This is a genomic window from Streptomyces sp. CBMA152 (genome assembly GCF_014596475.1).
In the GTDB taxonomy this organism is placed as follows: Bacteria; Actinomycetota; Actinomycetes; order Streptomycetales; family Streptomycetaceae; genus Streptomyces.
This window is the reverse complement of record NZ_MECJ01000033.1, coordinates 626,831-682,853: the sequence shown is the minus strand read 5'-3', so window position 1 is coordinate 682,853 and position 56,023 is coordinate 626,831. Positions and strand designations below refer to the sequence as shown.

At 70.8% G+C, this 56,023-nt stretch carries 51 protein-coding genes and 2 tRNA genes (2 of these 53 cut by a window edge); 19 read left to right on the top strand and 34 right to left on the bottom strand.

What is annotated here, in order from left to right; genetic code table 11:
- Positions 1-653: the 5' portion of an ectoine/hydroxyectoine ABC transporter substrate-binding protein EhuB gene (ehuB, locus tag BG418_RS35935; protein WP_188278238.1), read on the bottom strand. It extends 220 nt beyond the left edge of the window; only the first 653 of its 873 coding nucleotides appear in the window; the start codon lies at positions 651-653; its stop codon lies off the left edge, out of view.
- Between the two features lie 69 nt (positions 654-722).
- The gene (locus BG418_RS35930; RefSeq protein ID WP_188278237.1) at positions 723-2,105 is read right to left on the bottom strand and encodes an amidase; all 1,383 of its coding nucleotides are present in this window, start codon (positions 2,103-2,105) and stop codon (positions 723-725) included.
- 89 nt (positions 2,106-2,194) lie between these two features.
- Between BG418_RS35930 and BG418_RS35925 the strand changes: the two genes are divergently transcribed.
- Complete coding sequence (locus tag BG418_RS35925; protein WP_188278367.1) at positions 2,195-3,304, top strand: LLM class flavin-dependent oxidoreductase; 1,110 nt, start codon at positions 2,195-2,197, stop codon at positions 3,302-3,304.
- Between the two features lie 246 nt (positions 3,305-3,550).
- Positions 3,551-5,251, top strand: a complete 1,701-nt coding sequence (locus BG418_RS35920) for a glycosyl hydrolase family 18 protein (protein ID WP_188278236.1) — start codon at positions 3,551-3,553, stop codon at positions 5,249-5,251.
- Positions 5,252-5,347: 96 nt separating this feature from the next.
- Here BG418_RS35920 and BG418_RS35915 read toward each other — a convergent pair whose 3' ends face one another.
- Positions 5,348-7,321 (bottom strand): putative bifunctional diguanylate cyclase/phosphodiesterase, encoded by a 1,974-nt coding sequence (locus BG418_RS35915; RefSeq protein ID WP_399001591.1) that lies wholly within the window; start codon positions 7,319-7,321, stop codon positions 5,348-5,350.
- A 330-nt stretch (positions 7,322-7,651) separates the two neighbouring features.
- On the opposite strand from BG418_RS35915, the gene BG418_RS35910 reads away from it, so the two are divergent.
- Positions 7,652-8,917 carry a M6 family metalloprotease domain-containing protein gene (locus BG418_RS35910; RefSeq protein ID WP_317453869.1) on the top strand — a complete coding sequence of 422 codons (1,266 nt, stop codon included), beginning with the start codon at positions 7,652-7,654 and terminating at the stop codon, positions 8,915-8,917.
- Between the two features lie 91 nt (positions 8,918-9,008).
- Here the strand turns inward: BG418_RS35910 and BG418_RS35905 are convergent.
- The 7 genes from BG418_RS35905 to BG418_RS35875 all read right to left on the bottom strand — a co-directional run bounded on the left by BG418_RS35905 (position 9,009) and on the right by BG418_RS35875 (position 15,374).
- Positions 9,009-9,082, bottom strand: a tRNA-Lys gene (locus BG418_RS35905).
- A complete protein-coding gene (locus tag BG418_RS35900) occupies positions 9,073-9,666 on the bottom strand; it encodes a bifunctional DNA primase/polymerase (RefSeq protein WP_188278235.1) in 594 nt (197 codons plus the stop codon). The genes BG418_RS35905 and BG418_RS35900 overlap by 10 nt, the downstream gene beginning before the upstream one ends.
- A gap of 303 nt (positions 9,667-9,969) precedes the next feature.
- Positions 9,970-10,311: a hypothetical protein gene (locus BG418_RS35895; RefSeq protein ID WP_188278234.1), complete on the bottom strand. Its 342-nt coding sequence runs from the start codon at positions 10,309-10,311 to the stop codon at positions 9,970-9,972.
- Positions 10,312-10,438: 127 nt separating this feature from the next.
- Positions 10,439-11,782, bottom strand: a complete 1,344-nt coding sequence (locus BG418_RS35890) for an AAA domain-containing protein (protein WP_188278233.1) — start codon at positions 11,780-11,782, stop codon at positions 10,439-10,441.
- Positions 11,779-13,365, bottom strand: coding sequence for a hypothetical protein (locus BG418_RS35885; RefSeq protein WP_188278232.1), 1,587 nt, complete (start codon positions 13,363-13,365; stop codon positions 11,779-11,781). The genes BG418_RS35890 and BG418_RS35885 overlap by 4 nt, the downstream gene beginning before the upstream one ends.
- A 37-nt stretch (positions 13,366-13,402) precedes the next feature.
- Complete coding sequence (locus tag BG418_RS35880) at positions 13,403-14,572, bottom strand: hypothetical protein (RefSeq protein ID WP_188278231.1); 1,170 nt, start codon at positions 14,570-14,572, stop codon at positions 13,403-13,405.
- Complete coding sequence (locus BG418_RS35875; protein ID WP_188278230.1) at positions 14,493-15,374, bottom strand: phosphatase PAP2 family protein; 882 nt, start codon at positions 15,372-15,374, stop codon at positions 14,493-14,495. Before BG418_RS35875 ends, BG418_RS35880 begins: the two co-directional genes overlap by 80 nt.
- A gap of 193 nt (positions 15,375-15,567) precedes the next feature.
- On the opposite strand from BG418_RS35875, the gene BG418_RS35870 reads away from it, so the two are divergent.
- A complete protein-coding gene (locus BG418_RS35870) occupies positions 15,568-16,170 on the top strand; it encodes a histidine phosphatase family protein (RefSeq protein WP_188278229.1) in 603 nt (200 codons plus the stop codon).
- Positions 16,171-16,194: 24 nt separating this feature from the next.
- Here BG418_RS35870 and BG418_RS35865 read toward each other — a convergent pair whose 3' ends face one another.
- Positions 16,195-17,616, bottom strand: coding sequence for a tetratricopeptide repeat protein (locus tag BG418_RS35865; RefSeq protein WP_223185839.1), 1,422 nt, complete (start codon positions 17,614-17,616; stop codon positions 16,195-16,197).
- A 230-nt stretch (positions 17,617-17,846) separates the two neighbouring features.
- On the opposite strand from BG418_RS35865, the gene BG418_RS35860 reads away from it, so the two are divergent.
- Together BG418_RS35860 and BG418_RS35855 are read left to right on the top strand one after the other, a co-directional pair.
- Positions 17,847-18,311, top strand: coding sequence for a hypothetical protein (locus BG418_RS35860; protein WP_223185838.1), 465 nt, complete (start codon positions 17,847-17,849; stop codon positions 18,309-18,311).
- 187 nt (positions 18,312-18,498) lie between these two features.
- Positions 18,499-19,386, top strand: a complete 888-nt coding sequence (locus BG418_RS35855) for a spermidine synthase (RefSeq protein WP_188278228.1) — start codon at positions 18,499-18,501, stop codon at positions 19,384-19,386.
- Positions 19,387-19,394: 8 nt separating this feature from the next.
- Here BG418_RS35855 and BG418_RS35850 read toward each other — a convergent pair whose 3' ends face one another.
- Complete coding sequence (locus BG418_RS35850) at positions 19,395-19,943, bottom strand: hypothetical protein (RefSeq protein WP_188278227.1); 549 nt, start codon at positions 19,941-19,943, stop codon at positions 19,395-19,397.
- Positions 19,944-20,052: 109 nt separating this feature from the next.
- Between BG418_RS35850 and BG418_RS35845 the strand changes: the two genes are divergently transcribed.
- The 3 genes from BG418_RS35845 (at position 20,053) to BG418_RS35835 (ending at position 23,955) form a co-directional block, all read left to right on the top strand.
- On the top strand, positions 20,053-20,757 hold the full coding sequence (locus BG418_RS35845; protein ID WP_188278226.1) for a response regulator transcription factor: 705 nt from the start codon (positions 20,053-20,055) through the stop codon (positions 20,755-20,757).
- Positions 20,754-22,130, top strand: a complete 1,377-nt coding sequence (locus BG418_RS35840; protein WP_188278225.1) for a HAMP domain-containing sensor histidine kinase — start codon at positions 20,754-20,756, stop codon at positions 22,128-22,130. Before BG418_RS35845 ends, BG418_RS35840 begins: the two co-directional genes overlap by 4 nt.
- Before the next feature lie 355 nt (positions 22,131-22,485).
- Entirely contained in the window at positions 22,486-23,955 is a 1,470-nt protein-coding gene (locus BG418_RS35835; RefSeq protein ID WP_188278224.1) for a cellulose binding domain-containing protein, read from the top strand.
- A gap of 60 nt (positions 23,956-24,015) precedes the next feature.
- On the opposite strand, the gene BG418_RS35830 is transcribed toward BG418_RS35835, so the two are convergent.
- Both BG418_RS35830 and BG418_RS35825 read right to left on the bottom strand, forming a co-directional pair.
- Entirely contained in the window at positions 24,016-24,186 is a 171-nt protein-coding gene (locus BG418_RS35830) for a hypothetical protein (protein WP_188278223.1), read from the bottom strand.
- Positions 24,183-24,953: a MerR family transcriptional regulator gene (locus tag BG418_RS35825; protein ID WP_223185837.1), complete on the bottom strand. Its 771-nt coding sequence runs from the start codon at positions 24,951-24,953 to the stop codon at positions 24,183-24,185. The genes BG418_RS35830 and BG418_RS35825 overlap by 4 nt, the downstream gene beginning before the upstream one ends.
- A 98-nt stretch (positions 24,954-25,051) precedes the next feature.
- Here BG418_RS35825 and BG418_RS35820 point away from each other — a divergent pair, with 98 nt between their 5' ends.
- Positions 25,052-25,630 (top strand): TetR/AcrR family transcriptional regulator, encoded by a 579-nt coding sequence (locus BG418_RS35820; RefSeq protein WP_188278221.1) that lies wholly within the window; start codon positions 25,052-25,054, stop codon positions 25,628-25,630.
- A gap of 68 nt (positions 25,631-25,698) precedes the next feature.
- Positions 25,699-26,481 carry an oxidoreductase gene (locus BG418_RS35815; RefSeq protein WP_188278220.1) on the top strand — a complete coding sequence of 261 codons (783 nt, stop codon included), beginning with the start codon at positions 25,699-25,701 and terminating at the stop codon, positions 26,479-26,481.
- Between the two features lie 9 nt (positions 26,482-26,490).
- Here BG418_RS35815 and BG418_RS35810 read toward each other — a convergent pair whose 3' ends face one another.
- Genes BG418_RS35810 through BG418_RS35795 form a run of 4 tightly spaced genes read right to left on the bottom strand, consistent with a single transcriptional unit; the run spans position 26,491 to position 31,182 of the window.
- Entirely contained in the window at positions 26,491-27,948 is a 1,458-nt protein-coding gene (locus tag BG418_RS35810) for a glycoside hydrolase family 1 protein (RefSeq protein ID WP_223185836.1), read from the bottom strand.
- A 59-nt stretch (positions 27,949-28,007) separates the two neighbouring features.
- Positions 28,008-28,850, bottom strand: a complete 843-nt coding sequence (locus BG418_RS35805; RefSeq protein WP_188278219.1) for a carbohydrate ABC transporter permease — start codon at positions 28,848-28,850, stop codon at positions 28,008-28,010.
- Positions 28,847-29,824, bottom strand: coding sequence for a carbohydrate ABC transporter permease (locus tag BG418_RS35800; protein WP_188278361.1), 978 nt, complete (start codon positions 29,822-29,824; stop codon positions 28,847-28,849). Before BG418_RS35800 ends, BG418_RS35805 begins: the two co-directional genes overlap by 4 nt.
- A 50-nt stretch (positions 29,825-29,874) precedes the next feature.
- Positions 29,875-31,182, bottom strand: coding sequence for an ABC transporter substrate-binding protein (locus tag BG418_RS35795; RefSeq protein ID WP_223185835.1), 1,308 nt, complete (start codon positions 31,180-31,182; stop codon positions 29,875-29,877).
- A 272-nt stretch (positions 31,183-31,454) separates the two neighbouring features.
- Here BG418_RS35795 and BG418_RS35790 point away from each other — a divergent pair, with 272 nt between their 5' ends.
- From BG418_RS35790 to BG418_RS35775, 4 genes are all read left to right on the top strand, one after another.
- Entirely contained in the window at positions 31,455-32,495 is a 1,041-nt protein-coding gene (locus tag BG418_RS35790; RefSeq protein WP_188278217.1) for a LacI family DNA-binding transcriptional regulator, read from the top strand.
- A 415-nt stretch (positions 32,496-32,910) separates the two neighbouring features.
- Positions 32,911-33,171 (top strand): hypothetical protein, encoded by a 261-nt coding sequence (locus tag BG418_RS35785; RefSeq protein WP_188278216.1) that lies wholly within the window; start codon positions 32,911-32,913, stop codon positions 33,169-33,171.
- Complete coding sequence (locus BG418_RS35780) at positions 33,143-33,670, top strand: DUF6879 family protein (protein WP_188278215.1); 528 nt, start codon at positions 33,143-33,145, stop codon at positions 33,668-33,670. Before BG418_RS35785 ends, BG418_RS35780 begins: the two co-directional genes overlap by 29 nt.
- Before the next feature lie 24 nt (positions 33,671-33,694).
- Positions 33,695-34,546 carry a helix-turn-helix transcriptional regulator gene (locus BG418_RS35775; protein ID WP_188278214.1) on the top strand — a complete coding sequence of 284 codons (852 nt, stop codon included), beginning with the start codon at positions 33,695-33,697 and terminating at the stop codon, positions 34,544-34,546.
- A 55-nt stretch (positions 34,547-34,601) separates the two neighbouring features.
- Here BG418_RS35775 and BG418_RS35770 read toward each other — a convergent pair.
- The 4 genes from BG418_RS35770 to BG418_RS35755 form a co-directional block, all read right to left on the bottom strand.
- A tRNA-His gene (locus BG418_RS35770) sits at positions 34,602-34,674 on the bottom strand.
- A gap of 202 nt (positions 34,675-34,876) precedes the next feature.
- On the bottom strand, positions 34,877-35,479 hold the full coding sequence (gene orn, locus BG418_RS35765) for an oligoribonuclease (protein WP_188278213.1): 603 nt from the start codon (positions 35,477-35,479) through the stop codon (positions 34,877-34,879).
- Positions 35,480-35,484: 5 nt separating this feature from the next.
- Positions 35,485-36,717, bottom strand: coding sequence for a helix-turn-helix domain-containing protein (locus BG418_RS35760; RefSeq protein ID WP_188278212.1), 1,233 nt, complete (start codon positions 36,715-36,717; stop codon positions 35,485-35,487).
- Between the two features lie 387 nt (positions 36,718-37,104).
- A complete protein-coding gene (locus BG418_RS35755) occupies positions 37,105-37,614 on the bottom strand; it encodes a hypothetical protein (RefSeq protein ID WP_223185834.1) in 510 nt (169 codons plus the stop codon).
- 369 nt (positions 37,615-37,983) lie between these two features.
- Here BG418_RS35755 and BG418_RS35750 point away from each other — a divergent pair, with 369 nt between their 5' ends.
- Complete coding sequence (locus BG418_RS35750; protein WP_188278211.1) at positions 37,984-38,505, top strand: universal stress protein; 522 nt, start codon at positions 37,984-37,986, stop codon at positions 38,503-38,505.
- 165 nt (positions 38,506-38,670) lie between these two features.
- Positions 38,671-39,240, top strand: coding sequence for a GPR1/FUN34/YaaH family transporter (locus BG418_RS35745; protein WP_188278210.1), 570 nt, complete (start codon positions 38,671-38,673; stop codon positions 39,238-39,240).
- A gap of 116 nt (positions 39,241-39,356) precedes the next feature.
- Here BG418_RS35745 and glmS read toward each other — a convergent pair whose 3' ends face one another.
- The 3 genes from glmS to BG418_RS35730 all read right to left on the bottom strand — a co-directional run bounded on the left by glmS (position 39,357) and on the right by BG418_RS35730 (position 42,559).
- Complete coding sequence (gene glmS, locus BG418_RS35740; RefSeq protein ID WP_188278209.1) at positions 39,357-41,174, bottom strand: glutamine--fructose-6-phosphate transaminase (isomerizing); 1,818 nt, start codon at positions 41,172-41,174, stop codon at positions 39,357-39,359.
- Positions 41,175-41,249: 75 nt separating this feature from the next.
- Complete coding sequence (locus BG418_RS35735; protein WP_188278208.1) at positions 41,250-41,531, bottom strand: hypothetical protein; 282 nt, start codon at positions 41,529-41,531, stop codon at positions 41,250-41,252.
- 131 nt (positions 41,532-41,662) lie between these two features.
- On the bottom strand, positions 41,663-42,559 hold the full coding sequence (locus BG418_RS35730; RefSeq protein WP_188278207.1) for a DUF4429 domain-containing protein: 897 nt from the start codon (positions 42,557-42,559) through the stop codon (positions 41,663-41,665).
- Between the two features lie 173 nt (positions 42,560-42,732).
- On the opposite strand from BG418_RS35730, the gene BG418_RS35725 reads away from it, so the two are divergent.
- Complete coding sequence (locus tag BG418_RS35725; RefSeq protein WP_223185832.1) at positions 42,733-44,286, top strand: beta-N-acetylhexosaminidase; 1,554 nt, start codon at positions 42,733-42,735, stop codon at positions 44,284-44,286.
- A 280-nt stretch (positions 44,287-44,566) separates the two neighbouring features.
- Here the strand turns inward: BG418_RS35725 and BG418_RS35720 are convergent, their stop codons facing one another.
- Complete coding sequence (locus tag BG418_RS35720; RefSeq protein WP_188278206.1) at positions 44,567-45,922, bottom strand: hypothetical protein; 1,356 nt, start codon at positions 45,920-45,922, stop codon at positions 44,567-44,569.
- A 149-nt stretch (positions 45,923-46,071) separates the two neighbouring features.
- Between BG418_RS35720 and BG418_RS35715 the strand changes: the two genes are divergently transcribed.
- Positions 46,072-46,587: an NUDIX domain-containing protein gene (locus tag BG418_RS35715; RefSeq protein WP_188278205.1), complete on the top strand. Its 516-nt coding sequence runs from the start codon at positions 46,072-46,074 to the stop codon at positions 46,585-46,587.
- A 269-nt stretch (positions 46,588-46,856) separates the two neighbouring features.
- Here BG418_RS35715 and BG418_RS35710 read toward each other — a convergent pair whose 3' ends face one another.
- From BG418_RS35710 to BG418_RS35675, 8 genes are all read right to left on the bottom strand, one after another.
- Positions 46,857-48,638 (bottom strand): IucA/IucC family siderophore biosynthesis protein, encoded by a 1,782-nt coding sequence (locus BG418_RS35710; RefSeq protein WP_188278204.1) that lies wholly within the window; start codon positions 48,636-48,638, stop codon positions 46,857-46,859.
- The gene (locus BG418_RS35705) at positions 48,635-49,186 is read right to left on the bottom strand and encodes a GNAT family N-acetyltransferase (protein WP_188278203.1); all 552 of its coding nucleotides are present in this window, start codon (positions 49,184-49,186) and stop codon (positions 48,635-48,637) included. Before BG418_RS35705 ends, BG418_RS35710 begins: the two co-directional genes overlap by 4 nt.
- Positions 49,183-50,457: a lysine N(6)-hydroxylase/L-ornithine N(5)-oxygenase family protein gene (locus BG418_RS35700; protein WP_188278202.1), complete on the bottom strand. Its 1,275-nt coding sequence runs from the start codon at positions 50,455-50,457 to the stop codon at positions 49,183-49,185. Before BG418_RS35700 ends, BG418_RS35705 begins: the two co-directional genes overlap by 4 nt.
- The gene (locus BG418_RS35695) at positions 50,438-51,883 is read right to left on the bottom strand and encodes an aspartate aminotransferase family protein (RefSeq protein WP_188278201.1); all 1,446 of its coding nucleotides are present in this window, start codon (positions 51,881-51,883) and stop codon (positions 50,438-50,440) included. The genes BG418_RS35700 and BG418_RS35695 overlap by 20 nt, the downstream gene beginning before the upstream one ends.
- 232 nt (positions 51,884-52,115) lie before the next feature.
- Positions 52,116-52,955 carry a siderophore-interacting protein gene (locus BG418_RS35690; protein ID WP_188278200.1) on the bottom strand — a complete coding sequence of 280 codons (840 nt, stop codon included), beginning with the start codon at positions 52,953-52,955 and terminating at the stop codon, positions 52,116-52,118.
- A 2-nt stretch (positions 52,956-52,957) separates the two neighbouring features.
- Positions 52,958-53,989, bottom strand: coding sequence for an ABC transporter substrate-binding protein (locus BG418_RS35685; RefSeq protein WP_188278199.1), 1,032 nt, complete (start codon positions 53,987-53,989; stop codon positions 52,958-52,960).
- A 408-nt stretch (positions 53,990-54,397) separates the two neighbouring features.
- Complete coding sequence (locus BG418_RS35680) at positions 54,398-55,558, bottom strand: acyl-CoA dehydrogenase family protein (RefSeq protein ID WP_188278198.1); 1,161 nt, start codon at positions 55,556-55,558, stop codon at positions 54,398-54,400.
- 5 nt (positions 55,559-55,563) lie between these two features.
- On the bottom strand, positions 55,564-56,023 hold the 3' end of the coding sequence (locus BG418_RS35675) for a hydroxymethylglutaryl-CoA lyase (protein ID WP_188278358.1). Its footprint extends 470 nt past the window's final position; only the last 460 of its 930 coding nucleotides appear in the window; its start codon lies beyond the right edge, outside the window; the stop codon is at positions 55,564-55,566.

The window sequence follows — 56,023 nt, the reverse complement described above, 5'->3', positions numbered from 1 at the left end:
CGGCTGCTCTTCTTCACCACCGCCCGGGTGGTCAGCGCGGTCCCGGCGAACACGTCGACGCGGCCGGACTCGACCGCGTTCAGCCCGGCGACCTGGTCCTGGAGGATCACGATGTCCTTCTCCCGGAGCCCGGCGGCGACCGCGTACTTGATCTCCGCGTAGCCGGTGCCGGTCGCGAACCGGGCACGGCTGCGCACCACGTCCTCGTACGTGTGCAGGTTCTTCGGATTGCCCTTGCGCACGATGAACGAGTCGAGCATCTGGTACTCGGGATCGGCGAACAGGACCTGCGCGCACCGGTCCTTGTTGATGTACATCCCGGCCGAGACGACGTCGAACTGCTGGGAGTTGAGGCCGGGGATCAGCGAGGAGAAGTCGGTGGCGACCGGCTGGACGCGGCCGATGCCGAGCCGCTTGAAGATCACCTTGGCGAGTTCCGGCGCCTCGCCGGTGAACTTCCCGTCCTCGTCGACATAGCCGTACGGGACCTCGCCGGCGATCCCCAGCCGGACCGTGCCCTGCGATCTGAGCCGCCCGAGCGCGTCGCCCCCGGGCACTCTGGAGCAGCCGACGGCGGCCATGGCGGCGGCCCCGGCGGCGGAGGCGAGGAGCGTGCGCCTGCGGATCTGGTCTCTCGGTCGTGTTCCAGCCATGGCGGCGCCGCTACCCGCCTTCCACGCCGCCATGCGTATGGGTCCCGTATGCCTGATTGCGTACGGGTTTCACTGCTCCAGCGCGTGTGCGGCCCGTAGCACCAGGTCGTCGCGGTGGCGTGCGGCGACGAGTTGGAGGCCGATGGGAAGCCCCGCCGAGTCCGTGCCGACCGGGACCGTCACCGCGGGCTGCCCGGTCATGTTGAAGGGGTACGTGAACGGGGTCCACCCCGTCCACCGCCGCAGCCCCGACCCCCTCGGCACCTCCACGCCCGCCTCGAACGCGGTGATCGGCAGCGTCGGGGTGACCAGCAGGTCGTACGTGCGGTGGAAGCGGGCCATGCGGTGGCTGAGCTGGGCCTGCACCTCGGTCGCCGCCAGATAGTCCACGGCCCCGATGTGCGCGCCCTGCTCGGCGATCTCCCGCAGCCCGGGTTCCAACGAGGCCCGCCACGCGGACGGCAGCTGGTGCGCCACCCGGGCCGCCCCCGTGAACCACAGGGTGTGGAAGGCGGCGACGGGGTCGGCGAAGTCGGGGTCCGCCTCCTCCACGTACGCGCCGAGCCCCGCGAGCCGGGCGACGGCGGCCCGTACCGCCGCCGCGACCACGGGGCGCACGGCCACCTGTCCGCCGAGGTGCGGCGAGTAGGCAATGCGCAGGCCCTTGACGCCCTCGGCGAGCAGCGGCGAGACGGGCTCGGCGGGGCGCACCGACCAGTCGCGCCAGTCGGCCCCGCAGATCACGTCGAGCAGCAGCGCCGCGTCCGCCGCGCTGCGGGCCAGCGGGCCGACGTGTGCGAGCGAGCCGAACGGGCTCGCCGGGAACAGCGGCACCCGCCCGTACGTCGGCTTCAGCCCGACGACCCCGCAGAACGAGGCGGGGATGCGTATCGAGCCGCCGCCGTCGGTGCCGAGCGAGAGCGGCGCCGCCCCGGCCGCGACCGCCGCCGCGCTGCCGCCGCTCGACCCGCCCGCCGTGCGGTCCGGGTCGTGCGGATTGTGGGTGATCCCGGACAGCGCGGAGTCGGTGGTCGCCTTCCACCCGAACTCGGGCGTCGTGGTCTTGCCGACGAACACCGCCCCCTGCTCGCGAAGGCGTGCCACGGCAGACGCGTCCACATCCCAACTCCCCTTGGTGCTGGCCCCTTTGGAGCCGCGCAGGGTGGGGCCGCCGGCCATCGGGAGCGTGTCCTTCACGGACACCGGCACCCCGTCGAGCAGCCCCAGCGGCTCACCTTTCCGGCGCCGCTCGGTGGCCGCCTCCGCCTGCGCGAGGGCCTGCTCGGCGTCGACGCGGACGAACGCGTTGATCCGGGGCTGTACGGCCTCGATCCGGTCGAGCACCGCCGAGGTCGCCTCGACGGGGGTGAAGTCTCCTTTGCCGTATCCGTCCAGGAGTTGACGGGCGGTCAGATCGGCGAGTGCGGCGGTGCCTGTCGTCGGCTCAGTCATGACCGGGTTCGTACCCGCGTTTGCTGATCGACAGCGTCCGGGGCGACAGCCGGTCGGGGAATAAAACGGAGACACCCTCCTGTTCTGCTCTGTCGTACCCGTACGGCACGAACTGGAGGAGCGGACCGGTGGACGTGGACGACATTCGAGGGACGGCGTTCGGGACCGCGCCCGTGCCCCTGTCCGTACTGGACCTGGTGACGGTCGGCAGCGGCTACACCGCGACCCGGGCCCTGCGCACCAGCGTGGAGATCGCCAAGCTGGCCGAGCGGCGCGGCTTCACCCGCCACTGGGTCGCCGAGCACCACTCCATGCCCGGCGTCGCCTCCTCGTCCCCGGCCGTGATCCTCGCCCACCTCGCCGCCCACACCGACCGCATCCGGCTCGGCTCGGGCGGCGTCATGCTGCCCAACCACGCGCCGCTGGTGATCGCCGAGCAGTTCGGCACCCTGGAGGCGCTGGCCCCGGGGCGGATCGACCTGGGCCTGGGGCGCGCGCCCGGCACGGACGGGGCTACGGCCGCGGCCCTGCGCCGGACCGATCACCTCAATGAGGGTGCGGACGAATTCCCGCAGCAGCTGGCCGAGTTGACGCGTTTCCTGGACGACGACTTCCCCGACGGGCACCCCTACGCCCGTATCCACGCGGTGCCCGGACCCGTGCAGGGCCCGACCGGGCGGCCGCCGATCTGGCTGCTCGGCTCGTCCGGCTTCAGCGCCCGCCTGGCCGGGATGCTCGGGCTGCCGTTCGCGTTCGCGCACCACTTCTCGGCGCAGAACACGGTGCCCGCGCTCGACCTCTACCGCGAGTCGTTCCGGCCCTCGAAGGTGCTGGACGCGCCGTACGCGCTGATCGGGGTCTCGGCGCTGGCCGCCGACAGCGAGTCGGAGGCGCGCCGCCAGACGCGCACCAACGCGCTGTCGATGCTCCGGCTGCGCACCGGCCGCCCGGGCCTGGTGCCGACCCCGGAGGAGGCGGAGGCGTACGCGTACAGCCCCCTGGAGCGGGAGTTCGTCGACGGCTGGCTCGCCAACGTCGTCTCCGGCACGCCCGACCAGGTGCGCGACGGGCTCGACGCGCTGCAGAAGCGCACCGGCGCGGACGAGCTGATGCTGACCGCGAACGCGCACAGCCCCCAGGCGCGGCTGCGCTCGTACGAGCTGATCGCGGATGTGTACGGGGCGCCCGACCCGACGTAAAACCTGGGTTTCGGGTGGACCGTGGTCCAGCCCGTTCACCGGCCCGTCCAAGATCCATAAGACACCCTTAAACCGCTCGTCACCGATGGTGGCGGGCGGTTCGTGCGTACGGCGCACCTCCCTGACAAGCGGTTTCGCACCCAAATTGGTCTAGTCCTCAATTTGGTTCAGACCATTGACGTGTCCCGGTCGTGATCGCTATCACTGCTCCAACCGCCGTTTCGCTCACCCCCCGGAGGCCCGTCCGTGTCCGTCCGCAGACCTCTAGCCGCAGCCCTCACCACCGCGACGCTCGCCGCCGGTGCCCTGGCCGCGTTCGCGGGCCTCGGCCCGGCCGCCGCCTCCGCCGCTAACGCGCAGACCGTCGCCGCGTCCACCGGCGGCGTGAAGATCGCGTACTACGACCAGTGGAGCGTGTACGGGAACGCCTTCTACCCCAAGCAGCTCGACACCCGGGGCATCGCGGGCAAGCTGGACGTCATCAACTACTCGTTCGGCAACATCCACCCCACCGACCTCACCTGTTTCGAGGCCAACAAGGCGGCGGGCGACGACAGCAACGCGAGCGCCGGTGACGGTGCGGGCGACTCGTACGCCGACTACCAGAAGTCCTTCAGCGCCGCCGACAGCGTCAGCGGGGTCGCCGACACCTGGAACCAGCCGATCGTCGGTGTCTTCAACCAGTTCAAGGAACTCAAGGCCAAGTACCCCAAGCTGAAGATCAACATCTCGATCGGCGGCTGGAGTTACTCCAAGTACTTCTCGGACGCGGCCAAGACGGACGCGAGCCGCAAGAAGCTCGTGGCCTCCTGCATCAAGCAGTACATCCAGGGCGACCTGCCCGTCGACGGAGGCTTCGGCGGCCCCGGGACCGCCGCCGGGATCTTCGACGGCATCGACATCGACTGGGAGTACCCCGGCTCGCCCGACGGCCACCTCGGCAACCACTACGCGGCCGAGGACAAGCAGAACTACACGCTGCTGCTCGCCGAGTTCCGCAAGCAGCTGGACGAGTACGGGGCCGCGCACGGCGGCAAGAAGTACCTGCTGACGGCGGCGATGCCGGCCGGCCAGGACAAGATCAAGAACATCGAGACCGACAAGGTCGGGCAGTACCTCGACTACGCCAACATCATGACGTACGACATGCACGGCGCCTGGAACGGCAACGGGCCGACGTATCACCAGTCGCCGCTCTACTCGGGCGCGGGCGACCCCACCGACGTCATCAAGCCGGGCACCCAGAAGTACTCGATCGCCAATGCGGTCGACTCCTGGCTGGACGGGAACGCCGCGTACGGCATCGCGGGCGGCTTCCCGGCGAACAAGCTGACGCTGGGGTACGAGTTCTACTACCGGGGTTGGAAGGGCGTTCCGGCGGGCAGCGCCAACGGCCTCGCCCAGACGGCGACCGGCCCCTCCGCCGCGCGCCCGCTGAGCCAGCAGCCCGGTATCGCGCACTACAAGGAGCTCGGCGGCATCGTCGACAACCCGGCGACGACGTTCTGGGACGACCAGGCGAAGGCGTCGTACTTCTACAAGGACGGCGAGTTCTTCACCGGCCTGAACCAGAAGTCCATCCAGGCGCGGGCGGACTACGCGCACAGCCGGGGTCTCGCGGGCGCGATGATGTACTCGCTGCTCGGGCTCGACGACCAGACCACGCTGCTCAACCAGATCGTGACGGCCGTCGGTTCGTCCCCGTCGTCCACCCCGGACCCGACGACCCCGCCCACCACGCCGCCGACGACCCCGCCGACGACGCCCCCGACCACCCCGCCCACGAGCGGATGCACGGCGACGGCCTGGGACAAGGCCGGGGTCTACACCGGCGGGACGCAGGTCTCGCACAACGGCCACAACTGGAAGGCCAAGTGGTGGACGCAGGGCGACGAGCCCGGCACCACCGGCGACTGGGGCGTCTGGCAGGACCTGGGCGCCTGCTGAACCGGGGCCGCCCGAGGGCCTGTTGACCTGGCCAAGGCCCCCCAAGGGGGAAGCCGCCTCACCCCGTGCCGGGGGTGGGGCGGCTTCTTTGCGCTTTTACGCTCTGCAGCCCGCCGCCAGCATCACCGCGATGTGTTCCGGGGCGATCGCGCGGGAGTACAGCCAGCCCTGGCCCGTGTCGCAGCCGATGCGGCGCAGGCGCTCCGCCTGATGGGCCGTCTCGACGCACTCCGCCGTCACCGTGAGGCCGAGTCGATGGGCGAGCTGGACCATCGCCTCGACGATCGTCTCGTCGGCCGGGTTGGGGTGCACGCCCCCCTCGTCGTACTGGAAGCCCCGCACGAACGATCCGTCGAGCTTCAGTACGGAGACCGGGAGACGGCTGAGGTAGGCGAGGTTGGAGTACCCGGTGCCGAAATCGTCGATCGCGATCCGTACGCCCATGTCGGAGAGCGCCTGGAGGGCCTGGAGCGGGCGGCCCGCCGAGCCCATGACCGCCGACTCGGTGAGCTCCAGCTGGAGCAGATGCGGGGCCAGACCCGTCTCGGCCAGGATCTCCGCGACGTCCGCCACCAGGTCGGAGTCCCAGACCTGGCGTACGGCGACGTTGACGCTCACGAAGATCGGCGGCACGCCCGGGTGGTCGATCTGCCAGCGCCGCGCCTGCCGGCAGGCCGTGCGCAGCACCCAGCGGCCGAGCTGGACGATGGAGCCGTCCTCTTCCGCAATTCCGATGAACCGATTCGGCGCAAGTGTGCCGAACTGCGGATGGTTCCATCGCACTAGTGCTTCCACACCTTGTACGACCCCGTCGGCCATGCTGACGAGCGGCTGGTACTGGAGTCCGAACTCGCCCCGGTCCACGGCCGGGCGCAGCGTCGAGGAGAGCGCCTGGCGGGTCATGCGGTGGGCGTTGCGCTCCGGGTCGAAGAGCGTCCAGCGGGCCTTGCCGTCGGCCTTGGCCCAGTACAGCGTGGTGTCGGCGTCCTGCATCAGCCCCGTCGCGGTCGTCCCGGCGACCACCCGCTCCACCACGCCGATCGACGCCGAGACCGACAGGCGCTGCCCGGCCAGGTCGAACGGCTGCTGGAGCGCGGCCAGTACGGACTTCGCCAGATCCGCCAGCTGCTCGGTCCCCGTCGAGTCCTCGACCAGCACCGCGAACTCGTCGCCGCCCAGCCGCGCCACCAAGTGCCCACCGCTGCGTGCGTATCCGCTCTGGTCGGCGCAGTGGGTGAGGCGGGCGGCGACGGCGGAGAGGAGGCGGTCGCCGATGCGGTGGCCGAGGGTGTCGTTGACGGCCTTGAAGCCGTCCAGGTCGAGGTAGCAGATGCCGATCCGGCCGGTGCCGCCGCGTCCGTACGTGGAGGCCTCCAGGGCGCCCGCGAGCCGCTCGAAGAACAAGGTGCGGTTGGGCAGCCGGGTGACCGGGTCGTGCATCTGGAGATGGCGCAGCCGGGCCTGGAGCTCGCGGCGGTCGCTGATGTCGGTGATCGAGAGCAGCACACAGGTGCTGTCCGGCACGGGCGCCACCGTCACCTCGGCCCAAAGGGAGTGCCCGTCGGGGTGCTTGAGGCGGCGGGTGCAGCGGAACCGGGAGTGGCTGCCGTTCAGCACCTCGCGGTAGATGTGCCAGGTGCGGGCGTCGGCGGCGAGGTCGACGAGGTCGGCGGCGGCCTGCCCGCACAACTCGGCGGGCTCGGCGGCGAGCAGCGCGGCCAGTGCGTCGTTGGCGGCGACGACCGTGCCCTCCCGGTCGACGACGGCCATCGCGAGATGCGCCGCGTTGAAGGCGGCGCGGTAGTCGCGCGGCTCGGCCGCGGCGTAGTCGCGCGGCTCGGCCGTGAGGTGGTCGCGCACGTTGCCCGTGCCGAGGTCGTGCAGGTCCGCCGTGGTGAGGCCGCGCAGTTCCGGAGTCGTACGGTCGCGCAGCTCCGCCGTGGTGCGGCCGACCGCGTGACGTTCGGGCGGGCGGCCGGACGGCCGCTCGAAGGTCTCCGGATGACGCTCTGTGACCGGCGGCCGGATGGTCCCGGGGGCTGATCCCGGTCCTTCGGGGGTTCCGCTCACCGCTCGCTCCCGCTGTGCATTCGAGTCGTACAGAGATGTGGTCGGGGCCGTCGACCGGGTGGAGGACAGCCGCCCGGGGCTGAATCCACGCAGGAAAGTGTGCCGATCATAGAGGCAGGCGCAGCAGCCGATCCAGCTCCAATGCCGTGATCATGCGCACCCGGGAGTCGAGACCGATCGTTTCTGCATGGGTCTGGCCAGCGGCGATTCCCGTGTGACCGATTGTGACTTTCCGTGAGGCATCGGGGTGTCGGGCACGTGTCGGGCCCCTCACCCGACTGGGGCAGCGGAACAGGGCGTAATCCCTCAAACCCGCACAAGGTGGGTGAGGTGTCCCGCATTCCGTACCCGGAGGTCGACGTGGAGCGTCAGCTGACACCCGGGGGAGTGGAGCGCGTCCGGCTGCGCAGTGCCGCCGCCGCGCTCACCTCCCTCACGGCGGTGGCCGCCACCACCCTCGTGGCGGGCCCCGCCGTGGCCGCCGGATCGGCGATGCCCTGCGCGCTGCCCCGCACCGTGGCCCACCACTCGCTCGGCGTCGACACCTGGAACGACGCCTACCCGCGCCCGGTCCGCACCCTCAACGCGGTGATGATCTTCCTGTCCTTCCCGGACTCGGCGCCCACCGCCTCGCCCAAGGAACTGGCGAGCGACTACTTCCCGGCGACCAGCGACTTCTTCGCCCGGGCCTCGTACGGCAAGTTCAAGCTCGCCGCCCATCCGCAGCCGAACTGGGTGAAGATGCCGAAGGCGTCCACCGCGTACCGCATACAGCGCGACTGGGACCCGGACAAGCGCACCCAGTATCTGCGCGACGCGATCAGTGCCGCCGATCCGACCGTGGACTTCTCCGCGTACGACATCGTCTACCTGGTCGCCGACCCGTACGCGCCGGGCGTCGACTCGGACGCCACGAAGGTCGTCAACTTCGACCAGCCGCTGCGGGTCGACGGGACGGACATCAAGCGGGTCGTCACGGTCTTCGAACAGCATCCGCCGGACCGCAACGTCCTGGCCCACGAGACCGGGCACGTCTTCGACCTGCCGGACCTCTACCACCGGCCGGTGGACGGCAAGGGCGACTGGGACACGTATGTGGGCGACTGGGACGTGATGGGCAGCCAGTTCGGGATGGCGCCGGATCTGTTCGGCTGGCAGAAGTGGAAGCTGGGGTGGCTGGACCGGCGGCAGGTGGCGTGCGTGCCCGCGCGCGGCACCACCTTGACGCTCGTCCCGCTCTCCGCACCGCCCGAGGCCGTCGGCCGCGAGGGCGTGCGCCTCGCGGTGGTCCGCACGTCGGCGGACAGCGCGCTCGCCATCGAGGTACGGGACGCGACCGGCAACGACCGGTCGACCTGTACCGAAGGGGTGCTGATCTACCGCGTACGCAGCGGGTCCGCGTCCGGCAGCGGCCCCGTCGAGGTCCTGGACACGCACCCGGACACGGGGGCGTGCTGGGAGCGCTCGGTCTACCCGGCGCTGGCGGACGCGCCGCTGGGTGTCGGTGAGACGTACACCGTGCCGGGCGAGAAGATCAAGATCGAGGTGGCGGGGCGGACGCGGTCGGGGGGGTGGACCGTGCGGGTCACTCCGTGAGGCCTCTTACGGGCGCGAGTGGGTGTGGAGCGCGTGTCCGTACGCGAAAACGAAGAAGCCCTCCGCTTGCGCGAAGGGCTTCTTCCGTCTGTGCGCCGCCAGGGACTCGAACCCCGGACCCGCTGATTAAGAGTCAGCTGCTCTAACCAACTGAGCTAGCGGCGCCTGCTGACGTCGTAGACCTTAGCATCCTGATCGGCGGGAGGAAAAATCGATAAGCGGCGCCCGCCCGCGGAGCCGTCGCGGGCCGCTCGTACGCAGGCCCAGAGCAGGATGTCGGGGCCCGGCAGCCACGGCTTGCGGGTGTGCGGGGCGACCACCCAGCGGGCCGCCTCGGGGTGCCCGGAGCGCTCCAGCGCGGGGACGGTGACCGCGTCCCCGGTGCCGTGGCAGAGCAGCGGCGGCACGGCGGCCCACTCCTCCCAGTCGAGCAGGGACGGCAGGCGGTGGGCGGTGCCGGGGACGGCGAAGAGCAGCAGGCGGCCGCGGTGCCGGGCGACCGGGCCGGAGCCCGCGCCCTCGGACCACAGCCGGTCGAGCATCCGCCGCCCGAACACCGAGGGCGCGCTGACCACGTCGAACGCGGTGCCGCAGGGCAGCACGAGCGGGGCGGTCGGCCGCGCCTCCCACAGCGCGAGGGTGCTGCGCGGATGCGTGGCGGCCGTGACCAGCCAGGCCGCGCCCTCGGGGGTCACCTCGCTGACGGCGTCGTCGGCGAGCGGGGCCTCGTCGCACTCCAAGATGCTCATGTGACCTAGATCTACCGATCCCGGACGTTCTGTTCCAGTAGTTGCCGGAAACCGGGACAGGGCGGGGTGGGAGCGCGTATGGTGCGCCCCGCATATGCCGAGGGCGTGTGAACGGGCCTCGTGATCGAGTCGTGTGACCGAGGGTTACGGGGGCTGGCTGGGGCATCTGGAGGCGCGCGGCCCCTCGCCTGCGCCCTAGCCTGCGGCCCGGCTCCGCCCCCGGCTTGCGCGCCTGCGGCCCGCACCCGCCGTCCCGCCCGGCCCTGCGGCCCGCACCCACCGCACGGCCCCCGCTGCGGCCCGCTACTTCGCCTCGGTCCCCCGCAGCAGATCCCGTCCGAACTCGACCATCTTCTTCGCGTAGTCCTCGGTCCACTGCGCCCGGTCGGCGATGTCGGCGGCCGTGAGGCGGTCAAAACGTCGCGGGTCGCCCAGTTGCGCGGCCGCGATCGCCTGGTACTCGACGGCCCGGTCGGCCGCCGCGCGGAACGCGAGCGCCAGCTCGGTCGCCCGCGACAGCAGTTCGCGGGGGTCCTCGATCGACTCCAGGTCGAAGAAGTGCTCCGGGTCGGCGGCGGCCTCGGCAGGCTCGAACAGCAACGGCGCCGGCCTCAGCCGCTGCTCCTTCCGCTCGGGCTCCGCCATCAGGTCTCCTCCTGCCACAGTTCAACGGCCCGGTGTTCGCCCCGGGCCACCCTCCATTGTCCCGCGCCCCGCAAGTGGGCCTGCCCCGGCCCCGCGCGCCCCACCGCGCGCCCCCGGCCGGAGCGCGCTACGGGCGGTACGCCACCCGGTGTTCCGAGAGATGCGTCAGCACCGCGTGGTTCGCCTCCCAGCCGTCGGGGAACTTCACGGTGACGCCCAGCTGGACCGGCTCGGTCGAGGGGTGCTCGTCGAGCAGGTCCGCGACGCCCGCGCGGCACACCACGATGCACGCGTGCCGGTGCCGGGAGGCCAGCACGCACAGGCGGCCCGTCTCCAGGTGGAAAGCGGTGGCGTCGGGTCGCCCCGACAGCGGGTGCAGGACGACCGTCACGTCGAACTCCCGGCCCTGGAGCCGGTTCGCCGTGTCCACCGCGACCCCGGTGACGCCGAGCTCCGCGAGCGCCGCCCGTACCGCCGCCGCCTGGTCACGGTGGGCCGTGCCGACCGCTATCCGCCCGGCGGTCAGCGGCACGGGGTCGGGGGAGCGCTCGCTGGTCGCGGCGCCGCCCCGGTCGAGCAACCTGCGTACGACCTGGGCCACCGCCCGTACCGCCTCGGGGTCGGTGCGCGGGGTGTGGCGGGCCGGCAGTTCGAGCAGGGCCCAGCCCGACTCGGCCGCCTCGTCCAGCGCCCGGTCCGGCGCCGAGCCGTCCGAGGCGACGCCGAAGGCGAGCCGGCGGTCGCCGTGGTCCGTACCACTGCGGAACGGTGTGTACGGGTAGAACGCGTCCGAGACCAGCGGCGCCGCCGACGCGGGCAGCCGCCAGGAGACCGGCAGCCGGTGCTGCGGAAGCGTGGGATTGTGCGCGAGCAGGGTGGTGACCGCGCTCGCCGACGGGTCGTATGAAAGCCCCGCCCACTGCTCCGAGTCGGCGATCGCGAACGGGTCCAGCTGGCCCGGGTCGCCCACGAACAGCGCCCGCTCGAACAGCCCGGCCACGGCCAGCAGCGCGTCCGAGCGCATCTGGTACGCCTCGTCCACGATCGCGTGCGCCCATGGCTCGACGTCCTTGACGTGCGCCCACTTCGCGGCCGTCGAGATCACCACGTCGAGCCCCGCCAGATCACCGGCCTTCGCCGACTTGCGTACGTTGGCGAGGTCGTCCAGGGCCTTGTCGTACGGGTCGGAGTCGCTGCTGTGGAGCCGCCCGACGGGGAGCTCCGGCTCCTTCTCGGCGAGCCGCAGGACGAGGTCGTCGACCTGGGCGTTGGTCTGCGCCACGACCATCAACGGGCGCCCGGCGGCGGCCAGTTCGAGCGCGGCGCGCACCACGAGCGTCGACTTTCCGGCGCCCGGCGGCGAGTCCACGACGACACCGCGCGCGTCGCCGTTCAGCGTGTGGTCGAGGATCCTCCCGGTGGCCTCGGCCGCCGCCGCTGCCGGGTCGAAGCCGCTGTCGGGGCGGGTCACAGCAGGTCCTCCGGGGTGAGGGGATCGGGGTGTTCCGCGTCCGTGCCGGGCGGGCCGCCGTGGGTCCACGGGGTGGCCTCCGGGTCCGGCAGCTTGGGGCCGCCGCGCTGGTCGTGCTCGAAGAGCGTCCAGCACACCGGCTCGCCCTTCTCCGGCACCGAGCCGGGCGCGGGGTCCTTGCTCCGGCCCATCTTGTCGAGCAGCCGCAGGACCAGGGCGCCGTCCGCCTCGTACCCCACGAACTCGGCGGACTGGGGTCTGCCGTCCAGCGAGCGGAACACCTTGGCGCGCTCGGCCAGGTGCGGGGCGTCGTCGGTGCGCACGGTCACCAGCGGGCGCGGGCTCGGCCGCTTCGACTCCGACCAGGCCATCACCACCTCGGTGACCTCGCCCGCGAACGCCTCCCCGGCCAGCCTGCGCCCGGCCATCACCAGCGGGTCGTCCAGCGCCTCCTGCGCCTCCAGCTGGGCCTGCGCGGTCTCCCGGGAGGCGAGCTTGGCGGCGGCCGTCACCGCGTCGTCGCGGCGCGGCTGCGGCGGCTCGCCCGCCCGTACGCGGTCGCGGTGGGCGGTGAACGACCAGCGGTCGCGGGTCCAGCGGTCCGCCGCGCGCGGTGCCTCGGGAAGCTCCCGCAGCAGGTCAAGGGCGTGCCACACCGACTCCCAGGTGGGGCGCAGCTGGTCCGCGACCAGACGGCGGATCTCCTGCTCGGCCCGGCCAAGCTCGCCCAGCCGGTCGTCGGCCGCCTCGCCGTCCTGCGCCGCGTACAGCGCCTGGCGGGCCCGGTCGTAGCGGTCGATCGCCGGGGCGAGCAGCTTGTTGTCGAACGCCGGGTCGGTGGCGGGTCCGGCGGGCGGGCAGAGCAGCTGGCCGTCCCGGTCGCGGGCCAGCTCCGCGCGGAGCGCCGCCTCGGCGCCCGAAGCGCCCTCGGGCGGGTCGATCCAGGCGAGCAGCGCCGCCAGATGCTGGTCCTCCAGGCTGGACTGGCCGGTCGCCCAGTGCCTCCCGAGCAGGTCGGTCGTGGCGAGCAGCAGCGCGGAGCCGGGGACGCGGGCGCGCTCCCCGTAGTGGGTCAGCCACCGGCCGAGCAGCGGGACGTGCGGCGGGGCGGGGTGCGGGGTGTCGGGGTCCTGCTCGGCGGTGCGCCGAAAACGCATGGACCGGCCGAGCAGCCGTACGAAGTCGATCGCGGCCCGTCCCGGCACGACCAGCTGCGGCGCGTCCGTGCACAGCTCGACCTCGACCTTGGTCTTCTTGCCGCTCTCGGCGTCCGTCTCGTTGCGCTCGACGAGCTCGACGTCCTCCGCGTACGTCTCCAGATGCGGCAGTACGGCGTCGGCGAGCTCGGCGAGGAACGCGAACCGCAGCTCGCGGTCGCGTGGCTGCGCCACCACGAGCAGCCGGGGCGTCTCGCGGTCGGTCCCGACGAGCGCCCCCAGCGGCGCCCCGGCCTCGCCGGAGGTCGTCAGCGGCACGAACACCAGGGGGCGCTCGGACAGGTGCCGGTGGCGCACGGTGGCCAGTGGCACGGCCCGCCCGGCCTCGGCGGCCTCCAGGCGGGCGAGGGTGGTGATCAGCGACATGCGGCCACCTCCTGAGTGCGGGCACGCGTGCGTGCGGTCAGGAACATGCCGCCGCCTCCCCGCATCGCGCTCCCGCCAGCGCCTCCGTGCGCAGGGCCGCCGCCCGGCGCAGGGCCATGACCGTCGGGTCGTCGGGGTCGCCGGAGGCGGCGCGCGCGGCGGACAGGACCTCGCCGATCGTCGTCAGACCGCCCAGCTCGGCCCGCAGGCCCCGGCCCAGCGCGGTCACCGTGTCCGCCGCACGGGCCCGCTCCCGGCAGTGGAAGGCCAGCTCGCACGCGGCCAGGCACTCCGGCGCGTACGCCGCCGGGACCGACTCGACGGTCTGCGTCAGCTCCGCCGCCGGGCGGTCCGGGGCGAAGCTCGCGCCCGGCTCCAGGGTGTCGGCGATCTCCTCGATCCGGGTGAGCCGGGCCAGCTGGCGGCGGGTGACGGAGAGCTGCTTGCGGACGTCGACGAAGGAGGCCGTAGGCAGGTTGGAGAAGTCCTTCGGGCAGACGAGCAGCACCGAGTGGGCGACCTCGGCGCCCTCGGTGAGCGCCGCCACGCGTTCGAGCGCGAGCGCGTAGACGGCCGCCTGGCGGGCCGCCGCGCCCACCTTGGCCGGGTCGGCCGCCGCGTCGATCATCGGGAAGGACTTGATCTCGACGACCGTCCAGCGGCCGTCGGGCGCCACCACCACCGCGTCCGGCTCCAGATAGGCCGGGGAGCCCGCCACGTTCAGGGCCAGCATCGGGTGGTCCAGGAGCGTCCAGGCGCCGGACGCCGTGGCTTCGCGCAGGGCCAGTGCCGTACGCGCCGCACGGCCCTCGGGACCGGCGGCCGACAGGTCCGGCACGGCCGCGTCCTTGGGCGGCTCGCCGCCCGCGCCGACGTGCTCGTACAGCAGCCGCAGCAGTTCCGTACCGCCGTCCGCCTTCACCCGGGACTCGAAGGTGTTGCCGCGCGCGATGGCGAACTGGGACTGGCCGAAGGCCGCCGAGGGCGAGCCCAGCGCCTCGGCGAGCGCGCCCTTGTCGACGCCCGCCCCGTCGAGCAGCGCGCGTCTGCGGCAGCCAGGGTTGGCGGCGAGCGCCGCCAGTGCGCGGGCGTCCAGCGGGCGCGGTACGACAGTGGGTCCGCGCAGCTCAGCGAGCCGCTGACGGATGGCTGTCGTCCGCTCCCGCGGTGGAGTCGTCGGAGGCGCGCTGCCCTGGGATTCGCTCACCCGGGGAAGTCTTGCATCCGGCACTGACAATCGGGGCGCGTGCGCCGAATGTGCCGGGAGCGACCCGCGCCCGGATCCGGTCCGCGAGCCGCAGCGCGGGCCTGGCGAGCAGCAGCCCGAGGCCCATCACGAAGACACCGGCGACCGCGTCGAGCAGATAGTGGTTGGCCGTGCCCATCACCACGAACGCGATGGTCAGCGGGTACGCGACGCCCAGCACCTTGGTGAAGCGGTTGCCGCCGAAGCGCCACAGCATCACGCCGCACCACAGCGCCCAGCCCACGTGCAGGCTCGGCATCGCCGCGAACTGGTTGGTCATGCCGCCCATGCCGCGTGGCGCGCTCGCGTCGCCGCCCCACCAGCCGTACGAGCTGTAGTGCGCCATCGTGTCGACGAAGCCCTGCGAGGCGTCGAGCAGGCGCGGCGGGGCGGTCGGCAGCAGCGAGAAGCCGATGAGGCCCAGCAGGGTGGAGAGCATCAGCCAGGTGCGGGCGGCGCGGTACTGCACCGGGCGGCGGCGGAACATCCACACCAGGATCGCGGGCGTCACCAGGTAGTGCAGCGAGGCGTACGCGAAGTCGGCGGGTATGCCGAGCGACGGGGTGCGAGTGAAGAGCCGGTTGAGCGGGTGCTCGGCGTTGATGTGCAGGTACTTCTCTATGCGCAGGATCTCCAGACCGTGGTCCACGGCCTGCGATTCGCTGCCGCTCACCAGGAGGCGGCCCGCCGAGTAGGCGGCATAGACGATGGCGATGAGCGGCAGCTCGGTCCACCAGCGGGGCCGAGGCGCGGGGTGCTGCATCTGCGGACCCTCTCCATCTCGTCTTGAGGACCCGTCGGGCCCGATACAGGTGTTCAACCGTACGGTGTACGTGGGTGCGTTCGTGCACCCACCCCCGAAGGACGCGAAGGACGGCCGGAAGGGTGCGCGATGATGGAAGGGAACCGCCGCCGAACTTTCGGCGGATTCCACGCGTCACCGGGAGAGACCTGACATGGCAGCCGCCCCGCGCATCTTGCTCGCCCGGCACGGGCAGACCGAGTGGTCGCTGCTCGGCAAGCACACCGGCCGGACCGACATCCCGCTGCTCGAAGAGGGCCGCAGGGGCGCGAAGCTGCTCGGCGAGCGGCTGCACCGCTCGCCCTGGGACGGCCTCAAGGACGTCGAGGTGCGCACCAGCCCGCTGCTTCGCGCGCGTGAGACGTGCGAGCTGGCCGGGTTCGGCGACCGGGCCACCGACTGGGACGTGCTGATGGAGTTCGACTACGGCCAGTACGAAGGGCTCACCCCGCCGCAGATCAAGGCGGGCCGGCCCGACTGGTTCATCTGGCGCGACGGCGTCGAGGGCGGCGAGACGCTGGCCCAGGTGTCGGCGCGGGCCGACGAGGTCGTCGCCTGGGCGCGCTCGGCCGACCGGGACGTGCTGGTCTTCGCCCACGGGCACATCCTGCGGTCGATCGCGGCCCGCTGGCTGGGCGAGCCGATCGGCTTCGCGGCCCGCATCAAGCTCGACCCCACATCCCTTTCGGTCCTGGGCTGGGCGTACGGCGACCCGGCGATCGAGCGCTGGAACGACACGGGGCATCTGGAGAACTGAGGCAGAGGGCAACGGTCGCGGGTCTCAGACCGTCACGGTGGCCCGCCGCTCCAGGAACGCCGCCACCTCCGGGCAGGTCCCGTGCGGGGCGAGGATGCGGGCCGTGTCGGCGAGCATCGCCTGGATACGGGTCGACTGGACCTCCGTAAGGAGGTCGAGGACCTGGTGGCCCGCCGCCGCCGACTCGGTGGGCGCGCCCGCGCGCGCGAGGTCGTCGGCGAGCTCGGCGCGGTACAGCGCCAGATTGCGTGTGAAGTGCGGGTCCTGGACGCAGGCGGCGCGATGGGCGTGGGCGGCCGCGCGCGACCAGTCGCCCAGCGCCGACCAGCACTGCGCCTCCAGCATCTCCAGCTCGGCCTCGACGAAGAACGTCATCCACTCGGGGTCGCGCTCGGCCGCCCCGCGCGCGAAGAGCGCGTGCGCCCGGTTCAGCGACTGCTCGCACGCGCCCCGGTCGCCGAGCCCCGCCCAGCCGCCCGCCTCCCGCAGCGCGAGCAGCGCGAGCAGCCGGGGCGAGCCGAGCTGGCGGGCCGCGCGGCTGCCCGCCTGGGCCGCCCGCAGCGCCTCGCGCGGCCGCCCTGCGTCCCTGGCCAGGAACGACATATTGCAGAAGGCGTGCGCCTCCAGCGCCGGGTCGCCCGCGAGCCGCGCGGTGGCCAGCGCCTCCGCGTAGTGCGAGCGGGCCTCCTCGTAGCGGCCCGAGTCATGCGCGAGCCAGCCCACCGAGATGGCGAGTTCGCCCGCGCCCGCTTGCAGGCGGTCGGCGGTGGACTGCCGGGCGGTGCCCGCGTCGAGCAGGGCGTACGCGGTGCGCAGCGGCTGCGCGGCCCGGCGGTAGAGCCCGTCCGCGCCGTGCCGGTCGTCGAGCAGCCGGATCCGCCGGACCGCGTCCTCGACCGCGTTCACCTCGGCCTCGCCGACCCGCCGTACGCGTACGGAGTCCAGGGGCGCGGCGGCCACGGGGGTCTCGGGGATCAGCCCGAGGGAGACGGCCGCCACGGTGGCGGATCCGCCCGTCATGAATGCGCGACGCAGCACGTCGCTCTCCTCGTCGTTACGGTCGTCGATGTCGATGGTGCCGTCGTCGTGTTCCGGCGCCTTTGCGTGCGGCAGGGGCACGGCACAGCCCCCGCGCGCCCCCCGGCCCCGTACCGTCTCGCGGGCCGAGAACCCCATGTCGGTGAGGGACAGACCCGGGAACATGTGCCTGAAGACGCGCTCGTACGCGTAGTTGGGGCAGCGGATCTCGCCGGCTTCCACGCGTCCGATGTAGCGCGCGTCGCAGGCGACCTGCTCACCGATCTCACGTGCCGCCCTGCGCACCGCCGCCGCGAACTCGCCGGGCGAGCGCTGGCCGCGCAGTTCCCGGAACGCGGTGTTCGGGCCCTTGGCGGTGGTGCTCCGCGCGGAGTTCCGTCCGGCACTGGGATCCGTTGACGTCGCCATGGCTCGACAGCTCTCTTTGGCGGTGTGGTGCGGAGCAAGAACGTACCGGCAACATCGCGTCGCACATCCACAGTTTGGCTACAAAAGGGATATCTCACCCGTGATCTGCTATGAACTGCCATCCTTTGCGGCGGCGTTGTGCCGTAGCCGTTGACTTGGGCCCGCGTTGAACCATGCGGATACCGCCAACCCGCAAAAACCACGTGGGGGTTGCCTTGTTGGAGGCCGGCATGGACATCAATGGCACCGGTACGACCACGACGACCGCTCGGCACCGGCCCACCCCGGACCTCGGCTCGCCGCCGCCGTCCGCTGACGCGTCACCCTGTGATCTGGTGACCGTGCCCGCGCGGCAGGGGCTTGAGGCGGTGGACATCCTGCGGCGTGCCGCTGCTCCGGCGGCGGTGGGGCCCGTTTTGCACGACGGGCCGTGCGACACGCTTGGGTTTTTGGTGCCTCCGGGCACCGCCGCCGCGTGGGATGTGCCGGGCAGTGCTTGTACGGAGACCAACGGGCGGGGGCTTCGTGTGCCGGGGGTGGTGGCCGAGCCGCCGCTCTCCGGTAGTGGGTGGCTGCTTCCTCCGGACGCGGTGGATGCCGTTCCGGTCACCGATCCCGCCGTGTTGCGGGTCGCCCTCGGTGAGGCTGCTCGGCTCATCGAGGCCGCGGATGGCATCACGGAGGGAAGCCGCTAAGCGGTTGGCAAGATTTCGGCTGCGGACCGTGCGTGGCTGGTCGCGCCCACGCGGCGGAGCCGCACATCGACACAGCCCCGCGCCCCTTAAAAGCTAAAGGCGCGGGGTACCCGCCCCGCAGCCCTTGAAGCCCGGGCCCTGCCCGTCGCGGGCGGCGGCACTCGTACGTGCGGTCGATAATGGGCGGATGGCGGCACGAAGTGGGGCGAAGAGCGGTGGGGCGCGGCGGGGGCGGGCTGCTGCTCCCGAGGCTGTGGTCGAGGCCGTGGACGGGGGGCTCGCCGAGCTCATACCCGACCGGGACCGGCCGCGCGGCTGGACGCTGCTCCTTGACGGCGCCCCGCAGTCCCACGTCGACCTGGACGCCCCGGACCGGCTGACCTTCGAGTACCAGCGGCGGCTCGGGCACGTCATCGACCTCGCCGCCGAGCCCGGGCGGCCCCTCAACGTGCTGCACCTCGGCGGCGGCGCCTTCACCCTCGCCCGGTACACCGCCGCCACCCGCCCCCGCTCCAGCCAGCAGATAGTGGAGGTCGACGCCGCGCTGGTCCAGCTCGTACGCCGGGAGCTGCCGCTCGACCCGCAGGCCCGGGTCCGCGTACGCGCCCTGGACGCGCGCGAAGGGCTCGGCAAGCTGCCGGACGGCTGGGCGGACCTGGTGGTCGCCGATGTGTTCAGCGGCGCCCGCACCCCCGCGCATCTGACCAGCACCGAGTTCCTGGCCGAGGTGCGCCGGGTGCTGCGGCCGGGCGGGATCTACGCGGCCAACCTCGCCGACGGCCCGCCGCTCGCGCATCTGCGCGGCCAGATAGCCACGGCGGCCGGGATCTTCCCCGAGCTGGCGCTCGCCGCCGACCCGACGGTGTGGCGCGGCAAGCGGTTCGGCAACGCGGTCCTGGTCGCCTCGGACGTACCGCTGCCGGTCGCCGAACTAACCCGCCGTATCGCGAGCGACCCGCACCCCGGACGCGTCGAACACGGCCGCGCGCTCGCCGACTTCACCGGCGGGGCGACGGCGGTGACGGACGCGAGCGCCAAGCCGTCCCCCGTACCGCCGCCGTCAGTATTCAGATAACGCACAGGTCAGCCTCGGTCGTCGAACTCCACCGTCGGTGCGTGGTTGTACCAGGTGCAGAAGACCGAGACCTCGCGGCCGCCCTTGCTGAACGTCACCCGGATCCACGTCGGCTGCCGCCACACCTGCATCTGCCAGCCCGTGTCCGGCGTCGCCGCGACCAGCTGCGCCGACGTACTGCCGATGTCGAACACGACCCGCCCGCCCGCGACGTTGTAGCCCTTCACATTCCCGGAGGAACCGGAGGAAGTGGAGGAACCGGACGGGCCATACGGAGAAGGTGAGTTGGCGGGGGTGGGGGAGTGGCTGCCCGGTGACTTGGAGGGCTTCGCCGAGGGGGAATCGGACGGCGAAGGTGTCTGCCTCGGCCGCTGCGTCGAGGACGGGAGCGGGAACACCGCCCCCTGCGCGCTGTGGCCGTCGCCGGTCAGCGGGACCGCGCGCGGGGGGTCGTACGCCGTTCCGGCCATCACCGTGTGGACGCCCCACCAGGAGAGCGTGACCGCCGCCCCGGTGGCGAGCGACCACGCGCAAACGTGAACGAGTCCTCTGTGCATCGGGGTCATACTGCACCACGCGCCCCACGCGTGTCCCCCGTCGTCTCCCCGGTCGCCCCTCCCGTCCCGACCGGGACCGGCGTACTCCGGATGGCGTACGGTGCCGCCCATGGCAAGTGTGCTCGTGGTCGAGGACGACCAGTTCGTCCGCTCCGCCCTGATCCGCCACCTCACCGAGGCGTCCCACACGGTACGGAGCGTCGGCACGGCTCTTGAGGCGCTGCGCGAGGTGGCGCATTTCCCCTTCGACGTGGTCGTCCTCGACCTCGGACTGCCCGATCTCGACGGGGCCGAGGCGCTGAAGATGCTGCGCGGCATCACCGACGTACCGGTGATCATCGCGACCGCGCGCGACGACGAGACGGAGATCGTCCGGCTGCTCAACGACGGCGCGGACGACTACCTGGTCAAACCGTTTTCGGTGGAGCACCTGTCCGCGCGCATGACGGCCGTACTGCGCCGGGCGCGCGCGGCCGCCGGGGCCGAGCCGCCGGACCGGGTGATCCGGGTGGGCGGGCTGCGCGTCGACCCGCTGCGCCGCCAGGCCGAGTTGGACGGGCTGCGGCTCGATCTGACCCGGCGCGAGTTCGACCTGCTCGCCTTCCTCGCCGGGCGGCCCGGGGTGGTCGTGCCGCGCAAGGAACTGCTCGCCGAGGTGTGGCAGCAGTCGTACGGCGACGACCAGACCATCGACGTCCATCTGTCCTGGCTACGCCGCAAACTGGGCGAAACCGCTGCCAAGCCCCGCTATCTGCACACCCTGCGCGGGGTCGGGGTGAAGCTGGAGCCACCGAGGGCGGAGCCGCCGCGATGAGATGGGCGCTGGTCAAGGTGGCGCTCGCGGTCACCGTCATGGTGGTGCTGGCCTTCGCCGTACCGCTGGGCCTGGTCATCAAGGAGATGGCCCGCGACCGCGCGTTCTCCAACGCGGAACGCCAGGCCGCCGCGATCGGCCCGACGCTCTCCATCACCACCGACCGCGACGCGCTGGAGCGGGCCGTCGCCTCCACCCAGGCGGGCGCGGCGGGCCGGATGGCCGTGCACATTCCGGTACTTCCCGACGTCAAGGGCAGTGTGCCGGTGGACATCGGCCGGCGCCGGGCGGCCCAGAAGGACCTGGAGGCCACCCGCAAGGTGGTCCGCGCGTACATCTCCGGCGTCCCCGGCGGCTCCACGCTGCTGCAACCGACCGCGCTGAGCTCGGGCGAGATCGCCATCGTCGAGGTGTACGTGCCCGAGGCCGAGGTCACCAACGGCGTCGCCGCGGCGTGGCTGGTCCTGGCCGGGGTCGGCGTCGCGCTGGTCATCGGCTCGGTCGCGGTCGCGGACCGGTTGGGCGTACGTATGGTCAGGCCCGCCCAGCGGCTCGCGGGCGCGGCACACGACCTGGGCGAGGGGAGGCTGGGCGCGCGGGTGCCGGAGGAGGGGCCCGCGGAACTGCGGTCGGCTGCGGCCGCGTTCAACTCGATGGCCGACCAGGTGGTCCAACTCCTCGCCAACGAACGGGAGTTGGCGGCCGATCTCTCGCACCGGCTGCGCACCCCGCTCACCGTACTGCGGCTGAACGCGGCCTCCCTCGGGGACGGTCCGGCCGCCGACCAGACCCGCGCGGCCGTCGAGCAGCTGGAGCGCGAGGTCGACACGATCATCCGTACGGCACGGGAGGCCAAGCCGCAGACCCAGCCGACCGGGGTCGGCGCCGGGTGCGACGCGTGCGAGGTCATCCGGGACCGGATGGCGTTCTGGTCGGCGCTGGCGGAGGACGAGGGGCGGGAGGTGCGGCTCGCGGGCGTCGACCGGCCGCTGCGCATCCCGGTCGCGCGGCCCGAACTCGCCGCCGCGCTCGACGCGATGCTGGGCAATGTGTTCCGGCACACGCCGGAGGGGACGGCGTTCTCGGTCGACGTCCACAGCTCGGACGACGCGGTGATCGTGCTGGTCTCGGACGCGGGGCCGGGTATCGCGGACCCGGGGGCGGCGCTGGCCCGCGGCTCCAGTGGCGGCGGGTCCACCGGCCTCGGCCTGGACATCGTCCGCCGCATCGCGGAGTCGACGGGCGGCGACGTCCGGTTGGGGCGGTCGGTGCTGGGCGGCACGGAGGTACGGGTCTGGATCGGGCGGGGCGGGCCCACCCCGACGTCCCGCATCCGGGCACGCCGCCGCCCCCGCCGCCCGTCGCCGGCGTGATCAGGCCCCACCCCACCCCTTCCCGAAACCCTGCCGGGGGCTCACGTTCGTCTGGCCGCCGGTGGGGGCTTGTCGCGCAGTTCCCCGCGCCCCTTGATGGGCCCTTCGGGCCCTCCTGGGGGCGCGGGGAACTGCGCGAGCAACCACGCACGGTCCGCACCCGACCGAGATTCCGCCGGAGGCTTTCGGGAAGGGGCGGGGTGGGGGATTAAGCCCCGCGCATCGCTTCCTTAAGCGAACCCTAAGATCCTCAACTCCCGCCCCACACGCCCCATTAGCCCGATTCATGCTCGGTAGCGTGCTGCCCGCACCCCCACGACACCACCCCCAACCCCCAGAGGGCAGGCGCACCAACATGACCCGCACCCACCGCCGCCGAGCGACCGGCAAGACGAAGGCGATCGGCGCGGTCGTCGCCGCGACAGTCATCGGCGGCGCAGCGTTCGCGCTGACCGGCACCGCCCAGGCCGCATCAGTAGGCGCCGCGTACACCAAGACCAGCGCCTGGGGCGGCGGTTACACCGGCCAGTACGTCATATCCAACGACAGTGGCAAGGCCCTCGCCGACTGGACCCTGGAGTTCGACCTCCCGGCCGGGACGAAGCTCTCCTCCCTCTGGAACGGCACGCAGACCGTCAACGGCCAGCACGTCACCGTGAAGCCCCCCACCTGGGACAAGAACGGACTCGCCCCCGGCGCGTCCGTCACCGTCGGCTTCGTCACCTCCGCCACCGGCACCGCCGGGGACCCCACCGGCTGTCTCATCAACCAGGAGAAGTGCTCGGTCGACACCGGCGGAACCCCCGAGCCGAGCGGCCGCCCGACGACCCAGCCGACCCCCACCACACAGCCCACCACACAGCCCACCACCAAGCCCACGGCCAAGCCGACCCCCACCCAGACGACGCAGCCCCCCACCCAGCCCGGCACCGGCACCGCCCGCTTCGCCCCGTACGTCGACACCTCGCTCTACCCCGCGTACGACCTGGTCGACACCGCCACCAAGACCGGCGTGAAGGACTTCAACCTCGCCTTCATCACCTCCGCCGGCAGCTGCACCCCGCTCTGGGGCGGTGTCACCGACCTCGGCAACGACGCGGTCGCCAAGCAGATAGGCGCCCTGCGCGCCAAGGGCGGCGACGTCCGAGTCTCGTTCGGCGGCGCGTCCGGTTCCGAACTGGGCCTGGTCTGCAAGAGCGCGTCCGACCTCGCGGCCGCGTACGGCAAGGTCGTCGACGCGTACAAGCTCACCAAGGTCGACTTCGACATCGAGGGCGCCGCTCTGCCGGACACGGCCGCCAACTCCCGCCGCGCGCAGGCCATCGCGCAGCTCCAGAAGTCGCACCCGGGGCTCGACGTCTCGTTCACGCTGCCCGTGATGCCCGAGGGCCTGACCCAGCCCGGTGTCGACCTGGTCGCCGACGCCAAGAAGAACGGCGTCGCCGTCTCGGCCGTCAACATCATGGCGATGGACTACGGGCCCTCGTACAGCGGTGACATGGGCGGCTACGCCATCCAGGCCGCGACCGCGACGCAAGCCCAGATCAAGGGCGTGCTCGGGCTCTCCGACGCGGCCGCCTGGAAGGCCGTCGCCGTCACGCCGATGATCGGCGTCAACGACGTCAGCACGGAGACGTTCAAGGTCGACGACGCCTCCCAGCTGGTGGACTTCGCCAAGTCCAAGGGCCTCGGCTGGCTCGCCATGTGGTCCGGGGCGCGCGACAAGGAGTGCGCGGGCGGCGCGAAGAACTCCGCCGACCCGACCTGCTCGTCGATCGTCCAGGACCCGTTCGCCTTCACGAAGGCGTTCGGCGCCTTCAAGTAGGCGCATTCAAGTAACCGTCAAATAGCTCCTGTTCGAGCTCCACGCGCGCGTCCCGCCGGTTCACCCCCCACCCGGCCGGGGCGCGCGTCCCTTTCGCGTAACGACCGCGAGCAGACCGAGCGCGATCACCACGCCCACCACCGCCGCCCACGGAACGACCCCCACCGCCGCCAGTACGGACAACAGCGGCACGGCGATCAGCAGCACCGGCAGCACGGAGTACCTGTTCACGAGCCCGCACCCGCCCTCGCCGCGTCCAGATATGCCGACAGGTCGTCCCACTGGCCGGGCACGGCCGACGCGTCGCCCGACATCGCGGCCGGGTCCTCGCGCCAGGCCGCGCGTACACCGCCGGAGATCTTCTTGTCCCCGCCGCCGAACAGCATGCTCAGCTCGTCCATCCGCGCCACCAGCTTCCTTACGGAAGCGTCGGTGGGCGGCTTCCCGGCCGTGCGCAGCGCCTCGGCCCGCCGGTACAGCTCCGGCCACTCGATCTCCAGCAGATAGTGCGCGGTCGGCCCGAGGGCCGCGGCGCGGGTGGCGAGGACCTGGATCTGGTCGTCGTCCAGGTGCTGGCGCAGCGCGCGTTCGCCCGGCGAACCGGCCGCGCCGGTCGCGCGCAGCGCCGCGAGGACGGCCTCGGTCGTGGGCCGTTGCCCGTCGGCGATCTGCTCCTCGATGTGCAGCAGCCGCTGCCGCAGCGCGTCGAGGGCCGCGAGCGACGCCTCGACGCCGGCGCGGTGGTCGCGCAGGACCCGGGTCGGGTCGACCCCGGAGTCCAGGCAGACGGCGATGGTCTCCAGCCCAAGGCCCAGGCTGCGCAGAGCGAGCACCTGGTAGAGCCGGTCGATGTCGTCCTCGGTGTACTCCCGGTGCCCGCCCGCGGTGCGGCGGGACGGCGAGAGCAGCCCGATGGTGTCCCAGTGGTGCAGCGTACGGACGGTCAGTCCGCTGGCCTCGGCCAGCGGCCCCACCCTCCAGGTCGGGGAAGCGGTCATGGCACCACGATGCATCCTGACGCGGCGTGAGGTTCAAGTGCCTTTTCCCCGTACGTTTTTCTTGACCTCCAGGTCAAATAACGAGTACCGTCATGATCATGGGCAGGCCGAAGCAGTTCGATCCCGAGACCGCCGTCGACCAGGCGATGGAGACCTTCTGGCGCAAGGGGTACGCCGCCACCACGCCGCAGGACCTCGTCGACGAGCTCGGCATCGGCAAGGGCAGCCTCTACAACGCCTTCGGCAGCAAGCGGGCGCTCTTCGAGCGTGCGCTGCGGCGGTACGCGACCACCCAGGCCGTCTCCCTGACGGAGATCATCGGGCAGCCGGGGCCGGTCAAGGAGCGCATCAGGGTCGCCCTGGAGGCGCTGGTCGAGCTGGACGTCGAGGACCTGGAGCGCAAGGGCTGCTTCGCCGTCAACACCGCTTCCGAGCTGGCGAGTTCGGACCCGGATGCGGCGGCGGAGGTGCGGCGCATGTTCGCCCGGACCGAGGACGCGTTCCGGGCCGCGATCGAGGAGGGGCAGCGTGCCGGGGAGATCGCCCCGGACCGCGACGCCCGCGCTCTCGGCGCGCTGCTGCTCAGCACGGTCGTCGGCATGCGTGTCCTGGCCAAGACGGCCGAGGGCGCCGACCAGCTCCGCCGGGTGGTCGACGGCGTACTGGCAACGTTCTGACCTGCACCGACCCGCTGGGATTTTTGTCTGCCCACATTTTGTACCTACAGTTCAAGAAGGAACGGGACATGGATCTGCACCTCGAAGGAAAGACCGCCCTCGTCACCGGCGCGAGCCGTGGCATCGGCCTCGCCGTGGTCAACTCCCTTGTCAGGGAAGGCGTACGCGTGGTCGGTGCGAGCCGGACCGTCACCGCCGAACTGCGGGACTCCGGGGCCGTCCCGGTCGCCGTCGACCTCGGCACCCCCGAAGGCGGCGCCCACCTCGTCGAGCGGGCGCTGGCCGAGCTCGGCGGGATCGACATCCTGGTCAACAACGTCGGCGGCGGCGACACCATCGACCTAGACAGCTTCCTCGACATCGGCGACACCGCCTGGCAGAACGCGTTCGACGTCAACTTCTTCAGCGCCGTCCGCACCACCCGCGCCGCCCTCCCGGCCCTCCTGGAACGGCGCGGCGCGGTGGTGAACGTGTCGTCCATGGGCGCGCGGATGCCCGCCTCGGGCCCCATCCCGTACAACACGGCGAAGGCGGCGCTGACCGCGTTCGGCAAGGCGCTCTCCGAGGAGTTCGGGCCGCACGGAGTGCGGGTCAACACCGTCTCGCCGGGCCCGGTGCGCACCGCGATATGGGAGGCGTCGGACGGATTCGGCGCGAGCCTGGCCGCCGCGAACGGCCTCGGACACCAGGAACTCCTCGACCGGGCACCCCAGTTGATGGGGATGGCGACGGGCCGGTTCACCGAGCCGGAGGAGGTGGCCGCCCTCATCGCCTTCCTGGTGTCGGACCGCGCCGCCAGCATCACGGGCGCGGACCACCGCATAGACGGCGGCGCGGTGAAGACGGCCTGACGGCTCCCCTTATGCCGCCGGTGGCTCCGGAAGGACGCCCGTACGGGCCACCTCGGCGTACCACCGGGCGCTCGACTTCGGCGTACGGGCCTGCGTCTCGTAGTCGACGTACACCGCCCCGAACCGCTTGCTGTAGCCGTACGCCCACTCGAAGTTGTCCAGCAGGGACCACAGGAAGTACCCGCGTACGTCCGCCCCGTCCCGCATCGCGCGCCGCACCGCCGAGAGATGGCCGTGCAGATAGCGGATGCGGTCCGGGTCGTGCACGGCGCCGTCCGGGCCGGGCTTGTCGTCGTACGCGGCCCCGTTCTCGGTGATCATCAGCGGGACGCCCGGCGCCTCCCGGGTGTAGCGCATCAGCAGGTCGTACAGGCCGGTCGGATCGACGGCCCAGTCCATTGTCGTCAGCTCGCCCGGCGGCCGGTGGAACACCACCGAGTCGGCGCCCGGCCAGGGCGAGTCGGGGCTCTGGCCGTGCCCGTCGAGCCGGGATTTGCGCTGGTCAGGGCCGCTCTCGGGGGCATTGTCAGTGGGGGCGGATACAACTGAGGGTGTGTAGTAGTTGATGCCCAGCAGATCGAGGGGGTGCTTGATGACGCTCAGATCGCGGTCGCGAACGAAAGACCAGTCGGTGAGCTGCGCGGTGTCCCGCAGCAGGTCCTCGTCGTACGCGCCCCGGAACATCGGGCCGGTGAACACCCGGTTGGCGAGCGCGTCGACGCGGCGGCGCGCGTCGAGGTCGGCGGGCGACTGGCTGCGGGCCCTGATCGCGCTCGGGTTGAGGCTGATCGCCAACTTGGCGCCCGGCAGAGTCGAGCGCAGCACCTGGGCGGCGAGCCCATGGCCGAGGTTGAGGTGGTGCGCGGCGCGCAGCGCGGCCACCGGATCGGTGCGGCCGGGCGCGTGGACGCCCGAGCCGTACCCGAGAAAGGCGCTGCACCAGGGCTCGTTGAGGGTGGTCCACATATCCACCCGGTCGCCGAGGGCGTCGGCGACGAGCCGCGCGTAGTCGGCGAACCGGTACGCGGTCTCCCGCTCCGGCCAGCCGCCCGCCGCCTCCAACTCCTGTGGCAGATCCCAGTGGTAGAGCGTGAGGGAGGGCTGAATCCCCTGCTCCAGGAGTCCGTCGACCAGGGCCCGGTAGAAGTCGAGCCCACGCTGTACGGCGGGCCCGCGCCCGGTGGGCTGCACCCGGGGCCAGGACACGGAGAAGCGGTACGCGGTGAGGTCGAGGTCCGCCATCAGCCGTACGTCGTCGCGCCAGCGGTGGTAGTGGTCGACGGCGACGTCCCCGCTGTCCCCGCCGGACACCTTTCCCGGCGTACGGCAGAAGGTGTCCCAGATGGACGGCGTGCGCCCGCCCTCGGCGACCGCGCCCTCGATCTGGTACGCGGAGGTGGCGGCGCCCCAGAGGAACCCGGGCGGAAAGCGGTCGGGCAGGTCGGGCAGATCGGACGTGGCGGCCATGGAAGCACTCCCATCGTGGTGGTACGGAAGGAGGTCGATGTACGGCTCGGGGTCGGCGGTCACCCCTTGACCGCGCCCTGCATGATCCCGCCGACGATCTGCCGTCCGAACAGGACGAACGCGAGGAGCAGCGGGAGGGTGCCGAGCAGGGCGCCGGCCATGATGACCGACTGGTCCGGGATATAGCCCCGGCCGAGTCCGGTGAGCGCCACCTGGACGGTGGGGCTGCCGTTCTGGGTCAGCGCGATGATCGGCCAGAAGAAGTCGTTCCAGGCCATCACGAAGGTCAGCATGCCGAGGACGGCCATCGCGGGCCGGGCGGCGGGGAACACGACGTGCCACACCACCCGCCAGCTGCTCGCGCCGTCGACGCGGGCGGCCTCGATCAGCTCGGTGGGCAGCGCCTCCACGAGGAACTGCCGCATGAAGAACACCCCGAACGCGCTGACCAGGGTGGGCAGGACGACCGCCTGGAGCTGATCGGTCCAGGACAGTTTGGCGACCATCATGTAGAGCGGCACGACGCTGAGTTGGGGCGGCACCATCATCGTGCCGATGACAAGGAGGAGCAGCACGTTCTTGAAGCGGAACCGCAGCTTGGCGAAGGCGAACCCGGCGAGCGTCGAGAAGAAGACCGTGCCGAGCGCGATCGACCCGGCGACGATCGTGGTGTTCAGCAGGGCCGTGCCCATGTTGGCGTCGGTCCAGGCGATCCTCAGATTCCGGAAGAGGTTCCCGCCGAACCAGAACGGCGGGGGAGTCCGGGCGAGCCGTTCGTTGCTGCGCGAGGCAGCGATGGCGGTCCACACCAGGGGGAAGAGGGAGCCGAGGGTGAACAGGATCAGGATCGCGTAGGTGAGACGCCCGCCGTGCAGCTGGCGCCCGGCCCGGTTGGCGGTCAACTCGCCACCCCCTTGCGGAGTCCGCGCGAGATCAGCCAGTTCACCGCGCCGATGAGGAGCAGGATCAGGAACATGGCCCAGGCGATCGCCGAGGCCCGGCCGAGATGGAGGTTCACCCAGCCCTGTTCGTAGAGATAGAGCCCGAGCGTCTGGAACTGGTGGTCGGAGCCGCCGGTGGCCCCCGCGCTGCCGTTGAACAGCAGCGGTTCACCGAACAGCTGGGTGGCGCCGATGGTGGAGACGACACAGGTGAACAGGATGGTCGGCCGCAGCGAGGGCACGGTGACATGCCGGAACTGCTGCCAGCGCGTGGCGCCGTCGAGCGCGGCGGACTCGTACAGATCGTGCGGGACGGCCTGCATCGCGGCGAGGTAGATCAGCGCGTTGTACCCGGTCCAGCGCCAGACGACGATGGTGGAGACCGCGAGCTGTGAGGTCCACCGCCCGTTCTGCCAGTCGACCGGCCCCCAACCGAACTGCCCGAGCGCCCAGTTGACCATCCCGTAGTCGCGCCCGAAGAGCAGCACGAAGACGAGGGTCGCGGCGGCGACGCTGGTGGCGTACGGGGTGAGGACGGCGACCCGGAAGAACATCGAGCCGCGCAGCTTGTAGTTGAGCAGATGTGCGATGCCGAGGGCCATCAGGAGCTGGGGGACGGTGGAGATGATGCCGATGGTGAACGTGTTGCGCAGCGCGTTCCAGAAGAAGTCGTCGGACAGGAGCCGGGAGAAGTTGCGCAGCCCGACCCAGTGCATGTCGTTCGGCGAGGTCAGCTCGACCTGGTGCAGCGAGGCCCAGCCCGTATAGAGAAGGGGGAAGAGGCCGAACGCGGCGAAGAAGAGGAAGAAGGGCGCGACGAAGGCGTACGGGCTCCAGCGCAGGTCACGCCGGTAGCGACGGCTGCGCCGCGCGCGCCGCCGGGCTTCGGCGGCGTCGCGAGGGGCGGCGGCGGAGCTGTGCACCGCATCGGCCACCCCGCTCGCCGTCGACCCCGTGTCGTCGGCCCCTGCCCCACTCGCCACCGTCACTGGTCCAGCGCGTTGTCGATGGCCTTCACGGCGGCGTCCCACCCGGCCTGCGGGGACTTGCCCTTCTGGTCGACCTGGAGCATGCCGACGTCGGCCAGGTTCTGGGCGATGATCAGGTCCTTCGGGCCGAGGATCTGCACCGGGGTGCCCTCGGCGGCCCGGGAGAAGATCTGCCCGATGGGGGCGTTGTCGAAGTACGGGTGCTTGGCGTTCGCGACGGTGGGCAGGGCGTACGCGGCCTTGGCGCTCGGGAAGCTGCCGCGCTTCTCGAAGAGCGTGGCCTGCTGCGCGGGTGCGGTGAGCCAGGCCGCGAGGGCGGCGGCTTCTGCTGTGTGCTTGCCCGCCGACGGGACGACGAGGAAGGAGCCACCCCAGTTGGACGGCTTGGGCGCGGCCGCCACGTCCCACTTGCCCTTGCCCGCGTCGCCCGCCTTGTCCTGGATGTAGCCGAGCATCCAGGCGGGGCAGGAGACGGTGGCGAAGGTCCCGTTGGCGAACCCTTGATCCCAACTGGGCTGGAACTGCTGCAACTTGGCGGTCAGGCCGTGGGTGGCGAAGGCGGCCGCGGTGTCCCAGGCGTCCTTCACGGCCGGGTTGGTCTTGTAGACGATCTTCCCGTCGGCGTCGTAGAAGCGGTTGGCGCTGCTGCCGGTGATGGCGGCCATGACCCCGGACGCGGAGTCGACGAACGCGGTGCCCTTCGGTGCCTTCGCCTTGTAGCGGTCACCGGCCGCCAGGTACTTGTTCCAGTCGCCGGCCCACAGCTTGCCCACGGCCTCCCGGTCGGTGGGCAGGCCGGCCGCCGCGAAGAGGTCCTTGCGGTAGCAGATGCCCTGCGGCCCGATGTCGGTGCCGAGCCCGACGGTCCTGCCGTCCTTGGTGGTGGCCTGCCCCCACTTCCACGGCAGGAAGGTGTTCTTGTCGACGTCCTGCACTGCGCCGAGGTTCTCCAGCTTCCCGGCCTGGGTGGCGGTGACCTCGGCGATGTTGTTGACCTCGACGGCCTGGACGTCGGCGAGCCCGCTGCCGGAGCCGAGGTGGGTGAGCAGCTGCGGGTAGTAGTTCTCGTTGCGCTCGATCGACGTCTGCTTGATCGTGATGTCCGGGTGGAGCTTCATGTACGCGTCGTACAGCCCGGCCTCCTGGAGCCCGAAGGCCCCGAAGACACCGACGGTGAGCGTGGTCCGCGCCCCATGGCCCCCGCTGCCACCGCCCGGTCCATTGCTCTCCCCGCTGCTGTCGTCGGCGCAACCGGAGACTGGCAGCCCGGCGCCGAGGGCGGCGACGACGCCAAGTGCCGCCATTCTTGAGGACGTACGTGTTCGTGTGCGCGGTGCTTGTCGCATGACGTTCCTCCAACTGCCGTACGAGGGAAGTACGAAGGATGTACGTACGAAGGGCGTTGGGAGCGCTCCCAGCCGTATGTCTTGAAGGGTGTCGACTGGCTGAGGGGGTGTCAAGACAACGGACAAGGGCAGCCGCGGCCGGGACGGGGCTGTTAGCTTTCACCGCGGTTCACCGGGTTCACCGGGGATCGACGGAATTCAGCGGGGTTCGGCGGGACGGGGAGGCAGGCATGACAGCAGCTCGCGCGGTCCGGGGCCGTGGTGCGGGGCGGCCCACCCTTGAAGAGGTGGCGGCACGCGCCGGTGTCGGCCGGGGCACGGCGTCACGGGTGATCAACGGCTCGCCGCGGGTCAGCGACCGTACACGCGCGGCCGTCGAGGCGGCCGTGGCCGAACTCGGCTACGTCCCCAACCGCGCGGCCCGCGCACTGGCCGCCAACCGTACGGACGCGATCGCGCTGGTCGTCCCCGAGACGACGACGCGGTTCTTCGCGGAGCCGTACTTCTCCGAGGTCGTACGGGGAGTGAGCCAGGCGCTCGCGGACACGGAGATGCAGCTCCTGCTGACCCTGGTGGGAGGCGACCGCGAGCGCCGCCGTCTGGCCCAGTACCTGACGGGCCACCGGGTGGACGGCGTCCTACTGGTCGGCGTCCACGCGGACGACCCGCTGCCCGAACTCCTGGAACAGCTCGACATCCCGGTGGTGATCAGCGGCCCCCGCTCCGAACGCGAGCCGCTGGCCTCGGTCGACTCGGACAACTTCGGGGGCGCGCGGGCGGCGGTGCAGCATCTGCTGTCCCGGGGCCGGGGCACCATAGCCACGATCACGGGTCCGTTGGACGTGTACGGGGCGCGGTGCCGCCTGGAGGGCTACAGATCGGCGCTGAAGGAGGCGGGCCACGTACTGTCGCCGGACCTGACAGCTCAGGGGGACTTCACGGAGGAGGGCGGCAGGGCCGCAATGACGGCGCTGCTGGACCGGGTGCCGACCCTGGACGCGGTGTTCGCGTCCTCGGACGTGATGGCGGCGGGAGCTCGCCAGATCCTCCGCGAACGCGGCCACCGGGTCCCCGAGGACATCGCCCTGATCGGTTTCGACGACTCGGCGATAGCCCGCCACATGGACCCCCCACTCACCAGCGTGCGCCAGCCGATAGAGGAAATGGGCCGAGCGATGACGGACCTGCTCCTGACCCAGATCGCGGCGGGGGAGCGGTCGTCTGCGCAGTTGGTGCTCCCGACGGAGGTGGTGGTGCGGGCGTCGTCGTGACGTCCTCAGCACCGGTTGCCGGGCTTGCGCACGCGGGGTCGCCGCCTGCCGCAGCGCACCCGGGATGCGTGTAGCTGGCGTACGCGCCGCCGGCGTCGGTGAGGAACATGTGCGTGATCGCGACGGCGCCGGGCTCCTGGCAGGTCGCGCAGATCCGGTAGCGCGCCGGGTCCGTGGCGGCGGGGTTGTCAGAGGACATGGGGCTTCCCTGCGGTGGGTGGGGTGTGGGGCGGCGCCGGGGTGGGCGGCCGCTAGGCAGGACGGTAGGCGTGTGGCATGTCACGGATCGAGCGTTGTGCAGATCTGTGCACACCCCCTGGTTGGCTCCATGTTGTCCGCTTCACGCCCTTGAGCGGCCTTGTCCGCTGCGGGATGGTTCTGCACACAGCTGCACAACTCGCAGTAGGAGGACGACATGTCGTTACTGTTCGTCGGGATCGACCCCAACACGGGAGACCGGCAGAGCCCGACTGTCTGGGTGGACGAGAAGAGCAAGGAGATCGTCTTCCAGGGATGGAAGGCGGGCGCGGAGCTGGAGGCGGAGTGCGCGGCGTGCGAGGTGCCGGGCCACGCGAAAGGCATCCCTGAGGGGGAGGCAGTCGTCCGGATTCCTGCCAGGATGGCGCACATGGTGAGGGAGGCGTGCGATGCCGTCGAGCGTGCCGACGTTCGATGAACTGCTGGCGGGCTGCGTTCGGTCCGCTGTGCACCTGGAGATGCGGGACTCCTACGCCGTCGACTACGAGGTAGGGCCGTTCGCCGCATGGCGTCAGGGCTTCCGGCACGATCCGGCGGACCGGGCGTCCTGGTGGCGGCCGTGGCTGGACCTCATGAGCGAGACGGTTGCCAGGGGTGTCACAGTGCGCCGGGCCCGCATCGTGTCGGAACCGGTCAGCGAGTACATCCGGTACGAGCACTCAGGCACGTTCACCAACATCGCAGCCGGAGAGCAGGTGCGCTGGCTCCCCAGGCGGCAGGCTTCGACCATCCCCCTGCCGGGCAACGACTTCTGGCTCTTCGACGACCGGTGGGTGCATTGGAACCACTTCGCCGGTGACGGCTCCTCGATGGGGGCGGAGATCACCGACGACCGGGAGTCGGCGCTGCTGTGCGCCGCCGCCTTCGAGGAGGTCTGGGCCAGAGCCATTCCGCACGACCAGTACGAGATCCACTGACAGGAAGTACGGACAGCACAGCTCATGCCCATCTCGCCCTCCTCGTCAGCGCAAGCCGCCCGGGAAACCGTCGCCGGGCGGCTTCGCGACATCCGTAAAGAGGCCGGGCTCACGGTCTCCGAGCTGGGTGTGCGGTGTGGCTGGCACCACTCGAAGACCTCTCGTATCGAGAACGCCCGTACCGCGCCTTCGGCGAAGGACATACGCCTGTGGTGCGAGGCGGGGGGTGCCGTGGGCGAGGCGGCAGGTCTCGTCGCGCAGTCCCTCAGCGCCGAGTCCATGTACAGCGAATGGCGCCTTCAGCTGCGGAACGGGCTGAAGCAGCTCCAGGACAGCTGGGTCCAGTTCTTCCACGAGACGCAGCTGTTCCGGGTGTACTCGGCCACTCTCGTGCCGGGCCTCCTCCAGACGGAGGGGTACGTCACCGCGCTGTTCCACCGCATCGCGGAGTTCCGGGAGATCCCCGACGAGTCGGAGGCGGCTGCCACGGCACGGGTCGAACGGTCCCGCGTGATCCACGAGCCGGGGCACAGGTTCGTGCTGCTCGTCGAGGAGTCGGCGCTCTACTACCGGATGGGGCAGGCGGACGCTATGGCCGCCCAGCTGGGCTATCTGCTGACAGCCGACGCGTTGCCGTCCGTCTCGCTGGGCGTGATCCCGATGAGCGCGCCGGAGCGGACCCTGTGGCCGATGGAGACCTTCCATGTGTACGACGACACGTTCGTGTCGGTCGAGCTGCTGTCGGCCCAGATCAACATCACCCAGCCGAACGAAGTCGCCCTCTACCTGAAGGCCTTCGAACAGCTCCGCACCATGGCCGTCTACGGCGCCGAAGCGCGCGCGCTCGTCGTCAGAGCCATCGACGCGCTCGGCTGACCCCGGGAACGCAGAAGGCCCGGTCCGCTTTCGCGGACCGGGCCTTCCCGATCAGGGTGAGTAACGGGACTCGAACCCGCGACATCCTGGACCACAACCAGGTGCTCTACCAGCTGAGCTATACCCACCATGCATGGCCGGATTGTTGTGGTCTTGGGAAGTCCCTTTGGGCTTTCCCTACCGGCCGAGAAAAAGTGTACAGGGTCTTGGAGGGTGCTCGCGCACATGTTTCGCGGTGGCCTCCCGGGGTGCCCTCGGGGTGACGGCGGAGGCCGTCCCGGGGGCAACCCAGGACGGCCTCCGTAGTCACCCACGAGTCACCCGCGCGGATCACTCCGCAGGCAGCACGTGCTTCGCCGCGATCGTCTTCGCCGTGTCCGAGTCCGGACCGGGCTGCGGGACGAAGATCGCCTCGCGGTAGTAGCGGAGCTCCGCGATGGATTCGCGGATGTCCGCCAGCGCGCGGTGGTTGCCGTTCTTGTCCGGGCTGTTGAAGTACGCCCTCGGGTACCAGCGGCGGGCGAGCTCCTTCACCGAGGAGACGTCCACGATCCGGTAGTGGAGGTACTCCTCCAGGGCCGGCATGTCGCGCGACAGGAAGCCGCGGTCGGTACCGACCGAGTTTCCGCACAGCGGGGCCTTGCCCGGCTCCTTGACGTGCTCACGTACGTACGCCAGGACCTGCGCCTCGGCGTCCGCCAGCGTGGTGCCGCCGGCCAGCTCGTCGAGGAGCCCGGAGGCGGTGTGCATGGCGCGCACCACCTCCGGCATGGTCTCCAGCGCGGCGTCCGGGGGACGGATCACGATGTCCACCCCTTCACCGAGTACGTTCAGCTCCGAGTCGGTGACCAGCGCGGCCACCTCGATAAGTGCGTCGTCCGCCAGCGAGAGCCCGGTCATCTCGCAGTCGATCCACACCATGCGGTCGTTCATGCGCCTTAGCCTACGGGGCCGCTCCGCTGCCCCGGCAGACTCGGACGCATGTAACCGGTGGCGTACATGTCAGCGACCGACTTTCCCGGCTCCGGCGGCGGCGCGTGCGAGACCGCCGACGGGCCGACCAGGGCGCTCGCCGCCGCCGTGCGCCGGGACTGCGGCAGCGCCTGCGGCGGCACCGTCTCCAGCGCCGGCGGACCTCCGGACGGTTCCGCCTGCGGCCTGCGCGCCCGGTACGCCGCCCGGTAGGACGCCGGGGACGAGCCGAGCTGGCGGCGGAAGTGCCCGCGCAGCGCGACCGGGGAGCGGAAGCCGCAGCGGCCCGCCACCTCGTCCACCGAGTAATCGGAGGTTTCGAGGAGGCGCTGGGCCTGGAGGACCCGCTGGGTGATCAGCCATTGGAGCGGCGCCGATCCCGTCAGCGAGCGGAACCGCCGGTCGAACGTCCGGCGTGACATGTACGCGCGAGCCGCCAGCGTCTCCACGTCGAACTGCTCGTGAAGATGCTCAAGCGCCCACGACACGACCTCGGCGAGCGGGTCGGAGCCGATCTCTTCAGGTAAAGACCTGTCCAGATAGCGCTCCTGCCCGCCACTGCGCCGCGGCGGGACGACGAGCCGGCGCGCGAGGGCTCCGGCGGCGTCGCTGCCGTGGTCGGTCCGCACGATGTGCAGACAGAGATCGATTCCGGCCGCCGTGCCCGCCGACGTCAGGACGTCCCCGTCGTCGACGAACAGCTCACGCGGATCCACATGCACCGACGGATACCGCTTGGCGAGCGTCGGCGCGTACATCCAGTGCGTGGTCGCCGGTCGCCCGTCGAGCAGCCCCGCGGCCGCCAGGACGAACGCGCCGGTGCAGAGGCCGACGATGCGGGCGCCTTCCTCGTGCGCCCGGCGCAGTGCGTCGAGCGCGGCCGCCGGTGGCGGCGATGTGATGGACCGCCAGGCGGGCACGACCACGGTGCCGGCCCGGTTGATGGCCTCCAGCCCATAGGGCGCGGTCAGTTCGAGCCCGCCTGTGGTCCGCAGGGGGCCCTCCTCTCCGGCACAGACCAGCAGGCGGTAGCGGGGAACGCCCGCGTCCTGCCTGTCGATCCCGAACACGGAGAGCGGAATGGAGCTCTCGAAGATGGGGCCGCCACTGAACAGCAGTACGGCTACGACTTCCCGGCGGCGACGGCCGGCGAGCTTCCTTGTGGCCTCCGGTGATGCGGCAGCGGAGTCCTGGCTCATTCTGCTAAGCCCCCCTCGGTGTTCGCGGCTCCCCGTTCTTGTCCGGCTTGTCGCTCCTGCACTTTTCCCCTTGGTTTTGCACGAGTCCCCCAGCCTTAGATACGCATGATCGAATCTACTGCGTTCCGTGGCCTCGGCGTGACAAGTCCGGTACTCAGCGCTATGTCGACTTGGCAACTTGGCGCGAAGCGTTCGATCACGAAGGGTTTCACTCAAGGCGCCCGCAGGGAAGTGCGCCTCACGCGCATGGCCCGTACCTGTATGGCCGAAGCGGGTGCCACAGCGCTTTTCCCCCTGGTGGCAAGGGGGTTGGCAGGCCAATCCGGACAGGGATCAGGGGGGAGGGGAAGTTGGCTGAAAACATACGGGTCCGTGTGTACGAACGCGTCAGTCCAACGGCGAACTTTCGCCGTTCCGCCGAGCGCCGCGGTGCGCACCGGCGCCCGTCCGGCCGTGCCGCGCGCGCGTGTCATGTGCTCCGTGCGACGTTCCGTGCGGCGTTCCGTGCGGCGGCGGAGCCATTCGTTCCGGCCGCCCCTCCGCGGCCGCCCGCTCGGACCGGCGCAGCAGCAGCCGGCAGGCCGCCGTCACGGCCGTGAGCCCGAGCGCGGAGCCCGCCGCCCCGCCGAACGAGCCCCCGTACACGACGAGCACCACGGGGACCAGGACACAGCTGAACGCCGCCCAGCGCACGACGTCGCCCGCGCTGTCACCGGTTCCCGCAACCGGCGCCCGTACGCCCCGCGCGCCGCTCTCCACGCCGTCCTCCCGGCGCGGCGGCCCCGGGGCGGGCGCGGGCGCGCCGGGGGCGTGCGGGGTGCGGGCGACCCTGGGGGAGCCGCCGGGCGGCGTGTTCTCGAAGGCGTCCTGGGCGACCGGCGGGGCGGGCACGGGCATGGGCTCCCTGGGGGCGTCGGAGAACGGCGCGAGATCAGCGTCGAAGCGGCCGCGTGTCTAACGGGGAGGTACCGCTTCCGGTCACTGCGCGTACACAGCTGGGCCACAGCCGGACCACAGTGGGGGACGCCCGGAAGGCCCCGTAGTCACACGAAATGTTGAAGCGATGACCTCTGTACCGGCCAACAGCCATTGCCATCCGGGGCGGGCTCGTGCATGCTCCGGGGAACGCCGTGCAGCATCGGCGGCTCTGGGCAGGAGAGGAGTGTCGCCGTACCCTTGGGGGTATGGGCTTGGGAAGATGATTCCCGGACACAGCTCCGCCGCCAACTGTCGCCCTCCCATGAGGATCCAAACGCCGAGACACCCATGGCCGGTCAAGAATTCCCCGAACCCGCGGACCGCAAGCAGGTAGCCGACCCGACGTCGGACCTCCAGGCGGCAGAAGACCCACGTCTGTCCTGTGACCCCGCCTTCCGGCACGGAGTGGTGGTCGGATTCGACGGCTCCACGTCCAGTGAGCGCGCCTTGGCGTACGCGATCGGCATGGCCAGACGGTCCGGCTCCGGCCTGATCATCGTGCATGTCGCCAACCGGCTGCCCACCACCGTGTGGGCGGGCTGCGAGCCGCCGGTCTTCGTGGACGTGCCGGACCACCGTACGGAAGTCCTCGGCCTGGAGCTCGCCTGCGCGGACTATCTCGCCGAGGTCTCCTGGATCCTGGTCGAGCGCGGCGGCGACATCTGCCATGAACTCGAAGAGGTCGGTCGGGAGTACGCGGCGGACGCGATCGTGGTCGGCTCCACGCACGGCATCGTCGGCCGCATCTTCGGCTCGGTCGCCGGACGCCTGGCACGCAGAGCCCAGCGCCCCGTGGTCGTCATTCCGTAACCCTGTCGTGTCCGTACGTTGTCCCAGCTGAGACGGCGTCAACTCCCTTGCGCACAAGGCGAATCTACCCTCCGGTAGGGGTGGATTGTGCCCTTGTGAAGGGTACATAAAGGTCACTGGGAAGCAGCACGACAGCAGCACAACTGCACATGAAGGGAGCCCGTCGTGGACCACGAAGCCCCCGCGGGAAGCATCACTTCCACTCTCGGCCACCTCGCACTCGGACTCACCCTGCTCGCCTTCGGCCTCGGCACGACCAAGGTCATCCACGGCGTGACAGTGGCGGACGCCGTGTCGATCGCGACATACATCGGCGGCATCGGCCTGTTCGTCCTCGGGATCGTCGCGTTCCGTGACCAGGACGCGTTCACCGGCACCGCGTTCGCGGGCCTGGGCGCCTTCTGGTTCACCTGGGCCAGTGGTGCGGACTCCAAGTTCTCGGCCAACGCGGCAGGTCTGTTCCTGCTCCTGTTCGGGCTGCTCGCGCTGAGCCTGGCGGTCGGCGCGGCCGGCGCCGGACCCATCCGGCAGGGCTCGTACGGCCTGCTCTTCGTCGCCCTGGTCCTCCTCGCCATCGCCGACTTCGCCACCAACGACGGCCTGGGCAAGGCCGGCGGCTGGGTCGCGGCGGTCGCGGGCGCGGTCTCCTGGTACGGCGCCACGGCCGGCCTCGCCAACTGGCCGACGACCCTTCCGCGACGCGCGGCCGGCCGGGGGGTGACGGCCGCCGGCTAGGCACGCGCGCGCCGGTGCAATGGGCGGCATCGGCACACAAAGGAGCGGCCCCGCACGCCTGGTGGCGCGTGCGGGGCCGCTCTGCGTCTCTGCGTCGCTGTGGAGCGACCGGTGGACTACTCGACCGTGACGGACTTCGCCAGGTTGCGCGGCTTGTCGATGTCGCGGCCCATGGCCAGTGCCGTGTGGTACGCGAAGAGCTGGAGCGGGATGCCCATCAGGATCGGGTCCAGCTCGTCCTCGTTCTTCGGGACGACGATGGTGTGGTCGGCCTTCTCCTGCTCGCGGTGGGCGACGGCGAGGATGCGGCCGCTGCGGGCCTTGATCTCCTCCAGGGCCGCGCGGTTCTTCTCCAGCAGGTCGTCGTCGGGGACGATCGCGACCGTCGGCAGCGCGGGCTCGATGAGCGCGAGCGGGCCGTGCTTGAGCTCGGAGGCGGGGTAGGCCTCGGCGTGGATGTAGGAGATCTCCTTGAGCTTCAGGGAGGCCTCCAGGGCGACCGGGTAGCCGCGCACACGCCCGATGAACATCATCGACTGGGCGCCCGCGTACTCCTTGGCCAGCTTCTCGATCTCCGGCTCCATCGCCAGGATCTCGGAGATCTGCTCGGGCAGCTTGCGCAGGCCCTCGATGATCCGCTTGCCGTCGGCCACCGACAGGTCGCGGATGCGGCCCAGGTGCAGCGCGAGCAGCGCGAAGGCGACCACGGTGTTGGTGAAGCACTTGGTGGAGACGACGCAGACCTCGGGGCCGGCGTGCACGTAGGTGCCGCCGTCGGCCTCGCGGGCGATCGCCGAACCGACGACGTTCACCACGCCGAGGACGCGGGCGCCCTTGCGCTTGAGCTCCTGGACGGCGGCGAGCACGTCGTAGGTCTCACCGGACTGCGAGACCGCGATGTACAGCGTGTCGGGGTCCACGACCGGGTTGCGGTAGCGGAACTCGGAGGCCGGCTCGGCGTCCGCGGGGATGCGGGCGAGCTCCTCGATGAGGCCGGCGCCGATCAGACCGGCGTGGTACGAGGTGCCACAGCCGAGGATCTTGATCCGGCGCACACCGCGGGCCTCGCGGGCGTCCAGGTTCAGGCCGCCGAGGTGGACGGTGGAGAACCGGTCGTCGATACGGCCGCGCAGGACGCGGTCCACGGCGTCGGCCTGCTCCGACATCTCCTTGTGCATGTACGTCTCGTGGCCGCCCATGTCGTAGGAGGCGGCCTCCCACTCGACGGTCTCGGGGGTCGCGGTGGTGCGGGTGCCCGAGGTCGTGTACGTACGGAAGTCGTCGGCCTTCAGGGTGGCCATCTCGCCGTCGTTCAGGGTGACGACCTGGCGGGTGTGGGCGATCAGCGCGGCGACGTCGGAGGCGACGAGCATCTCCTTCTCGCCGATGCCGAGGATGACCGGGGAGCCGTTGCGGGCGACGACGATGCGGTCGGCGAAGTCGGCGTGCATCACGGCGATGCCGTAGGTGCCCTCGATGACCTTGAGCGCCTCGCGGACCTTCTCCTCAAGCGTGTCGGCCTGGGCGCGGGCGATCAGGTGGGTGATGACCTCGGTGTCGGTCTCGGAGGCGAAGACGACGCCCTCGGCCTCCAGCTTGACGCGCAGCTCGGCGGCGTTGTCCACGATGCCGTTGTGGACGACGGCGACCTTGTTCTCGGGGTCGAGGTGCGGGTGCGAGTTCACGTCGCTGGGGGCGCCGTGGGTGGCCCAGCGGGTGTGCGCGATGCCGGTGGTGCCGGTGAAGCGCTTGGGGACGCGGGCCTCCAGGTCACGGACGCGACCCTTGGCCTTGACCATCTTCAGCGCGCCCGACTTGGGGCTGTTGATGACGACGCCTGCGGAGTCGTAACCCCGGTACTCCAGCCGCTGCAGACCTTCGAGCAGCAGCGGAGCCACATCACGCTTACCGATATAACCGACGATTCCGCACATAGAGTCTCTACCCCTCCATCGACGTACAACAAGTTCCTGGTGTGCCCGGCCGCAGCCGACTCAGCCGCAGCCGACTCAGCCGTAGACGATGCGGCGCAGCTGCCGGAGCGAGAGCTCCGGTGGCGCCACGGCGCGGTGCGGCAGCTCGGCCGAGATCCGCTCGAAGATCTCCGCGTTCACCAGGCCACCGGACTGCAGCTCACGGTGGCGGCGGCGGACGAATTCCTCGTACGTCTCGTCGAAGTACGCCAGCACATCGAGCACCACCCGGGCCGCCTCACCGCGCTGGAGCGCGGTGCTGCGCACCAGATGGTCGATGAGGTCGTCGTGGGACGACGGGCTGCGGCGTTCGAGCACCCGTCGATATTGCGGGGTGCCCAGCCCCGTACGCAAGAATCCTGCCCGATATCGGGCAGGATTCTCATGATCATACGCAGCCTGGTCTGTACCAGGGGTCGTATCTGCGTCGTATCTGCGGGGGAGGGGCCTCAGAGCCGCTTCAGTACGGCCTGCTTGGCGAAGGTGAACTCCTCCTCCGTGAGAATCCCGGATTCCCGCAGGTCACCGAGCTCCCGCAGCCGCCGCAGCAGGGCGTCGTGGTCGTCGGCGGGGGCGGGCGCGGGGGTGAGGGAGGCGACCGGCGCGGCGGGCGCGGCCTCCAGGGCCTTCGGCTCGGGCTCCGGCGCGTGCGGATGCGGCATCCGCACGACCACGGCCGAGGCGAGCAGCGCCATCAGCGGGTCCTTCTTGAACCCGTTGAGCTCCACGGCGTGCGGATCGCGCCCGGCGGGGAGCCGGGGCGCGTTCGGCGAGCTCACGAACCGCACATGCCCGTCCACAAGCCCGCGCGCGGGCTGCCACTCCACCGCGTGCAGATCCTCCAGGGCGAGAGTGGTCGGCCCGCTGCCCGACTTCACCTCGTCGGTGTGCCAGGTCCATTCGAGCCGGACCGTACGCCCGTCGAAGCTGGCCGTGCCGTCGCCCGCGCCCACGGTCATCGGCAGCGAGGGCCCCGGCAGCAGATAGCGGTCGACCGGCCCGGTGGGCACCGAGTCGAGCAGCAGGGAGTTGCGGACCTCGTCCACGAAGTACTCGGCGATCGCGGCCGCCTTCGTCTCCACGGTCAGGGTGTACGGGTCGGAGGCGTCGTCCAGCTTGCCGCCGGTGACCTGGAGCAGCGGGTCGGCGCCGTCGCGCAGCCTCAGCCGCAGCCGCCCGGTCCTGCGCCCCGGCTCGTACGCCACCCCGGCGAGCGCTTCGAGCGGCACGGTGATCTCACCGAGCGTACGGCGCAGCAGGCCGACACCTTTGTCGCTGCCGGGCACGATGCGTACGCCGTCCCCGTCGAAGGTCCAGGTCCCGTCGTTCTGGATGATTTCCGCCATGAGGTGATTCTTCCATCGGGCGTGCGGGGGCGGCCCGTTGGCTACTGGTCTGCACCTTGACGGTGGTCGCGGTGGGCGGTTGTGATGGTCCCCGTTCGTTTGCTCGCGTCCTCTGCTCGCGTCCCCGCTGAAGGGAACCGCTTGTGAGACTGAGACTGAGACAGCACAGAACGATGGCCGGTCTGCTGGGCGCCTTGCTGCTCATGGCGGCGGGCCTCTCCTCGACCCCCGCAGCGGCAGCGTCCCGGGCCCCGCGCCCGCTGGGCCAGACAGTCCCCGCCCCGGCGTCGGTCGCGCCCGGCGGCTCCCCGTACACGATCACGTCCTCCACCCCGATACGGGTCGACGCGGCCTCCGGGCCCGAGGGCCGCCGGATCGCCGGGTACCTGGCGGACGTCCTGCGTCCCTCGACGGGGTACGCGCTGCCGGTCAGGCCGTACGGCTCCGGCGGCATCCGGCTCCGCCTGTCGGGCGAGACACGGCTGGGGGAGGAGGGGTACCGCCTGGAGAGCGGCCGGAGCGCGGTGACATTGACGGCGCACCGCCCGGCCGGACTCTTCCACGCCGTCCAGACGCTGCGGCAGCTGCTGCCGGCGTCGGTGGAGAAGAGGACCGGGCAACCGGGCCCCTGGCAGGTGGCGGGCGGAACGATCACCGACACCCCGCGTTACGCGTACCGGGGTGCGATGCTCGACGTCTCGCGCCACTTCTTCACGGTCGCGCAGGTCGAGCGGTACATCGACCAGCTGGCCCTCTACAAGATCAACAAGCTGCATCTGCACCTCAGCGACGACCAGGGCTGGCGGATCGCCATCGACTCGTGGCCCAGGCTCGCGACGTACGGGGGCCAGACGCAGGTGGGCGGCGGCAAGGGCAGCTACTACACGAAGGCGGACTACCAGCAGCTGGTGAGGTACGCGGCGAGCCGCTACCTGGAGGTGGTCCCGGAGATCGACACCCCCGGCCACACGAACGCGGCGCTCGCCTCCTACGCGACCTTGAACTGCGACGGCGTGGCGCCCCCGCTCTACACGGGTACGGACGTCGGCTTCAGCTCACTCTGCGTACCGAAGGAGGTGACGTACAAGTTCCTGGACGACGTGGTGCGGGAGCTGTCGGCGATGACGCCGGGCGGTTACGTCCACATAGGCGGCGACGAGGCCCATTCGACTCCGCACGCGGATTACGTCGCCTTCATGGACAAGGCACAGGCGATCGTCGCCAAGTACGGCAAGACGGTGATGGGTTGGCACCAGCTGACCGGCGCGCGTCCGGTCGCCGGGGCGGTGGCCCAGTACTGGGGTACGGAGGGGAACGAGGCGGAGGTGGTCGCGGCGGCGAAGGCGGGGACGCGGCTGGTGATGTCGCCGGCGAACCGGGCGTACCTGGATATGAAGTACGACGCGTCGACGAAGCTGGGGCTGGACTGGGCGGGGTTGGTGGACGTGGACGCCTCATACGCCTGGGACCCGGAGACGTTCATCAAGGGCCTGCCGTCCGGGTCGGTCCTGGGGGTCGAGGCCCCGCTGTGGTCGGAGACGCTGACGACGAGCGCGGACATCGAGTACATGGCGTTCCCGCGGCTGCCGGGGATAGCGGAGATCGGCTGGTCCCCGTCGTCGACGCACAACTGGCCTGACTACAGTGCCCGGTTGGCGGCCCAGGGCCCGAGGCTGTCGGCGCTGGGCGTGAACTTCTACCGGTCACCGGTGGTGCCTTGGGTATAGGCACGCTGGTTTCCCCCACCCCGCCCCTTCCCGCTGTGACATTTGCGGCTCCGCCGCGTGGCCTCCGGGGGTGGGTGGGGGCGACGGTGGTGTCCCAGGGGCTCCGCCCCCCGGACCCCGTGGCGGGGCTGCGCCCCTGCACCCCCTCGGGGCTCCGCCCCGGACCCGGGCAGGTAAGCGGTGCTTGCACCCCCGGTGCCTGCGTTCGGCTGCGGGTCGGTGGGGGTTGGTCGCGCAGTTCCCCGCGCCCCTAAACGGGCAGCCCCGCCGTGCTGAAGGACTAGCCCTTCAGCACGGCCACTTCGGCGATGCGCGGAGACAGCGCCCGCACCGATCGGGCGTGCTGGAATGGCTTCAGGCGGAGTCGCATGGTCTCGAAGTGCTCGTCGCCTCGGGCGGAGGAGATGTGTTCGTAGTCTTCCAGGAATCGCGCCCATGAATCACACGCCGCGTCCAGGTGCCCGTATTGCAACTGGCGCTGCGCCAATGTCGCGTTGAAGTGGACGCGTCCTTGCCGTTCATTCGCGGGTTGCACCTTTAGCGCCTGCTGTAGGGCGCTGATGGAACCCGGCAGATCCTTTCCCTCGTACAAGACGTGGGAGACGTGGAATGCGTAGGCGGATTGGTCGTATCCGCCGATCGACTCACGGCGGTTGTCGGCTTTCATCAGCGCGGTTTCCGTGGCGGTCAACAATTTTCGCGCGCGCCGATGGTCGCCCACCATCGAGGAGGCGTGCGCTTGCTGTCCCGTCAGGAACGCCTGGAGTCGTGGGCCCGCTTTGGGCGCGGCTTCGGCCGCTGAGTCCGCGAGTTGTACGGCCAGGGGGCCGTACCCGAGGTTGGACGCCTGAAGGCTCATTCCGCGCAGGGTCCGGCAGTACGTCACGTGGTCGTCCGCCCGGCCGGCGAGCTTGAGGGCCTTCAGGTAGTACTTCTGCGCCGTGCCGTGGTCTCGCTCGTACATCGCCATCCACCCGGTCAGATAGACCAAATCCGACGCCGCCGCCCACATGTCTTTCCGTACGGCGTCGGTGGCCTCGGCGCGGAGCCACGGAATGACCGTGTTGACCAGGAACGCCGCAGCCATCGGCCTTGCGTGTGCTCCGCCGAACTCGTCGAGAATGTCTGCGATTTTGTCGGTCATTCTGCGGACCGACTCGACCTGACCCGCACCGATGCGCACCGTCATCTTGCCCGGACTCACCGGAACGGCCTCTGGGGCGTGCGCGGATTCGGCGAACATCGGAACTGCCAGGACCGCGGAGAACAGACTGGCTGCGGCGATCACGCCACGGCGGGACGGGTCCATGTCGGCCGTTCCCAGGTCGACGATTTCCTCCATGGTGTCGACGGCGGCCGGAGCCCGGTCGGAGGCGGCGAGCGGTAGTCCCGCCTCGGCGTGCGTCACCGTACGGTGCAGCTTGCGGGAGAAAGCCTCGACGATCACGCGCCTGACCGGGGCGTTCGGTACGGTGCCGCTGACCCAGTGCGACACGGCCGACTGGTCGTAGTGCAGATCCAGTCCGGCTTCGGCGCCCAAGCGGTTGACGATGCTCGCGAACTGCGACCGCGACCATTTCGCCTGCTTGAGCAGATCCTCCAAGCCCGGGTTCGGTGTACGTGAGCGGTTCGCCATGCCTTCAACTCCCCACGGACTGCGCGGCGTTCATGGCTTTCATGCCTCGGCCCCGCTCCCACGGTACCGCTGTGCGTGGTCGTGCGGTTGCGTAGAGGCAGGAGAGATCGCCGAGGCGGGACTCGCCCCTCAAGAGAACGGATGCCCCCATGGCGCACGCTGACGTCGACCACGCCGACCCGCCCCGCCGGCGCATCAGGGCGGTGGTCCTGGTCCGCAACAGATACGGCGACATCCTGATGGTGAAGCCGAGGCGTCGGCACACCGACCAGAAGCAGGGCTGGCGGCTTCCGGGCGGTGGAATGCACGTGGGCGAGCCCATCGCCGTTGCCGCAGCCCGTGAGCTGCTGCGAGAGACCGGCCTCAGGCGCAGGCTCTCGTACTTGCTCATGGTCGACCAGGTGCCTGCGAGCGAGGGCGGAACGAGCGCCGAGGGCATCAACTTCGTCCTCGACGGCGGGACGCTCGATGACGCGGAAGCCGCAGCGGTAACGCTTCCCGGGACGGCGCGAGGCGAACTGTCCGCCGTCGAGTGGGTGCCCACGGGGCAACTGGACGAGCTCGCCTTCCCGTACCAGGCCGCCCAGATCCGCGCGGCGGCACGTGCGTTCGAGTACGGCATGAGACAGCCCATGTTCCTGCTCGGCGAACTCGTCGGCGGGTAGCCCATGAACCCCGGCAGGGGCTGGCGCGGAGTGACGCTCACGATCGATCCGGCCACGCGCAAGCCCCTCAACACCGAGTGCGCGGACTGCAACGCGGCGGAGCGCTGATACGAGGCCCGCTCGCCAAGCCTGGGCGGAGCCCCGAAGCGGGGTGCAGGGGCGTAGCCCCGCCCCCGGAAACTGCCTCCACCCCCACCCACCCCCGGAGGGTTCAGGGAAGGGGTGGGGTGGGGGGCCAAGACCGCCATAAGCGACCCGGCCCCCCGGCTTCACGCCCCCGCGATCGGGTTCCTCAAGTTGCCCACCAGTTGCAGCGCCCCCGCCGGGTCCGCCAGGTCCACCATCTGGCGGTTGTTGCGGAGCTGGAGGCGGTTCAGGCAGGACAGGGCGAACTCCGGCGCGAACATGTCGTACTGCTTGAACTTGTCCGCCAGTTCGGGCGTGGACGCCTGGTATGACGTGACGCATTCCGAGACCGCCGCCCAGAACTCCGACTCCTCCACCACCCCCTCACTCGCCAGCGTCGCGTTCAAGAAGCGGAAGAAGCAGTCGAAGACGTCCGTGAAGACGGACAGGAGCTTCATGTCGTCGGGCACGTCCACCCGGACGCGTTCGACCTCCGGCGGCAGTACCGCGTCGGGGTCCATGACCGCGATCTCCTCGGCGATGTCCTTGAAGATCGCCCGCGAGACCGTGCCGTCCTCCGCGAGGACCAGGATCACGTTCTCGCCGTGCGGCATGTAGGCCAGGTCGTAGGCGTAGAACGAGTGGAGGATCGGGAGCAGGTAGGCCTGCAGATAGCCGCGCAGCCACTCCTTCGCCCCCACCCCCGACTCCGCTATCAGCGCGCCCGCGAACGACGCCCCCGCCCCGTCCACATGCAGCAGCGACGCCATCGTCGCCAGCCGCTCGCCCGGTCGCAGCGACGGCACCGGGCTCTCGCGCCACAGCGCGGCCAGCATTTTGCGGTACGGGGAGTAGCGGTCGGTGGCCCGTTCGTACTGGCGGTGGTGGTAGCCGATCGCCGCCCGTTCGCGGATGATCGAGAAACGGGCCGACTGGAGGACCGAGTCCTGCTCCACCAGCGCCGCCAGCCAGTCGTTGATCGCCGGCGTCGCCTCCATGTACGCCGCCGAGAGGCCTCGCATGAAGCCCATGTTGAGGACGGACAGCGCCGTCTTCACGTAGTGCTTCGACGAATCCGTCGTGTTGTAGAACGTACGGATCGACTGCTGCGCCAGGTACTCGTCGTCGCCCACCCCCAGCGGCACCAGCCTCTCCTGCGCCACCTCCGCCGCGAACGTCACCGACAGCTTGTTCCACCACTGCCAGGGGTGGACCGGAAGGAGCTGGTAGTCCGCGAGGTCCAGGCCCCGCTCGGCCAGCGTCGCCGCGAAGCGGGCCAGGGTCGCCTCGCCCAGCTCCGCCCGCATCAGCGTCTCGTAGTCGAGCCCGGCACCTGACGTGAACGTCGCCCGGTCGCGGCGCGCGGCCAGCCAGATCAGCCGGACGGGTGCGGCGGCCTCGGGCGCGTACGCGGGGTACTCGTGCGCACCGAACCCGAGCCGGCCGTTGTTGGCGACGAAGCAGGGGTGGCCCTCGGTCATCCCCGTCTCGATCGCCTGGAAGCCGGACTTCGCCAGGTCGGCCGAGGAAATCTGATCCTTCGTCAGTTTGTACGCCGTGCCGGACAGCGTGGACGAGATCTCCTCCAGGTACACCGGCAGGATCTCGTCGCTCAGGCCGAGCGTCGCGCGCAGCTCGATGAAGAAGTCCAGGGCGTCGAGCGGGAGTTCACCGCCGTCCGCCGCGTGGCGCGAGATCGACTCGGGGTACACCTGCCAGTGGTCGAGCGCGTACAGGCCCGCCGTGAAGCGGTACTCCGCCGAGCCGTCGTCACTTCGTACGCTGTACCGGTCCTCGCCCAGCGACTCCGGCTTCAGCAGCCGCTCGTGCGCGAACTCGGCCAGCGCCTTGCGCACCAGCAGCCGGTTGGCCTCTGCCCACAGCTCGGGGGTGAGGTGCGGTACCGCAATGTCGATCGTGCTCATCGGGTGGCCTCCTCGAACGACTCCCGCGTGCACACGCTCAGCAGCGCCGTCTTCTCCGGCTTGGCGATCTCGCCGACGACCTCGAAGCCGACCGCCGCGTTCAGCGCGTGCACCGCCTTGTTGCCCACGTCGGGCTCCACGACGACCCGCCGGGTCGTCGGGTCCGCGAACAGGTGGGCCATCACGGCGGTGATCACCGCCCGGGTGAAGCCGTGCACCGGTGTGCCGGTCGGTGCGACCAGGAAGTGCATGCCGACGTCGCCGGGCTCGGGGTCGTACAGGCCGACCAGTTCGCGGTGGGCCGGGTCGTAGTACTCCATCAGGAACGCGGGGGTGCCGTCGTGCAGTCCGAGCAGGGCGTGGTGGTGCTCGTCGGCCGCGATCTCCATGTACGCCCGCTCGACGTCCTCAAGTTTCGCGTCCTGCATCATCCAGAACGCGGCCTTGGGGTGGGTGACCCAGCCGTGCAGCAGCTCGGCGTCCTTCAAGGGGTCGAGGGGGCGGGCGGTGAAGGTGCCTATGCCGGCGGTCGTGTGCGTGGTGCTCATACGGCGAACTCCTGGAAGGCGATGGACTTCTCGACCGGGTAGTACTCGCGGCCGAGGAGCTCGCCGATGATGTACGCGTTGCGGTAGGCGCCCATGCCCAGGTCGGGCGAGGTGATCGAGTGGGTGTGCACGGCGGCGTTCTGGAGGAAGATCTCGCGCCCCGCCGTGTCGATGGCGTAGTTGCGGGCCACGTCGAACCGGCCGCGCCCGTCCCGCTTGAGCCGGTCGGAGACGGGCTTGAGGAACTCGGGCTCGGCGTACTTGTAGCCGGTGGCCAGGACCAGGCCCTGGGTGGTGAGCGTGAAGTCCTTGCCCTGCTCCTCCTGGCGCAGACCGAGTTCGTACGAGCCCGTCGTGGCGTCGTAACTCGCGTTGTTGAGGGAGGAGTTGGTGAGCAGACGCGTCGGGACCGGGCCCTTCAGGCTCTTCTGGTAGAGCAGATCGAAGATCGCGTCGACCAGCTCCGAGTCGATGCCCTTGAAGAGGCCCTTCTGCTCGGACTCCAGGCGGTAGCGGGTGTCCTCGGGGAGTGCGTGGAAGTAGTCCGTGTACTCCGGCGAGGTCATCTCAAGCGTCAGCTTGGTGTATTCGAGCGGGAAGAAGCGGGGCGAGCGGGTGACCCAGTTCAGCCGGTAGCCGTGGACGTCGATCTCGCTCAGCAGGTCGTAGTAGATCTCGGCGGCGGACTGCCCGCTGCCGACCAGGGTGATCGACTTCTTCGCCTGTAGCGCCTCTTTGTGGTCCAGGTAACGGGAGTTGTGCAGGTAGTCGCCGCCCAGGTCCCGGCACGCCTCGGGGACGAACGGCGGGGTGCCGGTGCCGAGCACCAGACGGCGGGCGCGGAACTCGGAGCCGTCCTCCGTGCGTACGACGTACACCTCGTTCTCGTACGTCACCGTCTTCACCGTCTGGTTGAAGCGGATCGAGGAGAGTTTCCCGGCCGCCCAGCGGCAGTAGTCGTTGTACTCGGTGCGCAGCGGGTAGAAGTTCTCGCGTATGTAGAACGAGTAAAGGCGGCCCGACTCCTTCAGATAGTTGAGGAAGGAGTACGGGGAGGTCGGATCGGCGAGGGTGACCAGGTCCGACATGAACGGCGTCTGGAGGTGGGCGCCCTCCAGGAACATCCCCGAGTGCCACTCGAAGTCCGGCTTGGTCTCCAGGAAGAGGCCGCTGAGCTCGTCGATCGGCTCGGTCAGGCAGGCCAGGCCCAGGTTGAAGGGCCCGAGGCCGATCCCGATGAAGTCGTACGGCTCACGAGGCTGCGTGGACAAGGTTCTCTCCCAGGTACTGCTCGGCGTGGCCGGCGATCAGATCGAGGACGGCGGCGATGTCGTGGACCGTCGTCTCGGGGTTGAGCAGGGTGAATTTCAGGTACTGGCGGCCGCCGGCCTTGGTACCGGCGACGACGGCCTCGCCGGACGCGAACAGCGCCTTGCGGGCGTAGAGGTTGGCGCGGTCGATCTCGGCGGGCGAGGTGACCGCGTCCGGGATGTAGCGGAAGACCAGGGTGGACAGGCTGGGCTCGACGACGACGTCGTAGCGCGGATCGGCGGCGAGCAGCCGCCAGCCCTCCCCGGCCAGCTCGCAGACCTCGTCGAAGAGCCGGCCGACACCGTCGGCGCCCATCGTGCGCAGGGTCATCCACAGCTTCAGGGCGTCGAAGCGGCGGGTGGTCTGGAGGGACTTGTCGACCTGGTTGGGGATGCGCTCCTCGGCGGCGCGGCGCGGGTTGAGATAGTCCGCGTGATACGTGGCGTGGCGCAGCGTGGTGCCGTCCTTGACCACGATCGCGCTCGAACTCACCGGCTGGAAGAAGGACTTGTGGTAGTCCACGGTGACGGAGTCGGCGCGCTCGATGCCCTCCAGGAGGTGGCGCCGGGTCGGCGAGACGAGCAGCCCGCAGCCGTACGCGGCGTCCGCGTGGAACCAGGCCCCGTACTGCGCACACAGCTCGGCTATCTCCGGCAGCGGGTCGATGGACCCGAAGTCGGTGGTCCCGGCGGTGGCGACGACGGCCATCGGCACATTGCCCTCGGCCACGCACTTCTCCAGGGCCCGGGCGAGCGCCACGGTCTGCATCCGCTTTTCGTGGTCACAGGGAATCGACACGACGGCGGAGCGGCCGAGCCCCAGCAACTGGGCGGACTTCTGCACACTGAAGTGGCTGCACTCGGAGGAGAAGATCCGCAGTTTCCCGAGGTCGTCGGTCTTGGCCTCCTCGCGGGCGAGCAGCAGCGCCTGGAGGTTGGACTGGCTCCCGCCGCTGGTGAACACGCCGTCGGCGCCCGGACCGTAGCCGACGCGACCGGCCGTCCAGTCGATCAGGCGGCGCTCGATGAGCGTGCCGCCCGCGCTCTGGTCCCAGGTGTCGAGCGAGGAGTTGACGGCCGAGAGGACCGCCTCGCCGAGTACGGCCGGGATGACGACCGGGCAGTTGAGGTGGCCGAGGTAGCGGGGGTGGTGGAAGTAGACGGCGTCGCGCAGATACACGTCCTCCAGCTCGTCGAGGACGGCGGAGGTGTCGCCCAGCGGCCGGTCGAGGTCGATGCCGTCGACGAGCGGGGCGATGTCCTCGACGCCGACACCCGTGAACGGGCGCCGGGTCGCGGCGAGTTTCGACGCCACCCGCTCGACTCCTTCGGTCACGGAGCGCCGGTAGCTCTCCGCCGTCGTGTCATTGAGCAGGTGCGAACGCATGAACTGTCCTCCCGGATCGGGGACTTCGTCGGGCCCTCCGGGCAGATGAGGAAGGGGGCGAGGACCGCGATCTGTAAGTAAGGTTAGCCTAACCTAACTTCGAGATCAACAATCACTCGCCCCCCAGGGGGTGCATGTGGGTGGCGGTTCGCTGCGGTACTGGCCCGCTTATAGGGGCGCGGGGAACTGCGCGACAAGCCCCCACCGGCCCGCAGACGAACAACCGCTCCGCTTAGGCGGCTTCCTCCGCACGCAGCTGGTCCTCGGACCGCCCGCGCCGCCAATAGCCCACGAACGTGACGTTCCGCCGATCAACCTGACGCTCATTCACAAAGTGCCGCCGCAACTCCCGCATGGAAGACGACTCACCCGCGATCCACACATACGGGTCGACTCCCGGGAGCGAGGCCTCGGACCGGACCGCCTCCACGGGAGACGCCGCACCTTCCTCCCGCACGAGCCACGTAATGGACGCATCCGCAGCGGTAGGCAGCGGCATCCGGTCCGCACTGAACGGAACAGTGATGAACACCCGCGCCCGCGTACCCCGCGGAAGCCACTCCAGGATGGAGGACAGCGCGGGCAACGCGGTCTCGTCCCCCCACAACACGACCCCGTCAGTTCCGACAGGCGGCCGGAAGCGAACGGCCGTGTTGTCGGCGATCGCCGGACCGAGGACCGCCACACGGTCCCCGGGCACGGCGCGGTCGGCCCAGCGGCACGCCGGACCGCCGTCCTGGTGGAGCGCGAAGTCGATGTCGACCTCGTCGGGCTCACGGCGCTGCGCGCGCACGGTGTACGAGCGCATCACGGCCCGTACGTCGTCGGGCAGCGCGCGGTACTCCGCGAACCACGTCTCCGGGTTGATCGCCGGCGGCAGCACGGGGGCCGCCTGGCCGGGGTGGGGCAGGAAGAGCGACAGGCTCTGGTCGCGCCCGCCCGCCTCGAAGTACGCCAACTCCTCGCCGCCGAAGGTGATCCGGACCAGCGACGGGCCGAGCCGCCGGGTCCGTACCACGTGGAGGTCGAAGAGACGGAAGGGGACGGTGGCGGTCTCGGCTGTCAGCGTCATGGTCAGGCAACCTTCTTCGCTGTTTCGATCGCCTTCGCGAGCGATTCGAGGATCGGGGCGCACTTGTCGTACGAGTAGATCGGCTCGGTGGTGCGCGGGGTGACCTGGCCGGCCTTGACGGCGGGCAGGCCCGTCCAGGTCGGCTTGGACTTCAGGGCGTCGGGCTGCAGGGCCGTGGAGCGGTTGTCCATCATGATCACGTCGGCCTTGTACTTGCCGACGTTCTCCCAGCTCAGCTCCTCGAAGAAGCCCTGCGCGTTCACCTTCGGCTCGACGAACTTCACGCCGAGCTCCTGGAAGTACGCGGTGTCGGCGGACATCTTGGGCGCGGAGACGTAGAACAGGTCGGCGCTGGCGGAGCCGATCATCACCGTCACACCGGGGTTGGCCTTCGCGGCGGCGCGCAACTGGGCCGCGGCCTTCTCGAAACGGGCCTTGGCGGCGGTGACCTTGGCGGCCTTGAGGTCGGCGCCGAGGGAGGCGGCGAGGTCGGCGCGGCGCTGGAGGGCCGCGGGCATGCTGATCTGCGCGGCCCAGAGCGCCACGCTGGGCGCCAGCGTGAGGATCTTGTCCTTGCTGTTGTCCGGCACGTACCAGAGGGCGTCCTTCTCCCACATGTCCGTGACGAGCAGGTCCGGGCCGAGCGCCGCGTACTTCTCGACGTTGAACTCGCCCCAGACGTTGCCGAGGATCTCGACCTTGCTGATGTCGAGGTCGCCCGCCTGGACGTCCGGCTTGCCGTCCTTGGTCTTCGTCGGACCGAAGACGGCCTTGACCTCGACGCCGTAGTCGTGGAGGGCGGCGGCGGTGCCGGTGAAGGCCACGATGGTCTTCGGGGTGGACTTCGCCTCGACCGTCTTGGCGCGGTCGTCCTTGAACGACCACGGCCCGGACTTCCCGGCGCCCTTGTCCGTACCGCCCGATTTCTTGTCGTCGCCGCCCCCGCAGGCGGCCAGCGCGGCCCCGAGGCCGATGGCACCGCCGGCGGCCAGCAGACCGCGACGGGAGAGGTGGGACGCTCGGGACATGGGCATGACGGTCCGCTTTCGTACGTGCCGGGGTCGGCCACTTGGCAGTTCCCAGGTAGGTTAGCCTAACCTCACAAGGATCTGTAAAGGGGTCACCAAGTCACGTGCGATGCCCCGCACCTCACCGCCTGAGCGGTGCGTACGTGAACCTCACCTTGTGCGAGGCGGTGGGCTCGTAGACCAGACGGCAAGCCGTGCAATGCCAATGCCAGCGATCAGCCGCGCCCGGCGTCGTCGTGGACGTGTCCTTCCACAGCGGCGGACGACCGGGGCAGGTGGGACAGGTGGGTGGGATCACCCTCCCGAGCGTGGTGTGCTGAAAACGCACACGCCCGGCGTACGGGCCGCGCGCCACACCTTCGGGCGACAGACCAGCGTGTCGGCGGCCTGCCGCCCGAGGGGCGCGGGGCGATGTCAGGCCGGAAGGCCCAACTCCCGTGCGATCAGCATCCGCTGCACCTCACTGGTGCCCTCGCCGATCTCCAGGATCTTGGAGTCGCGCCACATCCGGGCCACGGGGTACTCGTTCATGAACCCGTACCCGCCGTGGATCTGCGTGGCCTCGCGCGCGTTGTCGACCGCGACCGTCGACGAGTACAGCTTCGCGAGCGCCGCCTCCTTCTTGAACGGCTCGCCGCTCACCAGCCGTGACGCGGCGTCGCGCCAGCCGACGCGGGCCATGTGCGCCCGCATCTCCATGTCGGCGATCTTGAACTGGATGGCCTGGTTGTCACCGATCGGGCGCCCGAAGGCGTGCCGCTCGTGCGCGTACTTCACGGACTCGTCGACGCAGCCCTGCGCCAGGCCCGTCGCGAGCGCGGAGATGGCGATGCGGCCCTCGTCCAGGATCCGCAGGAACTGCGCGTAGCCCCGGCCCTCCTCGCCGAGCAGGTTCGCCACCGGCACGCGGACGTCCTGGAAGGACAGCTCGCGGGTGTCCGACGCGTTCCATCCCACCTTCGAGTACGGCGCGGCCACCGTGAAGCCCGGCGTGCCGGAGGGGACGATGATGGACGAGATCAGCGGGCGGCCGTCGTCCTTGCGGCCGGTCACCGCCGTCACCGTCACCAGGCCCGTGATGTCCGTACCGGAGTTGGTGATGAAGCACTTGGTGCCGTTGATGACCCACTCGTCGCCGTCGCGCACCGCCGTCGTACGCGTGCCGCCCGCGTCCGAACCGCAGTCCGGCTCGGTGAGGCCGAACGCGCCCAGCATCTCGCCGGAGCACAGCCGCGGCAGCCACTCGCGCTTCTGCTCCTCGGTGCCGAACCGGAACACCGGCATCGCGCCGAGCGAGACGCCCGCCTCCAGGGTGATGGCCACCGACGAGTCGACCCGGGCCAGCTCCTCCAGGGCGATGCCCAGGGCGAGGTAGTCGCCGCCCATCCCGCCGTACTCCTCGGGGAAGGGCAGTCCGAACAGGCCCATGCGGCCCATCTCGCGGACGATCTCGTACGGGAACTCATGGCGTTCGTAGTAGTCGCCGATCTTCGGGGCGACGACGTCGTGCGCGAACTCCTCGACCGTACGGCGGAGTTCTTCGTGTTCGGCGGAAAGCCGGTGGTCAAGGGACATGGGGGTCACTCCTTGTGGGAGTCGTGCGCGAGGGCGCGGACGGTACGGGAGGGGCTGGGGCGCCCCAACTGCTCGGCCAGCCAGAGGCTGGTGGCGGTGAGCCGGCCGAGGTCGACCCCGGTGTCGATACCGAGGCCCTGGAGCATCCACACGAGGTCTTCGGTGGCGAGGTTTCCGGTGGCGGACTTGGCGTACGGGCAGCCGCCGAGGCCGCCCGCCGAGGCGTCGACGGTGGCCACGCCGTGCTGGAGCGCGGCGAACGTGTTGGCGAGCGCCTGGCCGTAGGTGTCGTGGAAGTGCACGCCGATCGCGGAGGTCGGCACGCCCTCCTCGTTCAGCTCGGCCAGCAGCGTCTGGACGTGCGCCGGGGTCGCGACGCCGATGGTGTCGCCGAGGCTCAGCTCGTCGCAGCCCATCTCCATCAGGGACTTGGCGACCCTGACGACCTGGTGGACCGGGACAGGG

Excerpts from the sequence above, each read along its gene's own strand:
- BG418_RS35930 (WP_188278237.1), bottom strand. The coding sequence starts at position 2,105 with ATGACTGAGCCGACGACAGGCACCGCCGCACTCGCCGATCTGACCGCC.
- BG418_RS35900 (WP_188278235.1), bottom strand. The coding sequence starts at position 9,666 with ATGAGCATCTTGGAGTGCGACGAGGCCCCGCTCGCCGACGACGCCGTC.
- BG418_RS35895 (WP_188278234.1), bottom strand. The coding sequence starts at position 10,311 with ATGGCGGAGCCCGAGCGGAAGGAGCAGCGGCTGAGGCCGGCGCCGTTG.
- BG418_RS35885 (WP_188278232.1), bottom strand. The coding sequence starts at position 13,365 with ATGTCGCTGATCACCACCCTCGCCCGCCTGGAGGCCGCCGAGGCCGGG.
- BG418_RS35875 (WP_188278230.1), bottom strand. The coding sequence starts at position 15,374 with ATGCAGCACCCCGCGCCTCGGCCCCGCTGGTGGACCGAGCTGCCGCTC.
- BG418_RS35870 (WP_188278229.1), top strand. The coding sequence starts at position 15,568 with ATGGCAGCCGCCCCGCGCATCTTGCTCGCCCGGCACGGGCAGACCGAG.
- BG418_RS35865 (WP_223185839.1), bottom strand. The coding sequence starts at position 17,616 with ATGGCGACGTCAACGGATCCCAGTGCCGGACGGAACTCCGCGCGGAGC.
- BG418_RS35860 (WP_223185838.1), top strand. The coding sequence starts at position 17,847 with ATGGACATCAATGGCACCGGTACGACCACGACGACCGCTCGGCACCGG.
- BG418_RS35855 (WP_188278228.1), top strand. The coding sequence starts at position 18,499 with ATGGCGGCACGAAGTGGGGCGAAGAGCGGTGGGGCGCGGCGGGGGCGG.
- BG418_RS35850 (WP_188278227.1), bottom strand. The coding sequence starts at position 19,943 with ATGCACAGAGGACTCGTTCACGTTTGCGCGTGGTCGCTCGCCACCGGG.
- BG418_RS35845 (WP_188278226.1), top strand. The coding sequence starts at position 20,053 with ATGGCAAGTGTGCTCGTGGTCGAGGACGACCAGTTCGTCCGCTCCGCC.
- BG418_RS35840 (WP_188278225.1), top strand. The coding sequence starts at position 20,754 with ATGAGATGGGCGCTGGTCAAGGTGGCGCTCGCGGTCACCGTCATGGTG.
- BG418_RS35835 (WP_188278224.1), top strand. The coding sequence starts at position 22,486 with ATGACCCGCACCCACCGCCGCCGAGCGACCGGCAAGACGAAGGCGATC.
- BG418_RS35825 (WP_223185837.1), bottom strand. The coding sequence starts at position 24,953 with ATGACCGCTTCCCCGACCTGGAGGGTGGGGCCGCTGGCCGAGGCCAGC.
- BG418_RS35820 (WP_188278221.1), top strand. The coding sequence starts at position 25,052 with ATGGGCAGGCCGAAGCAGTTCGATCCCGAGACCGCCGTCGACCAGGCG.
- BG418_RS35815 (WP_188278220.1), top strand. The coding sequence starts at position 25,699 with ATGGATCTGCACCTCGAAGGAAAGACCGCCCTCGTCACCGGCGCGAGC.
- BG418_RS35810 (WP_223185836.1), bottom strand. The coding sequence starts at position 27,948 with ATGGCCGCCACGTCCGATCTGCCCGACCTGCCCGACCGCTTTCCGCCC.
- BG418_RS35795 (WP_223185835.1), bottom strand. The coding sequence starts at position 31,182 with ATGGCGGCACTTGGCGTCGTCGCCGCCCTCGGCGCCGGGCTGCCAGTC.
- BG418_RS35790 (WP_188278217.1), top strand. The coding sequence starts at position 31,455 with ATGACAGCAGCTCGCGCGGTCCGGGGCCGTGGTGCGGGGCGGCCCACC.
- BG418_RS35785 (WP_188278216.1), top strand. The coding sequence starts at position 32,911 with ATGTCGTTACTGTTCGTCGGGATCGACCCCAACACGGGAGACCGGCAG.
- BG418_RS35780 (WP_188278215.1), top strand. The coding sequence starts at position 33,143 with ATGCCGTCGAGCGTGCCGACGTTCGATGAACTGCTGGCGGGCTGCGTT.
- BG418_RS35775 (WP_188278214.1), top strand. The coding sequence starts at position 33,695 with ATGCCCATCTCGCCCTCCTCGTCAGCGCAAGCCGCCCGGGAAACCGTC.
- orn (WP_188278213.1), bottom strand. The coding sequence starts at position 35,479 with ATGAACGACCGCATGGTGTGGATCGACTGCGAGATGACCGGGCTCTCG.
- BG418_RS35760 (WP_188278212.1), bottom strand. The coding sequence starts at position 36,717 with ATGAGCCAGGACTCCGCTGCCGCATCACCGGAGGCCACAAGGAAGCTC.
- BG418_RS35755 (WP_223185834.1), bottom strand. The coding sequence starts at position 37,614 with ATGCCCGTGCCCGCCCCGCCGGTCGCCCAGGACGCCTTCGAGAACACG.
- BG418_RS35750 (WP_188278211.1), top strand. The coding sequence starts at position 37,984 with ATGGCCGGTCAAGAATTCCCCGAACCCGCGGACCGCAAGCAGGTAGCC.
- glmS (WP_188278209.1), bottom strand. The coding sequence starts at position 41,174 with ATGTGCGGAATCGTCGGTTATATCGGTAAGCGTGATGTGGCTCCGCTG.
- BG418_RS35730 (WP_188278207.1), bottom strand. The coding sequence starts at position 42,559 with ATGGCGGAAATCATCCAGAACGACGGGACCTGGACCTTCGACGGGGAC.
- BG418_RS35725 (WP_223185832.1), top strand. The coding sequence starts at position 42,733 with ATGGCCGGTCTGCTGGGCGCCTTGCTGCTCATGGCGGCGGGCCTCTCC.
- BG418_RS35720 (WP_188278206.1), bottom strand. The coding sequence starts at position 45,922 with ATGGCGAACCGCTCACGTACACCGAACCCGGGCTTGGAGGATCTGCTC.
- BG418_RS35715 (WP_188278205.1), top strand. The coding sequence starts at position 46,072 with ATGGCGCACGCTGACGTCGACCACGCCGACCCGCCCCGCCGGCGCATC.
- BG418_RS35710 (WP_188278204.1), bottom strand. The coding sequence starts at position 48,638 with ATGAGCACGATCGACATTGCGGTACCGCACCTCACCCCCGAGCTGTGG.
- BG418_RS35705 (WP_188278203.1), bottom strand. The coding sequence starts at position 49,186 with ATGAGCACCACGCACACGACCGCCGGCATAGGCACCTTCACCGCCCGC.
- BG418_RS35695 (WP_188278201.1), bottom strand. The coding sequence starts at position 51,883 with ATGCGTTCGCACCTGCTCAATGACACGACGGCGGAGAGCTACCGGCGC.
- BG418_RS35690 (WP_188278200.1), bottom strand. The coding sequence starts at position 52,955 with ATGACGCTGACAGCCGAGACCGCCACCGTCCCCTTCCGTCTCTTCGAC.
- BG418_RS35685 (WP_188278199.1), bottom strand. The coding sequence starts at position 53,989 with ATGCCCATGTCCCGAGCGTCCCACCTCTCCCGTCGCGGTCTGCTGGCC.
- BG418_RS35680 (WP_188278198.1), bottom strand. The coding sequence starts at position 55,558 with ATGTCCCTTGACCACCGGCTTTCCGCCGAACACGAAGAACTCCGCCGT.